Origin of the sequence: Streptomyces sp. NPDC050264 (assembly GCF_040655895.1) — a bacterium.
Taxonomy (GTDB): domain Bacteria; phylum Actinomycetota; class Actinomycetes; order Streptomycetales; family Streptomycetaceae; genus Streptomyces.
Genome location: NZ_JBFAKV010000002.1, coordinates 114,917 through 172,587, shown reverse-complemented (window position 1 = coordinate 172,587; position 57,671 = coordinate 114,917). Strand labels below are relative to the sequence as shown.

Below are 57,671 nucleotides of genomic sequence, written 5' to 3'. Positions count from 1 at the left end.
TGGTGGTGAAGGGGTGTTCGGGTCGTTCGCGCATCGCGTCCATGGCCCGCTTCACCGGCGTCGGCCGCAGTCCCTTCGCCGGCTGGTCGAGCTGGTCGCGATAGCGGTGGTCGGCCGCCAGCAGCAGTCCGTTGAGCACCGCGTCCCGCAGCGGCAGGGCGACGAGGCGGTGCTCGATGAGCCGGGTCGTCTCGTAGAGGTCGTCGACGAGGATCCCTACGAGGTGGGACCAGGCCTTCCCGCGCCCGCTCGTCAGGTCGATCTCGGGTTCGAGCACCACGGGGGTGCGCGGCACGCGTCCGGTCAGCTCCTCGACGCGGCGCTCCAGCAGGTCCCGCTCCACCTTCAGGGCGACGATCCGCCCGGCCCAGCGGTCCACGATGGTGTTCCCGACGGGCTGGAACAGCGCGGCCCGGCCCGGGGCCGTGATCACTTCGGGATGGCTCGCCTGGTGCCAGGCCATCGGACCGCCGAGCGGAACGTTCACGTGGTAGGTGCCCAACTCCCCGCAGCTGACCCGGACGTCGACCCCGCAGGCGAGATCACCGACGGTGATCCCGCCGAGCTCCAGCACCTCGAAGGCGGCGCCGAACCGTTCCGGCGCTGTCAGCACGTCCAGCTGATTGGCATAGAAAGCCGACTTGATCGCTTCCATGGCCTGCTCGACGTCGTCCGTACGGAAGGACGTCCTCACCACGGTTTCTCCTCATGCCTCGTCACAACTCGTCGTACGCGCCCAACTCAGCAGCGTACGGCGAGTTTCCCGAGGCCGCGACGCGCTAGCGAAGACGCTCCACGCGCCGTTCGTCCCAGACCGGTTCCGACGTCTCACGAACATGGCCGTCCGTACCGAAAACGAGGTACCGGTCGAAAGCGCGGGCGAACCAGCGGTCGTGGGTGACGGAGAGGACCGTGCCGTCGAAGGACTCCAGACCCTCCTGGAGGGCTTCGGCCGATTCCAGGTCGAGGTTGTCGGTGGGCTCGTCCAGCAACAGGGCGGTGGCGCCCTCTAGTTCGAGGAGCAGGATCTGGAAGCGGGCCTGCTGGCCGCCCGAGAGGCGCTCGAATTTCTGCTCGGCCTGCGCCGTCAGTTCGTAGCGCCGCAGCCGGGACATCGCGGCGCCCTTGTCCTTGGCGTGGTCGCGCCAGAGGATGTCGAGGAGGGTGCGGCCCTGCAGTTCGGGGTGCGCGTGGGTCTGGGCGAAGTGCCCGGGGACCACGCGGGCGCCGAGCTTCCACTCGCCGGTGTGCGCGACCGAATCGTCGCCGGCGAGCAGCCGCAGGAAGTGGGACTTGCCCGAGCCGTTCGACCCGAGGACCGCGACGCGTTCGCCGTAGAAGACCTCCAGGTCGAACGGTTTCATCAGGCCGGTCAGTTCAAGTCCCTTGCAGGTGACGGCTCTTACCCCGGTACGGCCGCCCTTGAGCCGCATCGTGATGTCCTGCTCGCGCGGCGGCTCGGGCGGCGGCCCGGCCTCCTCGAACTTCCGCAGCCGGGTCTGCGCGGCGGAGTACCGCGAGGCCAGTTCATGGCTGACGGAGGCCGCCTGCCGCAGGCTGATCACGAGCTTCTTCAGCTGCGCGTGCTTCTCGTCCCAGCGGCGGCGCAGCTCCTCGAAGCGGGCGAAGCGCTCGCGCCGGGCCTCGTGGTAGGTGGCGAAGCCGCCGCCGTGCACCCAGGCGTCGGCGCCGCCGGGGCTCGGCTCGACGCTGACGATCTTCTCGGCGGAGCGGGCGAGCAGCTCACGGTCGTGGGAGACGAAGAGCACGGTCTTGCGGGTCTCGCGCAGCCGCTCCTCCAGCCAGCGCTTGCCGGGCACGTCGAGATAGTTGTCCGGCTCGTCCAGGAGCAGGACCTCGTCGGTGCCGCGCAGCAGCGCTTCGAGGACGAGGCGTTTCTGTTCACCGCCGGAGAGGGTGCGCACCTCGCGGAACTGGACCTTGTCGTAGGGGACGCCGAGCGCGGCCGTGGTGCACATGTCCCACAGCGTCTCCGCCTCGTAGCCCTGCGCCTCCGCCCAGTCGGCGAGGGCCTGCGCGTAGCTCATCTGCGCGGCCTCGTCGTCGACGGTCATGATCAGGTGCTCGGCCTTGTCGACGGCCTTCGCGGCTTCGCGGACGCGCGGTGAGGCGACGGAGACGAGGAGGTCGCGCACGGTCGTCCCGTCGCGCACGGAGCCCACGAACTGGCGCATCACGCCGAGACCGCCGCTGACCGTGACGGAGCCCGCGTGCGGCTGGAGCTCGCCGGAGATCAGCCGCAGGAGGGTCGTCTTGCCCGCCCCGTTCGGCCCGACCAGGGCGACGACGGCACCCTCGCCCACACGGAAGGAGACATCACCGAGCAGCGCCCGCCCGTCCGGCAAGGAGTACTCGAGGTGTGCGGCTTCCAGATGTCCCATGGTCCGCATTGTGGACGGCCGTGCGGGTGACGGGCAAACGAATAGGGGGTGCGGGCCTGGGTGCGGGGCCGCGCCCGGGGTAGTCGTCGTGGCATGTGTGCCGACTTCGACATCTCCAAGCTGCCGGGAGCCGCGGCGGAAGCGCCGCGGCCCGGCCCTTCCCTGCGCGGCCGGCTGGCCACTCTCGACATGCGGCTCTTCGAGTCCGCCGCCGGGAAGCGCTGGCCCGGGGCCGAGCGCGTCCTGCCCGGACTGAGCCGCGCCGCGAACCACGGGGTGCTGTGGTTCGCCGTGGGCGGGGCGCTGGCGGCGACCGGGTCGCCGCGGGCCCGCCGGGCCGCTCTGCGCGGGGTGGCGTCCCTTGCGCTCGCCTCCGCCACGATCAACACGCTCGGGAAGCGGTCGGTGCGCCGGACGCGGCCCGCCCTGGACGCGGTGCCGATAGTGCGCCGGCTGAAGCGGCAGCCGTTCACGACGTCGTTCCCGTCGGGGCACGCGGCCTCGGCGGCGGCGTTCGCGACGGGGGTCGCCCTGGAGTCGCGGGGCTGGGGCGCGGCCGTCGCCCCGGTGGCCTTCTCGGTGGCGGCCTCCCGCGTCTATACGGGCGCGCACTTCCCCGGTGACGTGATCGCGGGCGCGGCGCTCGGCGTGGGCGCGGCCTTCGCCGTACGGGGTCTCGTGCCGACGCGTGACCAGATGCCGTCGCCGGGGCGCCCGCTGGTGGACGACGTGCCGGCGCTGCCGGACGGCGAGGGCCTGGTGATGGTGGTGAACACGCACGCGGGGACGCCCGAGCGGGTGCGCGTGCTGCGGGACGCGCTGCCGCTCGCCGAGTTCGTGGAGTGCGAGGGCCCCGAGATCCCGGCCGCGCTGGAGAAGGCGGCGGCGAGCGCCCGCGCCCTGGGCATCTCCGGCGGCGACGGTTCGGTGAACACGGCCGCGCAGGTGGCGCTCCGGCACAACCTGCCGCTCGCGGTGCTGCCCGGCGGCACCCTGAACCACTTCGCGTACGACCTCGGCATCGAGGACGCCGGCGATCTGGTGCGGGCCGTCATGGGTGGTGACGCGGTCGCGGTCGACGTCGGCCGCTTCCGCTCGGCCAAGGCCTCGGGGATCTTCCTCAACACGTTCAGCCTGGGCGCCTACCCGGAGCTGGTGCGGGAGCGCGAGCGCTGGTCCGGGCGGATCGGCGGGCGGCTCGCCGATGTCGTGGGCGCGGTGCACGTGCTGCGCCGCGATCATCCCCTTGAGGTCCAACTCCACGGCGAGAAGCGGCCGTTGTGGCTGCTGTTCGCCGGAAACTGCACCTACCGCCGCATGGGCCTGACCGCGGGCCGGCGAGCGGATCTCGCGGACGGTCTCCTCGACGTGCGCACCGTCAGCGGCGGCCGGCTGCCCGGCGTACGGCTGCTCGCGGCGGCTCTGTCGGGCCCGCTGTCCCGCTCCCCGTTCCACGCCGCGACCCGGCTCACCAAGCTGCACGTCGACGGCGTCTCACCGGGCACCCCGCTCGCGTTCGACGGTGAAGTCATCGAATGCGAGGGCCAGTTGGTGATCGACAAGCAGCACGAGGCGCTGCGCGTGTACCGGCCGCCGAGCATACTGTGACCCTCCGTCAGTCCACACTCCAAGACGGGTATCTCACGATCCGGCTGGTCGGCGTACGGTGATCGCATCGCCCGGGGCGGCTGCCCCGGGCCGAGCCGTCACACCGTTGAGGGGATCGGGCCATGTCGCAGGAGACCGCCGTTTACACCCACGGCCACCACGAGTCCGTGCTGCGTTCGCACACCTGGCGCACCGCCGCCAACTCGGCGGGCTACCTGCTCGGCTCGCTCAAGCCGCACATGAAGATCCTGGACATCGGCTGCGGGCCCGGCACGATCACCGCGGACCTGGCCGCCCTGGTACCGGACGGCCATGTCGTCGGGGCCGACCACGCGCCCGGCATCCTGGACCAGGCGCGGGCCACGGCGGCCGAACGGGGCCTGAGCAACGTCGAGTTCACGACCGCGGACGTGCACGCGCTGGACTGGCCCGACGACACGTTCTGCGTGGTGCACGCGCATCAGGTCCTGCAGCACGTCGGCGATCCGGTGCAGGCGCTGCGCGAGATGCGCCGCGTCACCAAGCCGGGAGGCATCATCGCCGTACGCGACTCCGACTACGCGGCGATGACCTGGTACCCGCCCTCCCCCGGCATGACGGACTGGCTGGACCTGTACCGGCGGGTCGCCCGGGACAACGGCGGCGAGCCGGACGCCGGGCGGCACCTGAAGTCATGGGCGTTGGAGGCGGGTTTCGCCGCGGTGGACATCACGTCCACGGCCGGTACGTGGTGCTACGCGACGCCGGACGAGATCGCCTGGTGGAGCGGGCTGTGGGCGGACCGCACGGTCGCCTCGGCGTACGCCGACCGCGCGACGGACGGCGGCCACGCGACCTCCGCGCAGCTGGCCTCGGTGTCCGAGGCGTGGCGCGAGTGGGGTACGCATGAGGACGCGTGGTTCGCGGTGCTGCACGGCGAGATCCTCTGCCGCAAGCAGGCGGGCGCCGACGCGTCCTGACGGGCTCTCTCGAGGGGCTCTTCCGACGGGCGCGGGGCGGGACTTCGGTGAAGTCCCGCCCCAGCGACCGCGGGGTGCCCAGCGGGTCTCAACGGGCCCGCGCGGCGGCCTTCCGGCGCGGCGCGCGGCGCTCACCGCCGCCCTCGTCCTCCGGCACTTCCCCGTCGGGCTCGTTCCGCTCGTCGACGGAGTCCTCGTACTCCTCGCCGTCGCCCTCGGCCTCACCCTCGTACGCGTCCTCGGCCTCGGCCTCGTCTTCGTATTCGTACTCGTCCTCGCCCTCGGGCTCGTCCGCCTCCGCGGCTTCCTCCTCCGGGAGTTCGCTCTCGTACGCGTCGTCCGACGGCTTGTCCCGCGCGTCCAGCTCCTGCTCTTCCTCTTGCCCCTGCTCCTGCTCCTGCTCTTCGTCCTGCCCCTGCGTTTCCTCCTGCTGCTCGGCTTCTTCCTGTTCCAGCGCGTCCTCGTGGCTCAGAACGACCTCGCCGTCACGGATCTCACCGCGCCAGCCGTCGCTCGCCTCGCCGCGCAGCGTCACGAAGCGGGCGAAGTGCTTGAGATCGAGCCGGGCCCTGCGGCCCTGGGCACGCCAGATGTTGCCCGTCCTCTCGAACAGGCCCTTGGGGTAGTACTCGATGACCAGCAGGACCCGGGTGAGCCGGTCGGCCAGCGGGTGGAAGGTGACGATGCCCTTCGTCGTGCCCTTGGCGCCCTCCGACGTCCAGCTGATCCGGTCGTCAGGAAGCTGCTCGGTGGTGTGCGCCTTCCAACTCCGGTTGGACCAGAAGACCTTGAGCTGCCAGTCGGAGGTGACGTCGTCGGCGCGGCTCGCGTTCTTGACGCCCTTCGCGAAGGTGCTGAACTCCTGGTACTGCGTCCACTGGTCGTACGCGGTCCGCAGGTCGACGCCGACGTCGATGAACTCCAGGATGACGGTGGGCTTCTGGCCGGCGCCGCGCTTGCTCTTGCCCTTGCCGCCGCCGAGGTTCTTGAACGCCCCGACGACATTGTCCTTGAGACGGCCCGCGCCCAGCTCGACCGCCGTGCGCACCGGCCCCTTGCCCTCGGCCAGCTTGCGGCCGCCGTCGAGCGCGAGCTTGGCGAAGCCCGGGCTGTTGCCCTCGGCGATGTCGGTCAGCTTGACGGTGGTCTCGCCCAGTTTGCGGCCCGTGCCCACGAGCAGGCGTTGGACCTGGGCCGCGAGATAGTCCTGCACTTCGGACTTGAGATGGTCGGCGGCCGGGCTCTTGGCTATGCCACCGAGTGCTTTGACCGGGGAGTCAGCCACGTCCACGGCCCCCCTTCGCCTCGGTCTTCTTGGCGGCCCGGGGCGCCCTCGTGGCGGCGGCCTTGGCGCCGGAGACGGTCTCCTTGGCGGTGCCCGCGGCCTCCGCGGCGGTGCTGCCGCTCCTCTTGGCGGGTGCCTTCTTCGCCGTGCCGGTGGTCTTGCGGGCGGTCCCGGTACGCCGGCCGGCCGGGGCCTTCTCGGCACGCTCGCCGCCTTCGTTCCGCTCGCGGTCTTCACTCCGGCCGCGGCTCTCGTCCGCGGCGTCGCGGCTCTCCTCGTCGGCGTCGCGCTCGTCCTCGTACGCCTCGTCGTCCGTGTACGCCATGTCGTCGCCGTCCGCCGCTTCCTCCTCCGCGTACTCGCCACGGCGCCGGCGCCCCGGAACCAGATCCGTCACCCGCTCCCCCGCGTCCCGTACGTCGTCCACGTCCGGGGCGACGCCCGCGATGCGGTCCTGCACGCCCTGCGTCCGCGCGTGCAGCCGGCCGGCCAGGCCTTCGAGCTGACGCTCCACGAGGGCACCCGACGCGGCCGTGCCGACGCCGCGCAGGTCCTGGCGCAGCTGGTCGCCGAGCTCTTTGAACTGCGGGTTCTTCTCCAGTTGCGTACTGACCAGCTCGGCCACCGCACGCGGGCTCAGTTTCAGCCGCTTGCCCGCGACCATCGTGCCGACGGCGAACGCCAGCTTCATTTTCTTCGTACGTCCCAAGACGTATCCGGCCCCTACCGCGAGGCCCAGAACTAGTCGGTTCACTGTCCCTCCAGCCGGTCGGGGAGCTGGTCCCCGATACGGTCGAATATCGAATGTCGATGAGTCGATGAAGCCGGACGTCACTCCGTGCCGACCGGAGCCGACGGCCCCGGCTCCACGAAGCTGTACGGCGGAAGCGGGCCGTTGACCCTGAGTTCGAGGTGCGCGAGGTCGCGGCGGGCGGTCTCGACCGCCGCGAGGAAGTGCTCGGCGGCCTTGCGGTCGACGAGGAAGGAGATGTTGGCGAGCCAGCCGGTGCTGTCCGGGCCGGTCGAGACCGCGTCGGCCGACGGCTCCAGAAGGTGCTGCAGCGTGACGGCGTCCTGGGCCTCACGGGCCTGCACGGCGGCGACGACCATCTCGCCGAGCCGCAGCCGCTCCTCGTGACTGCCGCCGCCCGCCCGTCGGCTGGCCTCGGTGAGGGCGCGGATCTCGGCGTTCTCGGCCATCACCCGGTGCAGTACCGCCGCTTCGTCGTGCTGCGCCTTGACGTTGTACTCGACCTTGTCTTCGAGGGCCCGCAGCCGCTCGTGGTAGTGGTCGGCGCGCTCGGCCAGCACGGTCGTGACGGCCTCGTCGTCGGGGGCGACGCTGCCGAACCGCATGGGCAGCACCGCGCCGCCGCCGCCCGACTCGGCCAGGACGTTCTGGTGGGCGAGCAGGTCGCGCCGCTTGGGCCGCAGGTCGTCGGGGGCGTCGCTGACGATCGCCACGAGCGCGCCCACCCCGACGAGCCGGACCTTGCGCGCGGGTTCGCCGATGCCCTCCATGCCGTCCGGCAGCGAGGGGTGGCCGACGCTCGTGATGCCGTAGACGTACGTGCTGCTCATGCCCGCTCCTCCTGCCGGCGGCTCGTGGAGCGGCGGGCCCCCGAGACGGTCTCCGCGGCGCCGGACAGCGCACCCTTGGACTTGTCCTGCTCACCGGATCCGGCCTCCCCGCCCATGAGGTCGGGCAGACCGGGGCTGCGGTTCGGGCCGGCCTCCAGGTCGAGCCGGTTGCAGGCCTCGGCGAAGCGGAGGTAGGTGTCGACGCTGGCGACGACGACCCGGATGTCGATCTTCAGGATCTCGATGCCGACCAGCGAGACACGGACGAACGCGTCGATGACGAGTCCGCGGTCCAGCACGAGTTCGAGTACGTCGTACAGGCCGCTGGTGCCGCCACCACCGCCTGATTGCTGTGCAGGGACAACGGTCATGTGGACCTGTCCTCCTTAGGTCTGGCCTGGGACTGGGATGTACACGGTCCGGGGCGGGGCAGGCCGTCGCCCGACCCGCGCGGCCCGCCCCGCCCGCACGGACTCCGCCGACCGGGCGCCGGCCTCGCGCGGCACCTGTACCGAGTCACCGCCCGAGCCCGCGCCAAACCTGCAACTGCGCTTGTACGTACGGCATTTGCGCCGGCCCGGATGGTCAGGGAGCGACGCCCTGCTCCACCAGCAGCGCGACCCCGGCCACGATGCTCGCCGCATCGATCCCGGCGGCCCGCAACTGCTCCTCCGGCGTGGCCGACCCCGGCATCGGGTGGACGGCGAGCCGCACCAGGCGCGGCACGGGGGCGCCGTCGTCGAACGCCTCCGCGACGGCGTCCCCGAGACCGCCCTGCGCACGGTGGTCCTCGACGGTGATCAGGCAGCCGGTGTCCCGCGCGGCCTCCCGCAGCGTGCGCCGGTCGACCGGCTTCACCGAGTAGAGGTCGATGACGCGGACGGGGACACCGGCGTCCGCCAACTCGTCGGCGGCGCGCAGCGCTTCGTGCACGGTGACGCCCGCGGCGACGATCGTGGCGCGGTCGTCGCGGCCGGACCGCAGCACCTTGCTGCCGCCGACCGGGAACTCCTCGTCCGGCGGGTAGATCACCGGCGTCTTCCCGCGCGACGTGCGCAGGTACCTGACCCCCGACAGGTCGGCCATGGCCGCGATGAGCCGGGCCGTCTCGTTGGCGTCGCACGGGTAGAGGACCGTGGAGTCGTGCACGGTCCGGAACATCGCGAGGTCCTCCAGGCCCATCTGCGAGGGCCCGTCCTGTCCGATGGCGACTCCGGCGTGCGAGCCGACCAGGTTGATCCCGGCGCCGCTGATGGCGGCCATCCGGACGAAGTCGTGCGCGCGGGTGAAGAACGCCGCGAACGTGGACGCGTACGGGACCCGGCCGCGTGCCGCCAACCCGACGCTGGTGGCGACGAGTTGCTGCTCGGCGATGTAGCACTCGAAGTACCGCTCGGGGTGTTCCTTCGCGAAGTACTCGGAGCGGGTGGAGTCGCCGACCTCGCCGTCCAGGGCGACGACATCGCCGCGGGCGCCGCCGAGCGCGGTGAGGGCCTGGCCGTAGGCGTCGCGGGTGGCGACCTCGTCGCCCACCTCGTAGCGGGGCAGGTCGAGGTGGCCGCTGCGCACCGCGTGCAGGGACCGGGCCGCGGGCGGCGGTGCCACCTCGGCGCGGATGCCCCGGTCGCCGCCCAGCTCGGCGATGGCCTCGTCCGGTTCGGGCAGCGGTTTGCCGTGCAGTCCTTCGCGGTCCTCGACGGCGGCGACGCCCTTGCCCTTCAGGGTGCGGGCGAGGATCGCGGTGGGCTGCCCTGCCGTGTCGCGGGCCTCGGCGTACGCGCGGTCGACGGCCGCCACGTCGTGTCCGTCGATCTCGACGGTGTGCCAGCCGAACGCCTGGAAGCGGCGGGCGTACGCGTCGAGGTCGTGGCCGTGCCGGGTGGGGCCGCGCTGGCCGAGCCGGTTGACGTCGACGGTCACGGTGAGGTTGTCCAGGTGCTCGAACCCGGCGTGTTCGGCGGCCTCCCACACGGAACCCTCGGCGAGTTCGCTGTCGCCGCACAGGACGTGCACGCGGTATCCGATCCGGTCGAGCCGCTTGCCCGCCAGGGCGATCCCGACGCCGACGGGCAGCCCCTGGCCCAGGGAACCGGTGGCCGTCTCGACCCACGGCAGGCGCTGCGGCGTCGGGTGTCCTTCGAGGCGGCTGCCGAGGGTGCGGAAGGTCAGCAGCTCGGCGTCGTCGATGGCACCGGCCGCCTTGTAGACGGCGTAGAGCAGCGGTGAGGCGTGCCCCTTGGAGAGGACGAAACGGTCGTTGCCGGGGTGGTCGGGGTGGGCGAAGTCGTAACGGAAATGGCGGGCGAAGAGCACGGCCATCAGGTCGGCCGCGGACATCGACGAGGTCGGGTGGCCGGATTCCGCGGCGGCCGCCGCGCGTACCGAATCGACCCTCAACTGCTGGGCCAGGTCGTGCAGTTCGTCATCGGTGAGCGTCGTCATCAGGTATCTCCTTCGGGCTGGTGCGGGGGTCGTCCGGCGTCTGGGCCAGTGCGGGCGAAGCCGTGTCGAGCGGTACGGAACCCGAGCGGACGAGGCCCAACTGGACTCCCTGACGCGGCAGTACGGCGTCGAGCAGCCAGTCGGCCGCGACCCGGATCCGGTTGCCGGGCAGCGCCGCGAGGTGGTAGCCACGGGTGACGGCGCCCGCCAGGGGCCCGGACAGCGGGATGCCGAACGGGTTCGCGGCGGCCTGCGCGCCGCCGAGGTCGACGGTGAAGCCGAGATCCTTGTGCCGGTAGGCGCGCCGGATGCCCCGGCCGAGGGACGCGGCCACGTTGAGACCGGCCACCCTCCCCTGCCGCCAGGCGTGTTGAGCGGTCATCGGGGTGTACTCACCGGGCTTTTCGAGGTCCGGCACGGCGGCCGCGTCGCCGCACGCGAACACCTCGGCGTGGCCGGGCACGCCGAGGAAGGGGTCGACGAGCAGCCGGCCGCGCTCCAACGGCTGCCCGAGGCTCTCGACCAGCGGATCGGGGCGGACCCCGACGCACCACACCAGGGTGCGGCTGTCGACGGACTCCCCGTCGTCGAGCAGCACTCCGTCCTTCGTCGCCTCCTGCACGGAGGTGCCGGTGCGCACCTCGACGCCCCGCCCCCGCAGCACCCTGTCCGCGGTGGCCGACAGGCGTTCGTCGAGTTCGGGCAGGACGCGCGGCGCGACGTCGACGAGCAGCCAGCGCGGGGGCCCGCTGTGCCGTCGGGGCTGTTTGCGCACGAGCGCGTCGGTCAACAGCTGTACCTGGGCGACGACTTCGGTGCCGGTGTAGCCGGCCCCGACCACGACGAAGGTGCGGCGGGCCCTGGCCTCGGCGGGATCGGCGGCGACGGCGGCGAGTTCGATCTGCCGCGTCACGTGGTCGCGCAGGTACAGCGCCTCGGGCAGGCCGCGGAAGCCGTGGGCGTGCTCGGCGATCCCGGGCACCGGCAGCAATTTGTTGACGCTGCCGACGGCGAGCACGAGCCGGTCGTACCCGAGGGTGCCGTGGCCGCCCTCGGGGCCGGTGTACCGCACGGTACGGGCGTCGAGGTCGACGGCGTCGGCCTCGCCGAGCACCAGCCGGGTGCGCGGCAGCGTCCCGGACAGCGACACGGTGGACCGGCGCGGCTCCAGCACGCCGGCGGCGACCTGTGGCAGCAACGGCAGGTACAGGAAGTAGTCGGTCGGGTTGAGCAGGGTGACGTCGGCCGTGTGCCGGGCCGCCCGGGCCAGGGTGCGGGCGGCCCGGTACCCGGCGAACCCGGCACCGATGATCAGTACGCGCGATCGGCTCACGGTTCTCCTCCCAGGGACACGTGGGTGGAGCTTCCCGCGTCCCCCAGGTCGCCGACAGCCAAACGTCACGCGTCTACGCTCCCGGGAGTAGGCCCGCGGCCCCGCTCGACGGGCGCCCGGGCCCGCGGCCGCCCCGCCGAATCGATCACGCTCGCGCGCCACGTCAACTAGGCTCCCGCGTATGGAGATCCTGGGCACCACGCTGCGCATCTGCGTCGAGGACCTGGAGTCCTCGGTGACGTTCTACGAACAGCTCACGGGCGGCCGGGCGCTGCGCTTCGAGCGCGGCGGGGTCTCGGTCGCCGCCGTCGGCTGCTTCCTCCTGATGAGCGGCCCCGAGCAGGAGCTGGAAGTGCTGCGCAAGGTGTCGGCCACGATCGCCGTTCGCGACGTGGACGAGGCGAACGCGGTCCTGACGGCGTCCGGCGCGAAGGTCGTCGCGGGGCCGGTACCGACCCCGGCGGGCCGCAACCTCATCGCCCTGCACCCCGACGGCTCGGTCTTCGAGTACGTGGACCGGCAGGCGCCCGCGGAGTCCTGAGCGGCCGCGCCCGGCACGTATCCTCGCCCGGAGCACGACGGCGAAGGACGGTGCACGTGGCGGGCAAGCAGGAGGAACCGGGGCAGGAGCGGGTGTCCCTGGGGGCGCGGGCGCGCGAGGAGGTGCGTCGGCGCATCGTCGACCGCCGGTACCCGATGGGCGCGCGGCTCGTGGAGCGCGAGGTCGCCGAGGAGCTGCGCATGTCCCGCGTCCCGGTGCGGGAGGCGCTGCGCGCCCTGGTCACCGAGGGCCTGCTGGAGTCACTGCCGCACAGCGGCGTCCGGGTACGCCGCCTGGAACGGGACGACGTACGGCAGCTGTACGAGGTGTGGGAGCCCCTCTCCGTACAGGCGTCGCGGCTCGCGGCCCGCGCGGTGGCCGCGGCCGGGCCGGGCGGTCCGGCGGGCCTGACGGCATTGCGCGACCTCTTGGCGCGGGCCGAGCAGGCGGCCGCGGCGGACGAGGGCTCGCGCGAGACGGCGGCGCACACGGCGTTCCACGAGGAGGTCGTGGCGCTCGGCGGCAACCCGCTGCTGGCCCGCACCATGGAGCAGCTGAGCTGGCAGCTGCAGCTCCTGTTCGGGATGCGGGAGGAGCCCGGCCACATGCGGGCGCAGCACGCGGACATGTTCCGGCACATCGCGGCGGGCGACGAGGAGGCCGCGGCCGCGAGCACGCTGCTGCACGTCAGGGACAGCCGGGCGGTCGCGCTGAAGTCGCTCTTCGGCGACGCAGGTTTGTATACCGCGAACGCGTAGACCGCTCCCGGGTCACTCATAGCTGCTTGATATTCGCGACAAAGTACCCATTGAAGCGCAAGGCCTCACGGGTGATCTTGCCGCCTCTTCAACCTTGGTATACAAACTGTGGGGCCAAGACCTCCTCCCCCACGGAGCCCCCATGTGCGTCGAGCCCGCCCCGCCCCCGTCCAGCCGACTGACCCGCCGGGGCGTGCTCGCCGCCTCCGCGGCCCTTGCCGGCACGGCCACCGCCCTCGCTTCCGCCACGGCCCCGGCCGCGGCGTCGACCGGCAGGCCCGGCCGCACCGGTGACCTGGTCGTCGAGGGCGGCACGCTGCTCGATCCGGCGACCGGCGAGGTCACCGAGGACGCGGTCGTCGTGATCCGCGACGGCGTGGTGCGCGCGGCCGGCTCCCGGGACGCCGTCGACGTCCCCCACGACGCGCCGCGCCTCGACGCGCACGGCCACTGGATACTGCCGGGACTGATCGACGCGCACATCCACCTCAACACCGCCGGGGAGGCGCTCGACGCCGTCCGGCAGGGTGCCACCAGCGCGCGCAGCGGCTCCACGAACTTCTACCAGGACATCGCCGTACGGGAGCTGGCCCGGCAGGCGCCCGGCCGTGCGCCCCGGCTGCGGGCCGCCGGCATTTTCGTCACGCCCGACCTCGGCGACACGGTCCTCGCCGACCCGGACCTGACGCCGCTGGCCCGGCTCAAGGACGGGGTGCGGTCCGCACCGGCGCTGCGCCGCGTCGTCGAGGTGAACCTGGCGCGCGGCGCCGACGTCGTGAAGACGCGGGTGAACGAGCGCGCGGGCCTGCCCGAGCAGGACCCGCTCGCCCAGGTGTACTCGCACGAGCAGCTCTCCGAGGTGGTGGCCGCGGCGCGGCGCGGCAGCAAGGGCGTGCTGTGCCACAGCTACAGCGAGAAGGGCTGCCACGACGCGGTGACCGCGGGCATCCGCTCCCTGGAGCACGGGGTGTTCGTCGCCGAACGCACCCTGCGTGAAATGCGGCGCAGGGGAACGTACTTCACCCCCACCCTCACCGCGATCGCCGGCCTCGCCGACTCCTCCGACCCGGTCCTGGCCGAGCGCGGTCGCGCGTATCTGCCGGTCCTGAAGAAGGCGGTGCTGGCCGCGCACGAGATGGGCGTACCGCTGGCGGCCGGCACCGACTCGTCGGGCGGCTCGATCACGCCGATCGGCCGCGAGGTCGAGCTGATGCGCGCGGCGGGCCTGTCGGCGCTCGACGCGCTGCGCACCGCTACGACGGGCGCCGCGCACCTGCTCGGCCTGGACGGCACGGCGGGCCGCCTGACGCGCGGCCACGCGGGCGACCTCCTGCTGGTCGCGGGTGACCCGCTGGCCGACGTGACGGTCCTCAAGTCCCCGATAAGCGTGGTGCGTTCGGGCATCGCGCTCTGATCCCGCAGTAGGCACTTGGCACTTGGCACTAGAAGGAGATCCTGGACATGACTCCCCCTCCCCTCTCCCGGCGCGGTGTCCTCGCGGGCGCCGCCTCGTTCGGCGCGGCCCTGACCCCGACGGCGGCATCGGCCACGGCGGCCGGGTCCGGCACGGAGCGTGGCCCCAAGAAGGCCGTGGTCTTCCGCGACGTACGTCCGTTCGGCGCGCGGGATGCCGTGGACCTCACCGTGATCGACGGCCTGATCAGCGACGCGCCCGCGCCCAGGGGCGCCGAGGTCGTCGAGGGCGGCGGGCGGCTCGCGCTGCCCTCGCTCGTGGACGCGCACATCCACCCCGACAAGACGAGCTGGGGCGGTGCCTGGGTGTCCCGCAAGCCGGCGAGTGGCATCGCGGACTACTGCGCGCAGGACGTGGAGCTGTTCCACTCGCAGAAGCGCCCCGTGGGCGAGCGCGCGTACGGCCTGATGGCGCACGCCGTGACGCGCGGCACGCGGGCGATGCGGGCCCACGCGGACGTGGCGCCCGCCTTCGGCCTCGCCGGTGTCGAGGGCATCGCCGAGGCGCGGGAACGGCTCGCGGGCGCGCTCGACGTGCAGATCGTGGCCTTCCCGCAGCACGGCGTGGTCCGCGCGCCCGGCACGGCGAAGCTCCTTGAGGACGCGGCGCGGGCCGGGCTCGTCGACATGATCGGCGGCATCGACCCGATCAGCTTCGACCACGCCCTCGACGAGCAGCTGAACCTGGTCTTCGACCTCGCCGACCGGTACGGCGTCGGCGTCGACATCCACCTGCACGACCGCGACGAGAAGGGTACGAAGGTGCTGCGCGGCATCATCGAGCGCACCCGGGCGCTGTCGCTGCGCGGCAGGGTGACGGTGAGCCACGTCTTCTGCCTGCCGTTCCTCTCCCCGGCCGAACTCTCCTCGATGGCAGGGGACTTGGCCGACCTCGACATCGCCCTGACGACCGTCGCGCCGAACGAGTCCCTGGTCCTGCCGATCACCGAGTTGAAGAAGCACGGGGTGCGGGTCGGGCTCGGTTCCGACGGGGTCCGGGATTCCTGGAGCCCGTTCGGCAACGCGGACATGCTGCATCGCGCGCACATCCTCGGCTGGGTCACGGACGTCCGCCTCGACGACGAACTGACCGCCTGCTACACGGTGGCCGCGCACGGCTCCGCCGATGTAATGGGTCTGCCCCGGGCCGATCTCCGGCCCGGGTCACCTGCGGACTTCGTCCTCGTGCGCGCCGAGTGCGTTCCTCAGGTCGTGGTCGACATGCCGCGGCGCGACATGGTCGTCCACGGCGGGCGCGTCGTGGCCCGTGGCGGGGTACTGGTCTGAACGACTCCGGGCTCCGCCCCTCAACCGCCGACGGGGCTTGAGTCCGGGGGACGCATGCGGAAGTCGTACCGGGGCGGCAGCGGTTCGCCCGGTGCGACCTCCGCCCACACCTCCCCGATGACCTCCGCCCCCTCCCGCAGATCCGCCACCTCGAACCCCGCCCCCTCGAACACACCCCGTGCCGCCGTCAACTCCCCTTCCGCGAGCAGCAATTGGGCCTCCAACAGGCGGAACCTGCCCCGCGCCCGCGTGCCCGTGTGCAGCCGGTCCCAGACCCGCCGCGCGTCACCGCACCGCCCCACCGCCAACAGCGCCTCGATCGCCTCCCGCCCGAGCGCGGCGGTCACCGTGCGCCACGCCTCGCCGCCGTCCCGGCGCTCGGCGCACAGGTCGTCGAACGCCTCGGCGTACCGGTCGGCGGCCCGCTCCCGGTGGCCGTCCGTCGCGTCCGCGACCGCGAGGCAGCGCAGGAACGGCCAGTCGGACGCGGCGAGTTCGAGACCGCGCTCCCAGCTGCGCACGGCCTGCGCCCGGTCCCCGGCGTGCCACTGCGCCACGCCCAGGTGGTACTCGGACAGCGGCCGGGCCGGCGCCGTCTCCAGCATGTCCCGCCAGGCCGGGGCGACCAGGCTGGGGCCGGGCGCGCCGACCCGGCGCGGCTCGGGGAACAGACCCGTCTCCAGCAACTCCCGCCACGGCTCCTGCGGTTCGCCGAGCGTCGACTCCTCGAACGGCGTGCCCGTCGGCTTCCAGCCCGTGCGCAGCACTTCGAGGGCGCCCCACCCGGACCCGGCAGCGAGGCGCTGCCCGGGCTCGGCGTCGGCGTGCGGCAGCCACGCGTCGTACGCGGCCTCGACGTCGGCGCGCGGCAGCGCCCGTTCGAGGCGTCCCTCGACCTCGTCGACGGCCGCGCCCCAGTCCCCCGCCGAGTGCACCGTCGCGGCCTCGGCCGACAGCGGTCCGTACGCCTCCAGCCAGCTGATGTCCGTCTCCGCCTCAAGACGTACGTGCTCCAGCTGGGTGCGCGCGAGGCCGGCCTGGATCTCGGCGTAGCCGCCGGTGCCGGGTTCGGTCAGCCACTCCTGCCAGCGCCGCCCTCCGGTTCCGCCTCCCCACAGGAACAGTTTCCGGCCGCGCAGTACGTCGGTCGACGTCTGGGCGAGGCCGTGCCCGTCCTCGTCGAGCGCGGTGATCCAGCGGCGCCGCCCGTCCTCGACCTCGTAGAAGTAGTCGGCGGGGAACTCGCTGTTCAGCGGGTACGTACGGTCGGCTCCGTCGAACTCCGGTACGGGCACCCGGCGCAGGGCCCGTTCGTACCCGAAGTGCCAGGCCTCGCGCGCGGGCGCGATCACCCGGCACTCCTCGGGCACGGCGATGTTGGACCACCAGTAGACCGGCGCGGGCTTCTCGTGCGGGTTGCGGATGCGGACGCCCACGTAGAGGAAGTCGGAGCCCTCCGGCAGCCACAGGTCGACCTGGAACGGCAGGTCGCGCAGCCGTTCCCACTCCCACAGGCGCAGCATCTCGCCGCCGTCGGGGGCGGTGACGCGCGCCGCGTGCAGGGGCGCGCAGGAGAGGGTGGAGTGGCCGGTGGCGCCGATGTTCCACTCGATGCCGCCGGAGAACCAGGCGCCGTTGAGCGCGAAGGCCGCGGGCTGGAACACCGGGTTGCGGTACAGGAGTTCGCGCCCGGTCGGCTTGTGGAACAGGGACGCGATCCGTCCGCCGAGGCCGGGCAGCACGGTCACTTTCAGCCGGTCGTTCTCGATCACGATCGTGTCGAGGTCGACCGGCGCCCGGTCCCGCCCGTATCCGTCGCGGATCCGCTCGGGGAGCACGCTGCGCAGCGGCCGGTAGCCGAGCTGCCGGGCCATCTCCAGCGGCAGGTCCTCCTTGGAGCGCTCGTCGAGCTCGTGCACCTCGTCGAGGGGCCGCAGCGGCGGCAGCGGGTTCGCCGGGCCCAACTCCGTGCCCGGCAGGGTCAGTACCTCACGCCGTACGACGGTCACGTCTGCCTCCCGATGCCACGGGGCGCGGCCCGCCCCCGATGACCATGGAACATCGCCATCGACGAGCTGACCAGGGGCCGTCCCGGTCAGGATTGCGCAAAGGCGGCCACGACCAGGTCGGTGAGCAGGGCGCCCGCGGTGCCGTCCGGGTCCAGGTCGGGGTCGTAGATCGTGACGTTCATGCCGACACAGCGCGGCGAGGCGAGCAACGGGCTCAGCAGCGCGAGGAGTTCGTCGGGCAGCAGCCCGTCGGGGTCGGGGCTGTCGACGGCGGGCATCACGGACGGGTCGAGCACATCGGCGTCGAGATGCACCCAGAAGCCGTCGAGCACCGGCACCTCGAAGCTGCGCACGAAACCGCGTACGACGTCGTCGACGCCCCACTCGTGCAGTTCACCGACGGTCACGTTCGGGATCCTCAGCGCGGTGAGCTCGGCCCGCTCGTCCTCGAAGGCGTCGCGCCGGCCGAAGAGCCGGACGTCCTCGTCGCGCAGATAGGGCCGCAGCCCTTCCAGGTCGGTGAGGTCCTGCTGCCCGCGGCCGGTCGCGAGGGCCAGTTCCTCGCCGCCGGCCGCGCCGATCCGGTCGGAGTTCCCCGGGTGCCGGAAGTCGGCCGAGGCATCGACGACCGCGAGCCCGAAACGGCCGACGCGGCGCAGCGCGAGGGCCGCGCCCAGCTGGATCGAGCAGTCCCCGCCGAGCACGAGCGGGAACTCCCCCGCCCGGATGTGCCGCTCGATCCGGTCGGCGAGCTTGACGGTGTACGCGGCGAGGGCGGCGGCGTTGAACACCCCGTCGCCCTCCTGCCAGTCGCCCCGGTCGTAGCGCGGCGGGACGACGACGCCGCCCTCGAAGGCGCCGAGCCTGCGCACGATCCCGTGCTCGCGCAGCGCGCCGGCGAGCTTGTACACGCCGGGCACCGTGCCGGGGGCGGGCGGGCGCAGGCCCAGGTTGGAGGGGGCGTCGACGGCGACAATATTCCGCATGCAAGACACCCTCACCGACGTACGCTGACGCTGCCAACAGCTACGCGTCACTACGAGGAGCACGTCTCACCATGGCCGAGAGCCACACCTACCGGGTCATCGTCCGCGCCACGTTCGACGGCCTCACCGACACGGCACGGGAGCGGCTGCTCGCCGAGGTCGCGGAGCACGAGGGCATCGCGGGGATGCGGTTCGCACCGGAGGGTTCGCTCGCGTACGACCGCACCCTCAAGCACTTCTCGATGCGCTACGTCGTCGAGTCGGACCCGGCCGACGGCGAGGAGATGGCGGGAGCGTTCGCCGAGGAGCGGGCCGAGGCGTATCTGCGGGAGCGGGGTCTCGGCCACGGTGAGCTGCGCTCGACGGTGACCGACATGGACACCATGAAGATCAACCGGAAGACGGGCCGGTCCGCGCGGTAGTCGTCCCCGTAGGCATCTCGGTAGTCATCCGGCGGGCATCTCGGCGGTGAGCGCCCAGCGCTCGTGGTCGCGCCAGGCCCCGTCGACGAAGAGGAAGTCCGGCGAGAAACCCTCCAGGCGGAAACCGGCGCGGCGGGCCAGCGCGACGGAGGCGGTGTTGCCGGGCTGTGCGTTGATCTCCAGGCGGTGCAGCCCCAGGGGGCCGAACGCGTACCGGACCACGAGGTCGAGCCCCTCGCCCATCAGCCCGCGCCCGGCGGCATGGGCGAAGGCGCCGTAGCCGAGGGCGCCGCAGCGGAAGCCGCCCTGGACGATGTTGTTGATGTTGATGAATCCGGCGATGGCACCGCTCCCCCGCTCGCACACCAGGAAGCCGTGCCTCGCGGGGTCCTCCACCAGCTGACCCGCGTACGCGGTGAACGCGTCCGTGGTCACCGGCGGGAAGAGCCAGGGGTGGTGCAGCTCCTGGCTCTCGCGGGCCCGCGCGGTGAACTCGTCGGCGTCGGCGACGGCTATGTGCCGCAGCGCGACACGGGGTCCTTCAGCAAGGGGATCGGCCATCCGGCCACCCTACGCAGCCCGTCGCGCCCGCCCCGGCCCGCCTCACTTGCGCCGTCGCCTCACGAAATAGCCCCCGCAGATGGCCCCGATGACGGCGACGGCCGCCAGGGCCATCCAGAGCGGCATGGTGACCTCGGGGATGAGGAGCCTGATCTTCACCTGCCGGGTGTTCTCGAAGATGAAGACCACGACGAGGACGGCCAGGACCAGTACCGCGATCCTGGCCGGCGTGAACGCGCTGGAGCCGCCGCTCTTCTCGGAGCTCGCGGTGTCCTTGGGGCTCATCGGTGGACCCTTCCGTCGTTCCCCCGGAGGCCGTGGCTCGCCGCCTCCCCGCCCAGCATGTGCGGGAGGACGGCGTTTCCGCAGCGGCCGAGGGCCCGTACGGGTGACAGGGCTGCCAGGGCCGACAGGGTCACTGACCGACGACGGGCAGCTCCACGGTCCCGGTGTCCTCGGGCGCGCTGGTCACGGTGACCGGCTTGATCCCCTTGTTGCCGCCGTACGCGTCGTCGCTCGCGGCGACGACGAACTGGATGCGGTGCCCCTTCTCATAACGGTGCACGATGCCGGGCAGCGTGACGGTGAAGGGCCGGGTGACGTCCGGGACGCGGACCGGGGCGACGAGCCGGTGCACCAGCGTCTTCGTCCCGTCCGGCGCGACGTCGTACAGCTTCGCGAAGAGGACGAGCTTGTCGGCGGCGTCGCCGGAGTTCTGCACGCGCTCGGTCCTCGGCGAGATCACCTTGAGGGTGGCCTTCGGGGCGCCGACGACGTCGGTGGTCGTGGCCAGCGGCTCCGTGGTCCAGTCGAGGTAGGTGCCCCGGGTGTCGTGCGGCGCGGGGTCGGGCAGCCCGATCAGGCCGCCGAGGGACGACTCGGAGTGGCTGGTGGGGATGAGCCAGTTGCGGTACTCGCGGCTGCCGCGGGCGACCTTCTTCCGGTTGTCGACGAGCTTGCCGTCGCCGGACAGGTACAGCTTCTTCGACAGCGCGGGGACGCCGGCCGCGGTGGCGTAGGTCCCGTCCGGGTCGCTGATCCAGTCCCGGTAGTAGGCGAAGGCGGGCCCGGTGTCGACGCCCGTCTTGTGGTGCAGGTACCGGTCGAACCAGGCGAGGACCCGCCGGCCGACGTAGCTCGTCTCCAGGTTGCCCTCGCCCAGGTTGAGTTCACCGCTCGCCGGGTCGGTCAGGCCGCCGCTGTGCCCCCAGGACTGCCAGATCATCTTCGTGGTGGTGCCCTGCCCCCGCAGGGTGTCGTAACTGGCCCTGGCCTCGTTCAGGTTGAACAGGCTGTCGGACTGCCCCTGCACGAGCAGCGTCGGCGCCTTCACGTCCTTCAGGTACGAGACCGGGGAGACGCCGCGCGCGTAGTCGATCAGCGCCTTGGTCCTGTCCGCCGGGTAGCGGCCGGAATTGAGGGTGCTGATCGTCGCGCAGGCGTCGTCGACGAAGTGCAGGCAGCCCAGTTTGTTGATGCGTGACGGGTCGAGCGACGGCGCGAGCAGCGGCTGCCCCTCGCCCATCAGGTAGAACCCGTTGGTCCACTGCCACTTGAAGACGCCGGGGACGTCCCGGTCGGCGGCGTTCTGCGGGTCGAGCGAGTAGGAGAGGTCGTTCCAGGTGATCAGCGGTACCAGCGCGTCCACCCGGTGGTCCACGGCCGCGGTCGCCATCTGGATGGCGCCCCCGTAGGAGCCGCCGATCATGCCGACGCGCGGATCGCCCTTCTTGTCGGCCGTCACGTAGTCGATCGTGGTGCCGTCGTCGGCGGCGCGGGTCCCGGCGAGGAAGTCGACGAGGGCGGAGGCCGCCCTGCCGTCGATGCGGGGGTCGTCGAGCGAGACGAGGCAGCCCGATTTGCCGAAGCCGAGCCCCGAGTAGGCGAGCCCCACGTATCCGCGCTGCGCGAACGCCTTGCCGGTCGCGTCCGTCGACCCGTCCGACTTGCTGCCGCCGAATCCGTTCGTGGTGAGCACGGCGGGCGCGGTGTGCTCCGCGTCGACCCCGGCGGGCCGGTACAGGTCGGCGTCCACGACGCACTGGCGTCCGCCGGCCTCGACGGTGAACTTCAGGGCGGTGACGGTGTATTCGCCGAGCACGGGTGTGCCGGTGCCCGCGGCGCTCGCGGGGGCGGCGAGGGCGAGGGGCGCGGCCAGCGCGGCTGTTCCGACGGCGGCGGCGAGGGCAGTACGGAATCTGGGCACGGGGCCTCCACGCGTGCTTGTACCGACCAGTAAGTTTTGGCGCGTGATCATGGTGTGACACGTGTCACGCGGGGGTCAATGGGTGTGCGGGAGGTTTCTGGGGGCGTGTTGCCGGGCGGGGGGCCAATCGCCCTGGGGGCATGGCCGGTTGGGCGAGTGCGGGCTTCGTCGTGGCTGGTCGCGCAGTTCCCCGCGCCCCTGGAGCATGCGGCTCCGCCGCAGCTCCAGGGATGAGATGGCACCCGCAGTGCGCGTCTCAGGGGCGCGGGGAACTGCGCGAGAAGCCCCTACCGGCCCGCGGCCCGCGACGAAACAGGCGCCGGGCCGACGCGAAAGCGCCAGGTGTATTGACCCGCAGGGTTGTTGACGCGGCTGATCGGTGGGTGGCCTGCGAGTGCGGTGTGGCAGCGGCGGTGGTTGTAGGTGTGCAGGGCCTCGTACTGGGCGTACTCGGCTTTGCGCCCGGCGCGGCGAGAGTGCGTGCCGGGCGTCGCCGGGCGGAGGGGAGTTCGAAGACAGGCCTAGCTCAGCGCGGGCTCGTCCAAGGTCAGCGTCAAAGCATCGGCATCCAACCGACCGGCCACCCCGAACGGCACGGTCAGCGCATCACTGGCGTGCCCGAACCCGAACTCCTCCACCACGGGAACCCCCAGCCCACCCAACCGGTCGACCAAGAGATCGCGCACCGGGTCACACTCCGCCCAGGACCCGAGCAGAAACCCCGAGACGCCCTCCAGCCAATCCCCGCGCAGGAGTTGGGTCAGATACCGGTCGATGCGGTACGCCTCTTCGCCGACATCCTCCAGGCAGAGCAGCCCGCCCCGCGCCGAGGAACGCGCGTGCCGGGTTCCGAGATCGGCGGCGAGCAACGACAGGCAGCCGCCCAGCGTGACGCCCCGAGCGACACCGGGCACCAGTACCCCGGCCCCCTCCACCGCACGGATCACCCGAACCGACTCCGGCTCGAACAACGTGGCCCGCAGATGAGTCTGCGCCCGCGCGCTCTTGAGGAAGTCCGCCGCGGCGACCATCGGGCCGTGCAGCGTGCTCACGCCGAGCCGGACGGCGAACGCCTCGTGCAGCGCGGTGATGTCGCTGTACCCGACGAACACCTTGGGCCGCGCGGCCCGCATCGCCGGCCAGTCGAGCAGCTCGACCATGCGTTGCGCGCCGTAGCCGCCGCGGGCGCACAGCACCGCGTCGATTCCGGGGTCGCACCAGGCGCGCTGCAGATCCGCGGCGCGGTCGGCGTCCGTGCCCGCGAGGTAGTCGAACTCCCCGTGCACGTCGAGGACATGAGGCATGACGACGGGGTCGAGGTCCCAGCCGCGCAGGATGTCCAGGCCCGCCCGGAGCCGGTCCTCGGGGACCGGACCGCTCGGCGCGACGACGGCGATCCGGGCGCCGGGGGCCAGCCGCGCCGGCCGGGTCAGGGGGTTCACTTGGCGAGCTCCAGGACGGGGACACCGGTCGGCTGCAGGCCGAACACCTGGGCGTACAGGGAGAGTTCGGCCTCAAGGGCACGAATCATGGTGTCCGCCCGGCGGAAGCCGTGTCCCTCGCCCTCGAAGGCGATGTACGCGTGCGGGACGCGTCGCCCCTCGCTCTCCACCCGTTCGAGGAACCGCTCGCACTGGGCGGGCGGGCAGATCACGTCGTCGAGTCCCTGGAGGAGCAGGAAGGGCACCGTGAGCCGGTCTGCGTGCTCGGCCGGGGAACGCTCGACGTATCGGGCGGGGACCTCGGCGAGCGGTCCGACGAGCGACTCCAGGTACTGCGATTCAAAGTCGTGCGTCTCGCCGCTGCCCCAGGCGGTGAGATCGAGGATGGGGTAGATGACGGTGCCGCACGCGTAGACGTCCGTGCTGGTCAGGGAGGCCGCGCTGGTCCAGCCGCCGGCGCTGCCGCCGCGGATGGCGAGCCGGTCCCGGTCGGCGGTGCCCTCGGCGGCGAGGGCGAGGGCGACGGCCGCGCAGTCCTCGACGTCGACGACGCCCCACTGCTCGCGCAGCCGGTTGCGGTACTCGCGGCCGTAGCCGGTCGAGCCGCCGTAGTTGACCTCGGCGACGCCGATGCCGCGCGAGGTGAAGTAGGCGATCTCCAGGTCGAGGACGAGCGGTGAGTGGCCGGTCGGGCCGCCGTGCGCCCATACGACGTACGGCGGGAGTTCCTCGTCGGGGGCGGCGTGCGTGGGGCTGTGCGGCGGGTAGATGTGGGCGTGGATGTCGCGGCCGTCGGGCCCTTCGAAGGTGCGGATCTGCGGCTCGGGGTAGTACGCCGGGTCGACGGGGTCGCGGTGCGCGGCGCCGATCACGCGGGCGCGTCCGGTGGCGGTGTCGAGCTCGACGACCTCCGCCGCGGTGCGCGGGCTCGCGGCGACGGCGACGACGCGGCTGCCGTGCACGCCGAGCGAGGCGGACCACTCGGTCCAGGGCCCGGCCGTGTCGACGACCTCGCCGGTCTCCGGGTCGAGCACGCCGAGCGAGGTGGCGCCGACGCCGTGCACGACGGCGATGAGCCCGGCCTCCAGCGGCTTGAACCAGCTCAGGCCGATCTTCCACAGCGGCCCGCCGAACTCCTCTTCGCGCGGGCACAGCGGGCGGGCCGGGGCGAAGTCCGAGCGGAGTGCGTCGAGCCGGTACAGGTTCCACCAGCCGCTGTCGTCTCCCGAGTACAGAAGCGCCCCGTCGGGAGCCCACTCGACCTGGCAGATCGACTCCTCGGGCCCGCCGGCCACGGTCCGCGCGGGTCCGAACGTGCCGTCCTCGGCGACGGACGCGACCAGCAGCTCCGTGCCGTCCCAGGGCATGCGCGGGTGGTCCCAGGCGATCCACGCGGCGCGCCGGCCGTCGGGGGCGAGCCGGGCCCCGGTGACGAACCGGTGGGCGCCGTCGGTGAGTTCACGCACCGCGGCCCGGTCCTCGGCCGCCGAGCCGTCGAGCGGGACGGCGGCGACCACGCGCCGCACGTCGGTGGGTCCGGCGCCGGTGAACTCCTCCAGGACGCACCAGACCTCGCCCCGGTCGAGGTGGAGCTGCGGGTCCGCCCAGCGCAGGCCGTCGCCCACGGCGGAGAGCGGGGTGAGCGGGCGCGGCCGCGCGCCGGGGGTCTCGGGCTCGTACGCGTACAGCCGCTGGTCGGCGAAGTTCACGAAGACCAGCACCGGGCCTTCGGGGCGCTCCGCGCCGGCCCAGGGGCGGCCGCCGTACTCGATGACGCGGCTGCGCACGTTCCACGGCTCGGGCAGCACCGACTCCTCCGTGCCGTCGGGCCGGCGCCGCATCAGGGCGCGTCGGCCCGCCTCCGTGGGCCGTGGCTCGGTCCACCAGGCCTCGTCGCCCACGAACCCTACGTACTCGGGCTTGCCGTCGTGCGCCGCGGCCAGTGCGGCGTCGATCGGCGACGGCCAGGAGCCGTAGTCCTGTGTCTGCACCATGTCGTTCCCGCCCCCCATTTACCTCAGACCCTCCATATTCTTCGCGTCCTTCACGTTTTCCTAGTACGTCGCGCGTGTAGGGGCCGGGCCTATGCCGACCGCAAGAACCGATCGAGTACGCGCACCCCGAAGTGCAGTGCCTCGACCGGGACCCGCTCGTCGACCCCGTGGAAAAGTGCCTGGTAGTCGAAGCCCTCGGGGAGCTTGAGCGGGGCGAAGCCGTAGCCGGTGATGCCGAGGCGGGAGAACTGCTTGGCGTCCGTGCCGCCCGACATGCAGTAGGGGACGGTGTGGCCCTCGGGTGCGAACTCCCGCACCGCGGCCCGCATCTTCGCGAACGTGGGCGAGTCGACCGGCGCCTGGAGCGCGACCTCGCGGTGGTGGAACTCCCAGTCGACGTGCGGTCCCGTGAGCGCGTCGAGCGCGACCCGGAACTCGTCCTCGGCGCCCGGCAGGAAGCGGCCGTCGATGTGCGCGGTGGCCTCGCCCGGAATCACGTTGACCTTGTACCCGGACTTCAGCATCGTCGGGTTGGTGCTGTTGCGCACGGTCGCCTCGACGAGGGAGGCCGCCGGGCCGAGCCGGGTGAGCAGCGCATCGACGTCGAAGTCCGGCGCGTTCACATCGGTGTCGATGCCGTACAGGACCGCGAGTTCGGCCAGGGCGGCCCGCACGGTGGGTGTGAGCCGGATCGGCCACTCGTGTTCGCCGATCCGGGCGACGGCGGCGGCGAGGCGCACCACCGCGTTGGCCGGGTTCACCTTGGAGCCGTGGCCCGCCTTGCCGTGCGCGGTGAGCCTGAGCCAGCCGGTGCCGCGCTCGCCCGCGCCGATCGGGTAGATCTGCTTGCCGCCGCCGTCGTGGAAGGTGAAGGCGCCGGACTCGCTGATGCCCTCGGTGCAGCCTTCGAAGAGGTCGGCGTGCTGGTCGGCGAGGAACCCGGAACCGTCCTCGGCGCTGGCCTCTTCGTCGGCGGTGAACGCGATGACGATGTCGCGCCGCGGCCGGAATCCGACGCGGGCCCAGTGCCGGACGGTCGCGAGGATCATCGCGTCCATGTTCTTCATGTCGACAGCGCCGCGGCCCCACACGACGCCGTCGCGGATCTCGCCGGAGAACGGGTGCACGCTCCAGTCGGTGGCCTCGGCCGGGACGACGTCCAGGTGGCCGTGGACGAGCAGGGCGTCGGCGGAGGAGTCGGTGCCCGCGATCCGCGCCACCACATTGCCCCGGCCCGCGGTGCGCTCCAGGATCGTCGGCTCCAGGCCCGCCTCGGAGAGCAGGGCCGCCGCGTACTCGGCGGCCGGGCGCTCCTTGCAGTCGCCTCCGCCGTGGTTGGTCGTGTCGATGCGGATCAGCTCGGACGTGAAGGTGACGACTTCGTCGAGCGCCTTCTCGTCGATCGCCGGAAGGCGCTGCTCAGCCATACTGTTCCTCCACCGCGGCCGAGGCGATCGTGGTGACCGCCTTGAAGGTGCGGATGCCTTCGTACATGGTCCCGTGCGTGTATGCGATCTTACGCTCGCCGGTCCGCTCGACCCCGGGCACGACGGTCGAGGCCATCGCGAGGTGCTCGGCGTCGAACTCGACCTCCACCGTGAACGGGCCCCCCTGCACCGGCTCGTGCCGCACGGCGATGGAGGCGGCGTCCTTGGCGGCGGCCCGGATGTCGGCGGCGGTGCGCGCGGGGGTGCGGCAGACGGCCGCGTACCGGGACACGTGGTCCTTGACGGCGACCTTGCGGGCCTCCGGCGCGTACCCGAGGGCGTCGTCGCAGGCGTGGTCGTCGCCGGTGACGAGGACGACGGGGACGCCGTACTCGGCCACCACGTGCGCGTTCAGCAGGCCTTCGCTCGCCCGTACGTCGTTGACCCACACGCCGGTGATCTGGTTCGCCAGGTAGGTGTGCGCGAGGACACCCTCCATGCCGGCGCCCGCGTGGTAGCCGATGAACGCGATGCCGTCGACGTCGCCGTGCTGGACGCCTTCCACCATGGACAGCGACTTGTGGCGTCCGGTGAGCATCTGCGCGCGGTCGTCGAGCCGCTCGAGGAACAGATTGCGCATCGTCCAGTGCGCCTCGTTGACGAGCACCTCGTCGGCGCCGCCGTCGAAGAAGCCGAGCACCGCCGCGTTCACGTCCGAGGTGAACATCGCGCGGCAGCGCTCCCACTGCGGTGTGCCCGGGAGGACGTCCGCGGGCCAGGTCACACCCGTGGCGCCCTCCATGTCGGCGCTGATGAGGATCTTCATGGCCAGCACGGTACGCGGATCCGGGCACACCTCACCAGACCTGTGGATAACTCAGAAGAACTCTCAAGGGTATAGACCAATGTCGGACCCGTTCAGCGGGTTTCCCCTCGTCAGCGCCTTGCGGGCGGCTACGGCGCCAGCATCCGCACGAGGGCGTCGACGAGCGCGCCGTGCCAACAGGCGTAGTCGTGGCCGCCGTTGAACTCGTCGAGCGTGACCCGGTATCCGGCCGGGCGCAGGGCCTCGTACAGCGCGCGGCTGTAGCCGACCATCGGGCCTTCGTGCAGCCCGACGTCCAGGTGCACGGTGAGGTCGCGGGGGGCCGCCTCCGCGTACCTCCGGACCAGCCAGGGCACGCCGACGACCGGCGTCTGCGGTACCCCTCCGCCGGACGGCAGACCGGGGTGCCACCACAGGGACGGGGACTGGGCGAGGACGTTGCCGAACCGCTCGGCCCGGACGAGTCCCGCGTACAGGGCGGTGAGTCCGCCGAGGCTCTGTCCGGCGACGACGGTGCGGCGCGGGTCGGTGGTGAGCGGCCAGCGCCCCGCGGCCCAGGGCAGCACGTCGTCCGCGAGGAACGTGACGTAGGAGTCGCGGGCGCTCATCTCGCGCCAGCGGGTGGGCCCGTCGACGGAATCGGGGGCGAGGACGATCAGCGGCGGCAGCGCGCCGTCCGCGATCAGCGCGTCCAGGGAGTCCTGCAGTCCCATGCCGCCCAGCCACATGTCGCCGTCGCCGAGTACGACCACGGGCAGGTCGCGGTGGCCGTGCCCGGGCGGCAGGTAGACCCATACGTCGCGGGTCGCGCCGAGGGCGGGGCTGTCCACGGCGTGCCGCTCGACCCGGCCGCGCGGCACATCGCGCGCGGGGTGCGCCCAGCGCTGTCCCGGCGCCTGCGGAAGCTCGAAGACGGAGCAGTCGGGGCCGCCCCAACGGGTGGGGATCGTCCGGGGGTTGAGCGGATCGGGGCCGGCGTACCGCTGGAGGGTTCGCAGGAACTCCTGGAGCAGGCCCGGGTCGGCGGGCGGGGCGCCGGTGGAGATGTCGGCGGCCATCCGGTAGGTGCCGCGGTGGTCGGCGCGCAGCCGCAGGCCGAGATGCCAGATGTCGGTGCCGGGGACGTGGTGCAGCAGGGCGTCGGCGAGCCGGGCGCGGTCGACCAGCCGGTTGCTGAAGAGAAGGACGTGCCGGGTCGTGCGGTGGCCGCGGTACAGGAAGGTGAGGGTGCGGTGGTCGGGTTCGCCCTCGATCGGCTCCACGAGCGGGACGCCGAGCGGTTGCACGTCGACCCAGAACGCGGCGGCGATCTCGTCGCGCCGCGCCCCCTGGACCCCGGTGAGGTCGTCGAGCAGCCGCGCGACGCGGGCGCCTACGGCCGGTCGTGGCCGCACCGCCTCCTCGACCCAGGACAGATCGGACGAGACCAAAGGCGTACGCATCGCCCACCGCTTCCTGACGCACCCATCGTACTTAGCTTAGCCTAAGCTAACCTATCATTACCGCTCGTCAGGACAGCGACCCGGCCCGCCCCACCACCAGCCACCGCGACGGCAGCTCGATCCGTCTCCCGTCGGCGGTGAACTCCGTGGTGATCAACGGCAGTTCCCCGGAGGCGAGCACCACCAGGCCCGCCTCGGCGACATATCCGGGCACGGCGGCGTCGGAGACCTCGCCCGGGGCGATGCCGTGGTCGAACACCGGAGCCAGCTTGGGCGGCGGCCCCGCCGGATGCCGCGCGAGGTCCCGCAGGATCGTCCGGGCCCGCTCGGACAGCTCGACGACGAAGCCGCGCCCGCGCTCGCCGATGAGCGCCGCCACCGCGTCGACGATGGGCTGCCGGTCACCGGGCTCGCTCTGATGCAGCACGCCGCGCATGTAGACGTTCGCGTCACCCAACTCGGCGTGCAGCGCCACCACTTGTTCCTTGACCGTGGCGTCCAGCTGCCGGTAGTCGGCCTGTTCGGCCGGGTCCGCCCGGCGGGCCCGGTCCAGGGCGGCCGCGGACAGGTCGGCGCCGACCACTTTCGGGTAGTGGTCGGCGAGGAAGCGGGTCTGCGTGCCGTTGCCGCACCCGAGGTCCACCACCGGGAGACCGGCGGCCGCCAACTCCGGTGCGAAGAAAGCGAGATGCCGCCCCGCGGTGAGTGCGGGCTCGGCATCCCAGAAGACGCTCCCGGGCTCGTCGGAAGCATCCTCCCAGAAGCTCTCCCATGCCTCCTTGTAGCGCTCGGTCACGCTCATGGACCCTCCCCAGGGGCGGCGGACTCGGCCGAAGTATCTGATCGGTCTACCGCGCCGGGGTACGCCCCACAAGCGGACCGGCCGCACCTTTCACAGGTGCGAGCCGGTTTCACGGGTGCGCGCCGGCCGGGCGGGCACCGCGGACGTCAGCCGCGCGCGGGCCGCACGGCGAGCTCGCACCACACGGTCTTGCCGGTCGCGGTCCGGCTCGCGCCCCACTCGCGCGCCAGGCGCGCGACGACCCGCAGGCCCCGCCCGAACTCGTCCCCCGGCTCCGCGCCGCGCAGCGTCGGCAGGGTGTGGTCCGTGTCCTCCACCTCGCACAACAGCGTGCCCGAGCGCACCAGGCGCAGCTGCACCCGGCCGCGCCTTGCGTGCCGCACGGCGTTCGTGACGAGTTCGCTGACCACGAGTTCGGCGGCGTACTCGATGGACGACAGGCCCCACTCCGCGAGCCGGCGCCGTACGAGGGCACGGGCGCGCGACACTTCGGACGGTTCCGGTTCGAGGCTCCACTGGGCGGCGTCGCCGGGCTCGATGCCGCTCATCCTGACCATGAGGAGCGCCACGTCGTCCTTGCGGCCGCCGCGCCCCGCGAGGGAGCGGATGATGGTGTCGCAGGCGTCGTCCATGGAGGCGGCCGGATGGGCCGCCGACTCGCAGAGCGTGGCCAGTCCCACGCCGATGTCCTCGCCGCGCACCTCGACCAGCCCGTCGGTGCACATCACCAGCCGGTCGCCGGGGGCGACCGGTACGCATACGGTCTCGAAGGGGACGCCGCCCACGCCGATGGGCGCTCCCGTGGGCAGGTCGAGCAGTTCGCTGCGACCGTCGGCGGCGCGCACGATCACCGGCGGGATGTGTCCGGCGTTGGCGAGGAGCAACTCGCCCACGATGGGGTCGTACACCGCGTACAGGCACGTGGCGAGATAGTGCTCGCCGAGGCGCTGCGCCAAGTCGCACAAATTGCGCAGGAGTTGGGAGGGCGGCAGGTCGAGGGCGGCCATCGTCTGCACCGCGGTCCGCAACTGGCCCATCATCGCGGCCGAGTTGAGCCCGTGCCCCATGACGTCACCGACGACCAGAGCGGTCCGCGCGCCCGGCAGCTTGATGGAGTCGAACCAGTCGCCGCCGACCCGGCCGAGCAGGGCGCCCGGGAGGTAGCGGGTGGCGACGTCGCAGCCCGGCATGTGCGGCTCTATGTGCGGCAGCATGCTGTTCTGGAGCGTCTCGGCGACGGACTCCTGATAGGTGTACATCCGAGCGTTGTCGAGCACGAGCCCCGCCCGCGCGGCGAGTTCGGCGCCGGTGACCCGGTCCATGTCGTTGAAGAGGGGCCGCTCCTGGTGCCGCAGCAGGATCATGAACCCGAGAACCACGTTCCGTGCCTTCAGCGGCACGACGAGCATGGACCGGTGGTTGATCAGCGGCCGGATGTCGCGCTTCTCGAACTGTGCCGCGATCGCGGTGCCCATCTCCTCGGAGATGTACGGGACGAGCACCGGCTCACCGGTGGTCATGCACTGGAAGAACGGTGTGTGCACCGGGAACGGCATCGATTCGCCGACCGGCACCACATCGTCCCAGCGGCCCGGTTCGTCGGTGTGCTCGACGGCGACGCGATGCCACATCGTGGTCGCGTCGGGCGGCCCGTCGGGAAACCCCTCGCCCGCGACGACCTGCTCCCGCAGATACGTGCCGGCGACGTCGGTGAAGCGGGGCACGACGGCGCGGCTGACCTCGACGATCGTGCGCGACAGATCGAGGGACGAACCGATGCGCCCGCTCACCTCGTTGAGGAACTCCAGGCGCTCGCGCACGGCCACGTACTCGAGATCCTCGGCGTCGTCGAGCGGGGAGCGCGGGGACGGTATCCCGGCCGCGGCCGCGCGGGCCGCCTCCGCGCGCCGCGCCTTGCGCTCGGTGCGCCGCGCGACACCCCAGTCGGCGGTGACGGGGACCCGGTCGTGCTGGCTGAACTCCAGGACCGGATAGCCGAGTTCGAGTACCTGGGCGACGATGCGGGCGCTCTCCCGCACGCTCATGCTGGGCAGGATCTCGGGCAGCCCGCGGGCGAGCTCGTCGGCGGCGGGAAAGTCGGTGTGCAGCGCGAACCCGGGGGCTATGCGCTCCCCCACCACGCCTTCCGGGCCCGCCGAGCCGTCCGGGCCCGTGCCGCTGAGCCGGCGGGCGTCGGCGGCGAGTACGAGCAGCCGCTCGGGCCCCGGGCCCACCAGGGGGTACGCCCACCACAGGACGTCGATGCGGTCGCGCGGCCCTGCGCTGGTGTCGAGCCGGGCGCGGCCCGCTGCCGGATAGGAGGTGCGGCCGCCCAGCGACTCCTCCAGATCGTGCCCCATCAGACTTCGCCCGAGCGGATCGGGCCCGGTGACGTCGTCCGTGCCGTACGCGCCGAGGGCCGCCGGGGCGGCCTCCGTACCGTCCTCCGGAAGCACTCCGGAGACGGGCAGCAGGTCGGCGGCGGGCCGGCCCACCGCGTCCTGCCGGTCGGGGCCGAAGAGGCGGCGGGCGCCGGTGCTCCAGTGCGAGACACGGCCTGCCTGGTCGACGACGACGACGGCCAGCGGGACGCGGCCCTGCGGGGCTCGACCGGTGCCTGCCATCGCCGCGCTCCTTCCCTCCGGCACGCCGGTGGGGGTGCGTACCGCCTCCTTCCACGGTACGCGGACCCCCGCAACACCGGGTGGGTACCGGCGAATTGGGGAACGCCCTCTTGACAAGGCCCCCGCGCCCGCGCGGTCCCGTCAGTCCTCGTGGCCCAGTTGCAGATCGCGCTCCGTACGGCCGCCCCCGGCGACCTGAAGGACCGTGGCCACCGGCGGGTACCCCGCGGCGATCACCGTGTACTCGCCCGACGAGAGGTCGACGAAGCGGAACGTCCCGTCCGGGCCCGTCGTCAACGTGTCCACCACATTGCCCGCGGCGTCCAGCAGCGTGACCCGGGCCTCCTCGACCGGGCGCCCGCCACCGGCCCGCACGGTCCCGCGCAGCACCGCGCCGCCCGCCAGTTCCACGTCCTGCCGGGTCTCGCGGGACGCCATCACCGTCACCGGCAGCGCGGCCGGACGGAACGCGGGGGCGCTCGCGGCCAGGGTGTACTCGCCGGCCACCAACTCGGTGATGACGTACGTGCCTTCACGCCCGCTGCGGGTCGCGGAGACGACCTCACCGTGCACATTGGTCAGCGTGACGATCGCGTCCCGCACGGGGGTCCCGTCCGCGGTGAGGACGGAGCCCGCGAGGCGGCCGGCACCGCCGAGCACCACATCGAGGTCCACGGGGCGCTCCCCCACCGTCACCGTCACGGCCTGCGGCTGGTGCCCGCCGGCCGCCGCGATCAGGACGTAGCTGCCGGCGCCCGGCGTCGACAGCGCGTACCGGCCGTCGTCGCCGCTGGCGCCGCGCCCGATCTGGGTGCCGCCGACATCGATGAGGGTGAGCGCGGCGCTCGGCACGGCGGTGCCGTCGGAGTGCCGCACCGTTCCGCAGACCGGCACCCCGGCGGCGTACGAGACGCGCTCCTGGGCGGGCACGACCGGGATGACGGGGTTCTCGGAGGGGGCTGCGCTGGACAACAGAGGTGTCTCCTTGAGGAAGAAGGCGAGGAGCAGGCCCAGGACGAGGACCGGCACCAAGTAGAGGAAGATGCGGGGCATCGCATCCGCGTACGCCTGGATGTAGGGGGTGCGCAGCGCCTCGGGCATCGCGTGCACGAGCTGCGGGGTGATGGACTCGGCGTCGATTCCGCCGGGGAGCCCGGAGCCGGTGGCGGGCAGCCGGTCGGCGAGGGAGTCGGCGAGCCGGTTGGCGAAGAGCGTGCCGAAGATCGCGGCGCCGACGCTGCCGCCGATCTGCCGGAAGTAGTTGTTGGCGCTGGTGGCCGTGCCGAGGTCACCGGGGCGGACCGCGTTCTGCACGGCGAGCACCAGCACGGGCATGATCAGGCCGATGCCCGCGCCCAACACCGCCATGTAGACGCTGTATTCGAGGCGCGGGGTGTCGACCTCCAGGCGCGACAGCAGATACATGCCGAGGGTGGAGAGGGCACTGCCGAGGATCGGGTAGATCTTGTAGCGGCCGGTGTGGCTGATGAGCTGGCCCGAGATGATCGAGGCGCCGACGACGCCGCCCATCATGGGGAGCATCATCAGCCCGGACTCGGTGGCCGTGGCGCCGTCGACCATCTGCAGGAACGTCGGCAGGTAACTGGCCGCGCCGAACAGGGCGACGCCGACGACCATGCCGACGATCCCGCTGAGGTTGAAGACGGAGTCGCGGAACAGCCGTAGCGGGATGAGGGGTTCGGCCGCGAACTTCTCGGCGACGACGAACAGCGCCGCCGAGAGAGCCGCCCCGGCGCCGAGGCCGATGATGACCCGGTCGCCCCACGCGTACTCGGTGCCGCCCCAACTGGTCAGCAGCACCAGGCAGGTTGACGCCGAGGCGAGCAGCAGGGCGCCCGGCACGTCGAGCCTGGCCTTCTTCTTGGGCCTGGGGAGTTTGAGGACGACCGCGGTGACGGCGAGGGTGAGCAGGCCGAACGGGACGTTGAAGTAGAAGCACCAGCGCCACGAGAGGTGGTCGGTGAAGTAGCCGCCGAGCAGCGGTCCCGCGACCGAGGCGAGGCCGAACGCGGCGCCGATCAGGCCCATGTAGCGGCCCCGTTCGCGGGGCGGCACGATGTCGCCGATGATCGCCTGCACACCGATCATGAGGCCGCCCGCGCCGACGCCCTGCACGGCGCGGAACGCGATGAGCTGGTCCATGCTCTGCGCCCGGCCCGCGAGGGCGGAGCCGATGATGAACACGACGATGGCGAACTGGAAGACGCCCTTGCGACCGAAGAGGTCGCCGAGCTTGCCGTAGATCGGCAGGCCGATGGTGGAGGTCAGGAGGTAGGCGGTGATCGCCCAGGACATCTTGTCGAGGCCGTGCAGCTCACCGACGATCTTCGGGAGCGCGGTGGCGACGATCATCTGCTCCAGCGCGGCGAGCAGCAGCGCCAGCATCAGGCCGACGAAGACCATCCGGACGCGTCGGGGACTGAGCCCGTCCCCGGGCAACTGCTCGCGCTCCGGGGCCTGTTGCGGCTCCGGCGCGGCGACGGGAGCCGGCTCCTGAACCGCCTCCCGCTCCCCCGCGCGTTCGGTCACCAGCGTCGTCGTGCCCACCTGCCGCTCCCCTCGTCGCCCTTGCGCCGCCCATTTCTCGCATTACGCGACAACGGGGGGCAAGCGCGACGAGGTGCACGTCAGGCGGGCCTGATCGACGTATGCGCCGGTAGGAGCCCTACGGCGTACAAGGGAGGCGAAACGAAAACCACTCGAAACGGTGAGCAGCCGATCAGTGTTCGACTCATGCCGAAACGTGCTCGCGCGTCACTTCTCCACTTCGGCGGCGAGCTTGGCGAGCACGGCGTCGTGGATGCGGGCCAGCCCCTTGGGCGCGAAGGTCTTCTCGAAGAATCCGCCGATGCCGCCCGCCCCGTTCCACACGGTGGTGACGACGACGCGCGCCTTGCCCTCGCCGGCGGGCGTGACGCGCCAGGTCGTCACCATCGAGGAGTTGCGGTCCGTCTCGACCAGTTCGCCGTCGGTGGGCTCGGTCACGTCGAGCAGGCAGTCGCGGACGCGCTTGCTGGTGGCCTGGAGCTTCCAGTGGACGAGGGTGCCCTCGCCGTCGCCGCCCTCGCGGACCTCGTACTCGCTGAAGTGCTCGCTGAGCAGCTTCGGCCGGGTGCCGTTGTAGTCGGCGAGGGCGTCGAACACGCCGTCCGGCTCCGCGGCGACGACACGTTCCGTGGTGGCCTCGACCTGCGCCATGGCTCTTCCTCCAGCACTTGGTTCTTCAGGCGTCGCCTGCGGACTCGCCCGTGGACATCGCCTGTGGGCTGCAAGCCAACCACCCCCCGTACAGGCCGCCAAAACCGGGGTCCGGTGCGGCCCGCACGATCAAGGGAACGTGTGTTCTATTATGGGGTCAGTGCTACCGAGGAGGCGTCATGCGCTGGGAGAACCTCACGGACGACCGGGCCGAACACGGCCGGGCGCCCGACGCCGCGCTGTTCGGCGCGGACGCGGTCACGACCCGCACGATCGACACCCCCGAGTTCCGCGGCGTGACGTTCCACGAGATCCGGGCCCGGTCGATCGTGAACCGGGTGCCCGGCGCGTCCCGGATGCCGTTCGAATGGACGGTCAATCCGTACCGGGGCTGCACCCACGCCTGCGTCTACTGCTTCGCCCGCAACACCCACCGCTATCTGGACCTGGACACCGGGCTCGGCTTCGACAGCCAGATCGTGGTGAAGGTGAACGCGCCGGAGCTGCTGCGCCGCCATCTCTCCTCGCGCCGCTGGCACGGCGACCACATCGCGATGGGCACGAACGTCGACTGCTACCAGCGGGCCGAGGGGCGCTACCGGTTGATGCCCGGCATCATCGAGGCGCTGCGCGACCACGCGAACCCCTTCTCCATCCTGACCAAGGGCACGCTGATCCTGCGCGACCTCGATCTGCTGCGGCAGGCCGCCGAGGTCACGGATGTCGGCATCTCGGTGTCGGTCGGCTTCGTGGACCAGGAGCTGTGGCGCACCGTCGAGCCGGGCACGCCCGCGCCCGAACGCCGGCTCGACGTCGTCCGGGCCCTCACCGACGCCGGGATCGGGTGCGGGGTGCTGATGGCGCCCGTGATCCCGTTCCTCGGCGACCGTCCCGAGCAGCTGCGGGCCACCGTGCGGGAGATCGCGCGGGCGGGGGCGACCTCCGTGACGCCGCTCGTGCTGCACCTGCGGCCGGGCGCGCGCGAGTGGTTCATGGGCTGGCTCGGACAGCACCACCCGTATCTGGTGCGGCGCTACGAGCGGCTGTACGCGGAGGGCGCGTACGCCCCGAAGTGGTACCAGCGGCGGCTGACGCGGCAGGTGCACGAGCTCGCCGAGGAGTACGGGATCGGGCCCTCGCGGCCGGGCCTGGCACGGCGCATCCGCGTCCCTGAGCAGGGCCCGGCGCCAGAGCCGTCCGCGCCGACACAGCTCACCCTGATGTGAGCCCTGTCGTGAGCCCTGTCGTGAGCCCCGGGAGCGCCTGCCGTTGAATCCTCCGGCGTGCGCCGGGCGCGCGATCGGGTCAAATTCCGGCAGAACGGATTCTTCCGCCCAGGGTCTACGGGAACATGCCGCACGAGCAGTGGACTCACCGCTCTGATCCCTCCGTCCTGGGAGGCCCTATGAAGAAACGCGCAGTCGCTCTGTGCGGCGTCGCCGCCCTGGCCGTCTCCACGGCCGTCACGGCCGCCGGCGCCGCGGGGGCCGATGCCGGGTCGGCGCGTCCGGTCCCGCACGCCGCCGCCGTCAGCTGGAAGACGTGCGGCACGAAGGAGTACCCGAAGCTGCAGTGCGCGTCATTGCGGGTACCGCTGGACCACGACCGCCCGCGGGGGCGGCAGATCACCCTCGCCCTGTCCCGGGTCCCGCACACGGCGAAGACGTCCCAGGGGCCGCTCCTGGTGAACCCCGGCGGCCCCGGCGGCAGCGGGCTCACGCTCGCCGGGTTCGTGGCGTCGGGCCTGCCGAAGGCGGTCGCCGCTCAGTACGACGTCATCGGCTTCGACCCGCGGGGCGTCGGCAGGAGCAGGCCTGCCCTCGACTGCAAGCCCGGCTACTTCACTGCCGTGCGGCCGCCGAGTGTTCCGAGGACCAAGGCGATCGAGGGGGCCAACCTCGATCGCGCGACGTCGTTCGCGCAGGCGTGCGCCAAGAAGTACGCGGACATCCTGCCGTTCATCGACACGGTCAGCACGGTCCGGGACATGGACGCGATCCGGGCCGCGCTCGGCGCGAAGCAGCTCAACTACTTCGGCTACTCGTACGGCACGTATCTCGGCGCGGTCTACGCCAAGTACTTCCCCGACCGGGTGCGGCGCCTCGTCCTCGACTCGATCGTCGACCCGGAGGGCGTCTGGTACCAGGACAACCTCGGGCAGGACCTCGCCTTCAACGCCCGGCACCAGGCCTTCATGGCGTGGGTCGCCAAGTACGACGCCACGTACAAGCTGGGCAAGGACCCGGCGAAGGTCGAGGCCGAGTGGTACGCGATGCGTGACGCGCTCACGAAGCGCCCCGCGGGCAGGGAGGTGGGCGCCGGGGAACTGGAGGACACGTACCTGCCCGGCGGCTACTACAACGGTTACTGGCCGTATCTGGCCGAGGCGTTCGCGGCGTACGTGAACGCCAAGGACCCGAACCCGCTGGTCCAGGCGTACCGGACCTTCGCGGCGGTCGACGCCTCGGGGGACAACGGCTACAGCGTCTACGAGGCCGTCCAGTGCCGGGACGCGCCGTGGCCGCGGAACTGGAACCAGTGGCGCGACGACAACGGGGCGACGCACGAGAAGGCGCCGTTCTCCACGTGGAACAACGCCTGGTACAACGCGCCGTGCGCGTTCTGGCCGACCCGGACACTGCACTCGACGGACATCTCGAACTCCTCGCTCCCGCCGGTCCTGCTGTTCCAGGCGACCGATGACGCGGCGACCCCGTTCGAAGGCGGCGCCGACGTCCACCGGCTGCTGCGCGGATCGAGCCTGGTCGTCGAGGAGGGCGGCGGCAACCACGGCGTCACGCTCAGCGGGAACGCCTGCCTCGACAAGCACCTCGCGACGTATCTCGCGTCCGGGAAGGTGCCGCGCGGCGACGGCGAGGCCGACGCGGTCTGCGACAAACTGCCGGACCCGAAGCCGCTGACCCCCAAGGCGGCCTCCCCGGCGGCCTCCTCCCCGGACCGCGGCGCCGCGCTGCACGGGCTGATCGGCTTCCGGGGCTGATCGCGGGGCGATCCGAGGGTGGGTGAGGATGGGTCCATGACCCGACTCACCCACATCCCCGGCCCCGGCGGCCTCCGGGTCCGCGCCATGACCCTGGACGACTGCGATGCCGTGGCCGAAGTGCGGGTGCGGGGTTGGCAGTTCGCCTATGCCGGGCTGATGCCGTCGGCGTATCTCGACGCGATGAACGTGGCGCGGGACGCCGCGCGACGGCGCGAGCTGTTCGGACGGTCGCCCGAGTACGTCGCAGAGCGTGACGGGGCCGTGGTCGGGTGGGCCTGTCACGGGCCGCCCCGGGACCGTGATGTGCCGCCCGGGGAGGCCGAGTTGTACGCGCTGTACGCCCACCCCGCGCACCTGTCGACGGGGGTCGGGCGGGCGCTGCTCGATACCTGTACGGGAGCGGCCGGGGCAGCGGGGCACTCCGTACTGCGGTTGTGGGTCGTGGAGGGGAACGCGCGGGCCCGGCGGTTCTACGAGCGCGCCGGGTTCACGGCGGACGGGGCACGGGAGCCGTACGAGGTGGCCGGAGTGCCGGTGCCCGAGGTCCGGTACGCGCGAAGGCTGCCGCTCACGCCCCTCATACCTGGGGCAGGCGGGCCAGTGCCGCCGCTGCCGCCATCGCCAGGCGCGGGTGCTTGCTCGCCTCCGTGAGGACGTCCCGGGCCCGGGGGTCGGCCAGGCTGCCGAGTCCCGCCACACAGGCGAGGGCCACCTTGCGGTACGGGTCGTGCGGTGCGAGGCGGCGGCGGAGCGTGGTGATCAGGGCCGGGGCCGATTCGGGGGCCCTGAGCTGGATGAGCAGCCGCACGGGATAGAGGGCGTAGGCGACGCGCAGCTCGTTCGTGGCCAGGGCCGCCGCCGCGCGGGCCGTGCGCGGATCGCCCAGCACCGCGAGAGCCTGGGCCGCCGCGGCGCACCGTTCCGGATCGCGGTGGTTCAGGAGGAGGACGAGGGACTCGAAGGAGCGGCTGTCGCCGGCGATGCCGAGCCGGTAGGCCGCCAACTCCCTTGCCCACAGCGGCTGGTGCGGTGCCGTGAGCACCGCGGCCAGCTCATCCCGGTCGCTCGTGGCGGCGAGCTGGTCGAAGGCGGGCGTACCGCCGGATTCCTTCCGGATGCGTTCCGTCACCGTTCGCGACTCTTCGTCCATGGTGTCGAGGGTAGAACGCACCGGGCCTGCGGCGACATAGATCACAGAGACTGGCCAACGCCGGGGGCTGGCGCGCTCGTTACTCGCCGGTTAATCTCATGTGAGCGGGGCACACTTCCCGCAGCACCACTCCGGGCGGCCTGGTGACGCAGCCGCCGCGAGTGCAGTCGGTTCGGTACGCGCTACCGAAGTTCGAGCAGGACGGCATGGCTCCGGGACAGGGCCGGTCGGTTTTCAGGTTTTCCGTGCGCGGCAGCACCGAGCGGCACGGCACGTTCACCTCTCCGTACGCCGCTGCGCCGCACGACTTTTTCGGCGCTCCCGCGTACGCCCCGGTCGTCACCCTCACTTCTGGAGTTCCCGGATGGACGCTCCCCTGTCCCGCATCTCTACCGTGGCCGTCGTCGGCCTCGGCACCATGGGCACCGGCATCGCCGAGGTCCTCGCCCGCGCAGGGCGCGAGGTCGTCGGCATCGACATCAGCGCGGCAGCCACCGCGCAGGCCGCCCTGTCACTGGAGGCCTCGACGGCGCGTGCGGTGCGCCGCGAGCACCTCACCGAGCAGGAGCGGACCGAGCTGCTCGCCCGGTTCCGCACGTTCACGGATCTGCAGGCCGCGGCCGACGCCGACCTGGTGATCGAGGTCGTCCCCGAGTCGTACGAGATCAAGCAGCAGGTCTTCCGCGCCCTGGACGGCATCGTGCGGCCGGAGACGATTCTCGCCACCGGGACCAACGCGCTGTCCGTGACGCGGCTCGCCGCCGACTCCGCCCGGCCGGAGCGCGTCCTCGGACTGCACTTCTTCAACCCGGCCCCCGCGATGAAGCTCGTCGAGATCGTCTCCAGCGTGCTGACCGCGCCCGTCGCCGTGGGCGCCGTCACCGATCTCGCGCTCGAACTGGGCAAGGAGCCCGTCGCGGTGGGCGACCGGCCCGGGTTCGTCGCCGACGGGCTGCTGTTCGGCTACCTCAACCAGGCCGCCGCCATGTACGAGGCCAAGTACGCCTCCCGCGAGGACATCGACGCCGCGATGAAGCTGGGCTGCGGCCTGCCCATGGGTCCCCTCGCCCTGCTCGACCTGATCGGCGTCGACACGGCCCGGACCGTCCTCGACGCCATGTACGCGGAGTCCCGCGACCGGCTGCACGCGCCGGCGCCGGTCCTCAAGCAGCTCACCGAGGCGGGCCTGACCGGACGCAAGGCGGGCCGCGGCTTCTACACGTACGAGGAGCCGGGCAGCTCGGTCGTGGTGCGGGACGCCCTGACGCCGTCGGCCGAGGAGGCCGCACCCCCCGCCCGCCCGGTCCGCTCCGTCGGGGTCGCGGGCTCCGGCACGATGGCCTCCGGGATCGCCGAGGTCTTCGCGAAGGCCGGCTACGACGTCGTCCTCGCCGCCCGCGGCGAGGAGAAGGCGGAGAAGGCCAAGTCCCGTATCGGCAAGTCCCTTTCGCGCTCCGTCGACAAGGGGCGGATGACGGCGGACGCGGCCGCGCAGACGCTCGCCCGCATCACCCCCGCCGGGTCCTACGACGCGTTCGCCGACGTCGATCTGGCGCTGGAGGCGGTCGCCGAGGACCTGGAGATCAAGCGGCAGCTGTTCGCCGCCTTCGACAAGGTCTGCAAGCCCGGCGCGATCCTCGCCACCACGACCTCGTCGCTGCCCGTCGTCGCCTGCGCCAGCGCCACCGCGCGCCCGCAGGACGTGATCGGTATGCACTTCTTCAACCCGGCGCCGGCGATGAAGCTCGTCGAGGTGGTGCGGACCGTGCTGACCACGGACGATGTGCACGCCACCGTCCGCGATCTCACCCACCGGATCCGCAAGCACCCGGTGGACTGCGGCGACCGGGCCGGGTTCATCGTGAACGCGCTGCTCTTCCCGTACCTGAACAACGCGATCAAGATGGTCCAGGAGCATTACGCCTCGCTCGACGACATCGACGCCGCGATGAAGCTCGGCGGCGGATACCCGATGGGACCGTTCGAACTGCTCGACGTGGTCGGCCTGGATGTCTCGCTTGCGATCGAGAAGGTGCTGCACCGCGAGTTCCGCGACCCGGGCCTGGCGCCCGCGCCGCTGCTCGAACACCTGGTGGCCGCGGGCTGCCTCGGCCGCAAGACGGGCCGTGGCTTCCGCGAATATGCCCGGCGCTGAGCCGGACACGGGAGCCGGGTCCGATTGGGGCGGGCTGCTCGGAGCATCGGGCAGCCCGTTTACCGGGGAGCGTTTGGGAACGTACATGCAGTACGTTCGGGGCATGACGCCCGCTCATAAGGCCGCCCAATTCTCCCGTACCTCCGCTACGCCCGACGCTCCGGAGAGCGCCGCAGGCAACCGGGCTGCCGCCCAACGGCTCAAGATGCGCCGTGAGCTGGCGGCCGCGGCGATGGAACTGTTCGCCACGAAGGGGTACGAGGCGACGACGGTCGACGAGATCGCCGCGCAGGCCGGCGTCGCACGCCGCACGTTCTTCCGGCACTTCCGCTCCAAGGAAGAGGCGATCTTCCCGGACCACGACGACACCCTGGTGCGCGCCGAGGCCGTCCTGAACGCGGCACCGCCGCTGGAGCACCCGCTCGACACCGTCTGCCGGGGCATCAAGGAAGTCATGAAGATGTACGCCGCGTCGCCCGCGGTGTCCGTGGAGCGCTACCGGCTGACCCGTGAGGTGCCCACGCTGCGCGAGCGCGAGATCGCCTCGGTCGCCCGCTACGAGCGCCTGTTCACCCGCTATCTGCTGGGCCACTTCGACGAACAGGCGCACCACGACGGCAACGACGACCCGCTGCTCGCCGAGGTCGCCGCCTCCGCCGTCGTCACCGCTCACAACCACGTGCTGCGCCGCTGGCTCCGGGCCGGCGGCCAGGGCGATGTGGAGACGCAGCTCGACCACGCCTTCGCGATCGTGCGCCGTACGTTCGGCACCGGCATCGGGGCCGGCCGCACCCCCGCCGCCGAGGCACCCGCGCAGGTATCGCACTCGGGCGAGGTGCTGGTGGCGGTGGCCCGTACCGACGCTCCGCTCCCGGAGGTCATGCGCACGATCGAGGAAGCCCTCCGCAACCGTTAGGGCCCGTCAGCCCTCTCCCGCCCCCCCCTGGCCCCCGACCTGGCACGCAGTGCCACGTCAGGGGCCTTTCGCATGTCCCGCTTCTCGGCCCGGTCGGCCCGCTGATCGATCATCGATCCCTTTACTTCCAGGTAACCAGCCCCTGACCTCTAATGATCGATCATCGCTCACCTGTTGCGTAAATATTTCACCTGAGCGAAATTGATGGCACGCAGTGCCTTGCGAGCTGTCACGGTGTGCCATACGTTGAAGGAAGTCCGGGCGGCCGGCGTGCAGAGAACTTCCGTACGCCGGCTGTCCCCGCAAGCCGCGACCGACCGTGGCCCGCGCGCCCGGACGCCTGCGTCACAGGCAACCTTCCGCGCCACACCAAGCGCTGCCACCGCACCACCCCGCCGAACCGACGGCACGCACCACTCACCCCGCAGCCACACAACCCCGACTCAGCGTTTCCCTCGACGCTCATCGCCGGAGGCACCATCGTGAAGGAAATCCTGGACGCGATTCAGTCGCAGACCGCCACGTCTGCCGACTTCGCCGCCCTGCCGCTGCCCGACTCGTACCGCGCGATCACCGTGCACAAGGACGAGGCGGACATGTTCGCCGGGCTCGACACCCGCGAGAAGGACCCGCGCAAGTCGATCCACCTGGACGACGTGCCGGTTCCCGAACTCGGCCCGGGCGAGGCCCTGGTGGCCGTGATGGCCTCCTCGGTCAACTACAACTCCGTGTGGACCTCGATCTTCGAGCCGGTGTCCACCTTCAGCTTCCTGGAGCGCTACGGCCGGCTGAGCGAGCTCACCAAGCGCCACGACCTGCCGTACCACATCATCGGCTCCGACCTCGCGGGCGTCGTCCTGCGCACCGGCCCCGGCGTGAACGCCTGGAACCCGGGTGACGAGGTCGTCGCGCACTGCCTCTCCGTCGAGCTGGAGTCCTCGGACGGCCACAACGACACGATGCTCGACCCGGAGCAGCGCATCTGGGGCTTCGAGACCAACTTCGGCGGCCTCGCCGAGATCGCGCTCGTGAAGTCCAACCAGCTGATGCCGAAGCCGGGCCACCTCAGCTGGGAGGAGGCGGCGGCCCCCGGCCTCGTCAACTCCACCGCGTACCGCCAGCTGGTCTCCCGCAACGGCGCCGGCATGAAGCAGGGCGACAACGTGCTGATCTGGGGCGCGAGCGGCGGACTCGGCAGTTACGCCACGCAGTTCGCGCTGGCCGGCGGCGCCAACCCGATCTGCGTCGTGAGCAACGAGCAGAAGGCCGGCATCTGCCGGGCGATGGGCGCCGAGGCGATCATCGACCGCAACGCCGAGGGCTACAAGTTCTGGAAGGACGAGCACCACCAGGACCCGCGCGAGTGGAAGCGGTTCGGCAAGCGCATCCGCGAGCTGACCGGCGGCGAGGACGTCGACATCGTCTTCGAGCACCCGGGCCGCGAGACCTTCGGCGCCTCCGTGTACGTCACGCGCAAGGGCGGCACCATCGTCACCTGCGCCTCGACGTCGGGCTACACCCACGAGTACGACAACCGCTACCTGTGGATGTCCCTGAAGCGCATCATCGGCTCGCACTTCGCCAACTACCGCGAGGCGTGGGAGGCCAACCGCCTGATCGCCAAGGGCAAGATCCACCCGACGCTCTCGAAGGTGTACTCGCTGGAGGACACCGGGCAGGCGGCCCACGACGTCCACCGCAACGTCCACCAGGGCAAGGTCGGCGTCCTCGCGCTCGCGCCGAGGGAGGGCCTGGGCGTGCGCGACCACGAGAAGCGCGCCCAGCACATCGACGCCATCAACCGCTTCCGCAACGTCTGAACTCCCGGAGGTTCACCGGCTCATGACTGAGCGTCAGAAGGACCGGCCGTGGTTGATGCGCACCTACGCCGGCCACTCCACGGCCGAGGCGTCCAACGAGCTGTACCGGCGCAATCTCGCCAAGGGCCAGACGGGCCTGTCGGTCGCCTTCGACCTGCCGACCCAGACGGGCTACGACCCGGACCACATCCTCGCCCGCGGCGAGGTCGGCCGGGTCGGCGTGCCGGTCTCCCACCTCGGTGACATGCGGCGCCTGTTCCAGGACATCCCCCTGGACCAGATGAACACCTCGATGACCATCAACGCCACCGCCATGTGGCTTCTGGCGCTCTACCAGGTCGTCGCGGAGGAGCAGGGCCTCGACATCGCGGCGCTCCAGGGCACGACGCAGAACGACATCGTCAAGGAGTACCTGTCCCGGGGGACGCACGTCTTCCCGCCGGGCCCCTCCCTCCGGCTGACGACCGACATGATCGCCTACACGGTGTCCCACATCCCCAAGTGGAACCCGATCAACATCTGCAGCTACCACCTTCAGGAGGCGGGGGCCACACCGGTCCAGGAGATCGCGTACGCGATGTCCACCGCCATCGCCGTTCTCGATGCCGTACGCGACTCAGGGCAGGTCCCCGCCGAGAAGTTCGGGGACGTCGTGGCCCGCATCTCCTTCTTCGTGAACGCGGGTGTCCGCTTCATCGAGGAGATGTGCAAGATGCGGGCGTTCGGGCGGATCTGGGACCGGATCACGCGCGAGCGGTACGGCATCGAGAACGCGAAGCAGCGCCGCTTCCGGTACGGCGTGCAGGTCAACTCGCTGGGCCTCACCGAGGCCCAGCCGGAGAACAACGTCCAGCGCATCGTGCTGGAGATGCTGGCCGTGACGCTGTCCAAGGACGCGCGCGCCCGCGCTGTGCAACTCCCCGCCTGGAACGAGGCGTTGGGGCTGCCCCGGCCCTGGGACCAGCAGTGGTCGCTGCGCATTCAGCAGGTCCTCGCCCACGAGAGCGACCTCCTGGAGTACGAGGACATCTTCGCGGGCTCGCACGTCATCGAGAAGAAGGTCGACGCGCTGGTCGCCGAGTCCTTCGCCGAGATCGACCGGATCCAGGAGATGGGCGGCGCGATGGCCGCCGTCGAGTCGGGGTACCTGAAGTCGCAGCTCGTCTCCTCGCACGCCGAGCGGCGGGCCAGGATCGAGGGCGGCGAGGAGAAGATCGTCGGCGTCAACATCTACGAGTCGACCGAGCCGAACCCGCTCACCGCCGATCTGGACGCGGCGATCATGACGGTGGACCACCAGGTCGAGGCGCGCGTCGTGCGGGCCGTCGGCGAGTGGCGCACCACGCGTCAGGAGTCGAGCGACCGGCAGGGCCTGGGCGACCCGTTCCACTACCCGACCACCCAGCAGGCCATCGAGCGTCTGAAGGAGGCGGCGGAGGGCACCGAGAACCTCATGGAGGCCACCCTCGAATGCGCCCGCGCCGGGGTCACGACCGGCGAGTGGTCGCACGCGCTGCGCGAGGTCTTCGGGGAGTTCCGGGCGCCCACCGGGGTCTCGTCGGCGCCGGTCGCGGTCACCGCCGAGCAGGGCACGCCGCTCGCCCTGGTCCGCGAGAAGGTCCGCCGCACCGGCGACGAACTCGGCGGCAAGCTGCGCCTGCTCGTCGGCAAGCCGGGATTGGACGGCCACTCCAACGGCGCCGAGCAGATCGCCGTACGGGCCCGCGACGCCGGCTTCGAGGTGGTCTACCAGGGCATCCGGCTCACCCCGGAGCAGATCGTGTCCGCCGCGCTCGCCGAGGACGTGCACTGCGTCGGCCTGTCGATCCTGTCCGGGTCGCACGCCGAACTGGTGCCGGACGTCCTCACCCGGCTGCGCGACGCGGGCGCCACCGACATCCCCGTGATCGTCGGCGGCATCATCCCCAACGCCGATGCCGAGGACCTGAAGCGGGCGGGCGTCGCCGCCGTCTTCACACCCAAGGATTTCGGTATCACGGAGATCATCGGCCGTATCGTCGACGAGATCCGGCTAGCGAACAAGCTCGACCCTCTGGAGGTCCCCGCATGACCAGCCCTGTCAACCGACTTCGGCCGCGCCGCTCCTGCCTCGCGGTTCCCGGGTCGAACCCGCGTTTCCTGGAGAAGGCCCAGGGTCTGGCGGCCGACCAGGTCTTCCTCGACCTGGAGGACGCCTGCGCGCCGCTCGCCAAGCCGGAGGCCCGGCACACCATCGTCAAGTTCCTCAACGAGGGCGACTGGACGGGCAAGACGCGCGTCGTGCGGGTCAACGACTGGACGACCGAGTGGACCTACCGCGACGTCGTGACCGTCGTCGAGGGCGCCGGCCCGAACCTCGACTGCATCATGCTGCCGAAGGTCCAGACGGCCGACCAGGTCGTCGCGCTCGACCTCCTCCTCACCCAGATCGAGAAGACGATGGGCTTCGAGGTCGGCAAGATCGGCATCGAGGCGCAGATCGAGAACGCGCAGGGCCTGAACAACGTCAACGCGATCGCCGAAGCCTCGCCGCGCATCGAGACGATCATCTTCGGCCCGGCCGACTTCATGGCCTCCATCAACATGAAGTCCCTGGTCGTCGGCGAGCAGCCGCCCGGCTACGGCGCCGACGCGTACCACTACATCCTGATGAAGATCCTGATGGCGGCCCGCGCCAACGACCTCCAGGCGATCGACGGCCCCTACCTCCAGATCAAGAACGTGGACGGTTTCCGCGAGGTCGCGGGCCGCGCCGCCGCCCTCGGCTTCGACGGCAAGTGGGTGCTGCACCCCGGCCAGGTCGAGGCGGCCAACGAGGTCTTCTCTCCGTCGCAGGAGGACTTCGACCACGCCGAGCTGATCCTGGACGCGTACGACTACTGCACGTCCGAGGCGGGCGGCAAGAAGGGCTCGGCGATGCTCGGCGACGAGATGATCGACGAGGCCAGCCGCAAGATGGCGCTGGTCATCTCCGGCAAGGGACGCGCGGCCGGCATGAAGCGCACGTCGAAGTTCGAAGCCCCGGAGGCGTAAGACCATGCAATTCGGCCGCACCTACGAAGAGTTCACCGTCGGGGACGTCTACAAGCACTGGCCCGGGAAGACGGTCACCGAGTACGACGACCACCTCTTCTGCCTGCTGACGATGAACCACCACCCGCTCCACATGGACTCCAACTACGCGGAGAAGACGACCGACTTCGGGAAGAACGTCGTCGTCGGCAACTACATCTACTCCCTGCTGCTCGGCATGTCCGTGCCAGACGTCTCGGGCAAGGCGATCGCCAACCTGGAGGTCGAGTCGCTCAAGCACGTGGCACCGACCTTCCACGGCGACACGGTCTACGGCGAGACGACGGTCCTCGACAAGACGCCCTCGAAGTCGAAGTCGGACCGCGGGATCGTCCACGTGGAGACCAAGGGCTACAAGCAGGACGGCACGCTCGTCTGCGTCTTCCGCCGCAAGGTGATGGTGCCGACCGAGACGTACATCAAGGAGCGCGGCGGCGAGCAGCCCGGTCGCCCGGAGCTCAACGCCCCTTCGAAGAGCACGGAGAAGTAGTCATGAGCCGACTCGCCCAGACCGCCGGTCTCACCGATGTCCAGCGCGAAATCCTGTCCACGGTACGGGAGTTCGTCGACAAGGAGATCATCCCGGTCGCGACCGAGCTGGAGCACCGCGACGAGTACCCGCAGGAGATCGTCGACGGGCTCAAGGAGTTGGGCCTGTTCGGGCTCATGATCCCGGAGGAGTACGAGGGGCTGGGCGAGTCGTTGCTCACGTACGCGCTGTGCGTGGAGGAGATCGCGCGGGGCTGGATGTCGGTCTCCGGCATCATCAACACGCACTTCATCGTGGCGTACATGCTCAAGCAGCACGGGACGCAGGAGCAGAAGGACCACTTCCTGCCGCGGATGGCGCTCGGCGAGGTGCGCGGCGCGTTCTCCATGTCCGAGCCGGCCTTGGGCTCGGATGTGTCGGCGATCACGTCGAAGGCGGTCAAGGACGGCGACGAGTACGTCCTGAACGGTCAGAAGATGTGGCTGACGAACGGTGGCACGTCAACACTTGTGGCGGTTCTCACGCGGAGTGATGAAGGTCATCCGGAGGGCACGGCCCCCCACAAGTCGATGACGACCTTCCTTGTGGAGAAGGAGCCCGGATTCGGCGAGGTCCGGCCCGGCCTCACCATCCCCGGGAAGATCGACAAGATGGGCTACAAGGGCGTCGACACCACCGAGTTGATCATGGACGGCCTACGTATTCCAGCCAATCGCGTACTTGGCGGACAGACGGGCCGAGGGTTTTACCAAATGATGGACGGCGTCGAGGTCGGGCGTGTCAATGTCGCGGCGCGTGGCTGTGGCGTCGCACAACGTGCTTTCGAACTGGGCGTCTCCTATGCCCAGCAACGCCACACTTTCGGCAAGCCCATCGCGCAGCATCAGGCGATCCAGTTCAAGTTGGCCGAGATGGCCACCAAGGTCGAAGCCGCCCATGCGATGATGGTGAATGCCGCACGCAAAAAGGACTCAGGGGAACGAAACGACCTCGAAGCAGGAATGGCCAAGTACCTGGCCTCCGAATACTGCAAAGAAGTCGTGGAGGACGCGTTCCGGATCCACGGGGGATACGGGTTCTCGAAGGAGTACGAGATCGAGCGCCTCTACCGTGAGGCGCCGATGCTGTTGATCGGTGAAGGTACCGCCGAAATCCAGAAAATGATCATTGGTCGTCGACTGCTCGAAGAGTATCGCCTCCAGGGCTGAGCCTGGTGAGATGTCCCATTTCGGGGTGTTTTCTTCGCGAAGAAGGTCACACCCCGTCAACACTCTTCGGCCGCCGACTCGGCTTCCTGGCTTGCCCAGTTGTGGCTCGCAACCGATAGCATTCACCGGAAAAGCCGCCGTCCCCCCGTAACCAGCGCGGCCTCATCCGCTACGAAGGTCATCCATGCCCCACAGCCAAACCTCTGCACCTCGCGACGGCTTCCTCGGTGGTCGCCTTGCGCGCGGAGCATCGCCGTGGCTTCTCCCGACTGTCGCCACGGCTGCCCTCAGCCTGGCCCGTTCGCGCCGTTCCAAGAACGCGGCAGCACTCGCCGTCCCGGCCACCGCCCTGGCGGCCGGCATGCTGTGGTTCTTCCGCGACCCCGAGCGCGAGATCGCCCCGGGCCGGGTCATCTCCCCGGCCGACGGCGTGGTGCAGAGCATCATGCCGTGGAAGGACGGTCGCACCCGCGTCGCGATCTTCATGAGCCCGCTGAACGTGCACGTGAACCGCGCACCCCTCGCGGGCACCGTGACGTCCGTTGAACACATCCCGGGCGGTTTCGTCCCGGCGTTCAACAAGGAGAGCGAGAACAACGAGCGCGTCGTCTGGCACTTCGACACCGAGCTCGGTGACATCGAGATGATCCAGATCGCCGGTGCAGTCGCCCGCCGGATCGTCCCGTACATCCCGCGGGGCACGAAGGTGGAGCAGGGCGAGCGCATCGGTCTGATCCGGTTCGGTTCGCGCGTCGACATCTACCTGCCGGAGGGCGTGGAGATCGACGTGGAGGTCGGGCAGAAGACGACGGCTGGGGTGACTCGACTTGACCGTGACTGACGACACTCAGGCCGGCTGGGTGCCGGAGACGGACGAGGCGGACGACGCGGAGGAGATGCCGCTCTCACTGCGCCTGTCGATAGCGGACACCCTCACGCTCGGCAACGCCACGTGCGGCTTCATGGCGGTCTACTTCACGACGACCGGCATCCTGATCCCGCACATCCAGGGCAGCAACGACTCGGGCATGGCCCGGAGCAGTGCCGCGACCGCGGTGATTCTGATGCTCGCCGCCGCGATCTTCGACCTGTTCGACGGTCTGGTGGCCCGCAAGCTGCGTTCGTCGCCGATGGGCGCCGAGCTGGACAACCTGTCGGACCTGATCAGCTTCGGGCTCGCGCCCGCGTACTTCGTGCTCGTCTACGGCATGGTCGCCAATGACGCGCATCAGAGAGTCGCGGCGGTCGGCGCCATCGTGGTGCTGCTGGCGGTGGTGCTGCGGCTCGCGCGGTTCTCGTGCGTGACGGTGAAGGACGGCACCTTCCAGGGCATGCCCTCGCCGTTCGGCGCACTGACCGTCGTCTCGATCGTGCTCCTGGAGCTGCCCTTCGTGGCGACGCTCCTGGCGATCATCGGCACCGCGTGGCTGATGGTGAGCCGCGTCGAGTACCCCAAGCCCCGGGGCCGCCTCGCGGTCGCGATGCTGTCGTGGATCGTGCTCAGCATGGGTCTGCTGGCGGCGTGGGCGTTCGACGCCCCCGGCGGCCAGCTCCTGCTGCAGACCGGCTGCGCGCTGCAGCTCGTCCTCGGCGCGGTGATCCCCCTGTTCGCGACGGCACGCCGGGTGAACAACTTCCGGGACAACCGGCGCGAGGCGCGGGCGGCCCAGCCGTAGCACTCCGCGGAACGCGTGAAGCGGTGGGCCCGAGCCTTTTGGCTCGGGCCCACCGCTTTCTGTGTGCGCGCCAGGTCCTGGCGGGTCAGCCGGCCGTCGGCGTGTACGCCTTCGCCTCCGCCGACTCACCCGCCTCGCGGACCACCTTCATGCCGCCCACCGCGGTCTTGTCGGGCCGCAGGATCACCGACTCGTGGGAGGAGGGGGCCTTGGGGTCGCTGAAGTCCTGGGTGACGCCGAAGCCGTTCTCGAAGGAGCTCAGGGTCAGGAGCGCCTTGTCGACGCCCTCACGGGTCAGGTCCTTGCTCTCGCAGGCCTTCTTCAGGGCCTCACCGAACACGGCCGCTGCGGTCCAGCCCGCGACGACGCCGTTGTCGAGGGAGTCCTTCGGATACGCCTTCTTGTAGTCGGCGACGAGCTTCTTCGCCTCGGCGGTGTCGGCGCCGATGGGCAGCGACGGGGAGGCCACGTAGTAGTTCGCGAGCAGGGCCGGGGCCGCCTGGGTGCCGAGGAGCTGCGGGGCGTACGCCGAGTTGTTGCCGATGACCGGCACGTTCAGCTTCGCGGCGGCCGCGACGCCGACGAGCGAGGCCGCCTGGCGCGGGCCCGCGCTGATCACGATGCCCTTGACGCCCGCCTTCTTCAGGGCGGCGACCTGCGCGGTCATGTCGTTGTCGGTCGGCTTGATCTTCTGCTCGACGACGGTGAGCCCGGCCTCCTGCGCCATGTACTTCGAGCCCTTGAGGGCGCTCTCGCCGTAGTCGCCCTCGAAGTAGACGTGGCCGAGCTTGTCGCCCTTCTTGAGGCCCTTCTCCTTCATCAGGAAGTCGATCGCGTTGATCGTCTCGATGTCGTACGTCGATCCGATGACCCGCACGTACGGGCTGCCGAGCAGGTTCGACGACCAGGCCTGCGGCAGGACGAGGCCCTTGTCCTGGCCGGTGATGCGCTTCTCCACGGCGGCGACGAACGGCGAGCCGATGAACTGGGTGAACCCCAGGACCTTCGGCGCCAGCTCGGTGTACCCGGCGACGGCCTTCTGCGGGTCGTAGCCGTGGTCGCGGACGGTCAGCTTCAGCTGGTAGCCGCAGATCCCGCCGTCGGCGTTGACCTGCTTCACGTACAGCTGCTGCGCCTGCGTGACGCTCTTGCCGAGCGTCGCGTACACGCCGGTCATGTCGGTGAGGACGCCGAGGTCGATCGTCTTGCCGGAGATGCCCGGGCCGGTCTTCACCCCGCCCGCGCTCTGCTTGTCGTCTCCTCCCCCGTCCTCGGCCTTGGAGCTGCACGCGGCGGTCAGCGCGAGCAGCGCGGCCACGGCGGTCACCGTGAGCGTGCGAGTGCGGCCAGTACGGGCGGTCATGACTCCTCCTGAGGGTGTTTCCGAGCGCGCCGGGCGGCGAGCTGAACCAGGCCGCCCGGCAGGAACAGGACCACTGCCACGACGGCGGCGCCGTAGAGGTAGCGGGCGGCTTCGCCGGGGGCGACGCCTCCGGTGCCGGGGGCGGAGACGAGCGGCAGGGCGTCGCTGTAGCGGGTGAGGATCTGGGGCAGCAGCGAGACGAACGCGGCGCCCACGACCGCGCCCGCCACCGATCCGAGCCCGCCGATGGCGATCATGGCGAGGTATTCGAGGGAGAGCGTGATGCCGAAGTAGTCGGGCACCGTGCGCTGGAAGACGAGGGCGAGCAGTACGCCGGCCAGGCCCGCGTACATCGACGAGAGGACGAAGACGGCCCCGCGGTAGCGGGCGACGGGCACCCCGAGGACGCCGGCGGCGATGCGGTGGTCGCGGATGGCGTTCATGGCGCGGCCCGGCCGGCCGCGCAGCACTCCGCGGGCGAACAGACCGCAGCCGAGCGTGAGCAGCAGCCCCAGGTACCAGAGCTTCTCGGCCGACCCGAACGGCACGCCCGCGACGGTCAGCGCACGGTCGTCGAAGGTGAGGCCGAACAGGCTCATGGCGGGCACGTCGCGGCCGTTGGCGCCCCCGGTCAGCTCCTCGGCGTTGAACAGGACGTGCTGCCCGATGAAGATGAGCGCGAGCGTCGCGATACCGAGGTACGCGCCCTTGAGGCGGCCCGCGATGGGGCTGAACAGGCCGCCCGCGACCCCGGCGACGAGCACCGCGAGGACGGCGGCGAGCCACGCCGGCAGCCCGAGCCCGTTGACGGACTCGCCGCGCTCGCCCGCGAACACGCAGTATCCGTAGGCGCCGACGGCGAGGAAGAACGCGTGGCCCATGGAGAGCTGGCCGGTGGCGCCGGTGAGGAGGTTGAGTCCGATGGCGCCGATCGCGGCGGCCATCGCGAACAGTCCCGCCTGCAGCCAGAAGCGGTCCAGGTAGAACGGCAGGGCGAGCAGCAGCAGCGCGCACAGAGCCAGGGCGAAGCGGCGGCGGCGGGTGAGCAGCGACCGGGCGAAGGTGCCGGACGGTGTGCGGCGCGCGGGCTCCGTGGGGGCGAGGGTGTCAGACACGGGCCAGCTCCTTCGTACCGAAGAGCCCCGAGGGCCGCAGCAGGAGGATCACGGTCATCACGAGGTAGGGCGCGAGATCGCCGAGTCCCCTGCCCATGAAGGCGAGTTCGCTCTGGTAGCCGGTGGCGAGGGACTCGGTGACGCCGACGACGAGGCCGCCGACGAGCGCGCCGGTGGTGGAGTCCAGCCCGCCGAGGATGGCGGCGGGGAAGGCCTTCAGCGCGGCGAGGGAGGTGGCCCGCTCCAGGCCCGGTGTCGGAAACACGGTGAGGAACAGCGCGGCGACCGCGGCGAGAGCGCCGGCCACGGCCCACGCGCCGAGCGACACCCGGCCGAGGCGTACGCCCATCAGCGCGGCCGTCTCGCTGCTCTCGGCGGCGGCGCGCATCGCGACGCCCCACGACGTGTAGCGGAAGACGAGCAGGAAGCCGGTGATGAGCAGGGCGGCGGCGACGAACGCGGCGATCCGGGTGTGGGCGATCGACACTCCGCCGACGGTGAGCACGGCGTCGCCCCACGGGTCGCCGAGCGAGAGGACGTCGGTGCCCAGGCGGCGGGTGAGTTCGGTGGTGAGCAGGATGTCGACGCCGATGGTGACGATGGCGAGGACGCTGTGGTCGTGCCCTCGGTAGCGCCGCATCACGCAGAACTCGACGGCGGCGCCGACGACCGCGGCGGCGGCGATGCCGACGCCCAGCGCGGGCCAGAAGCCGATGTCGTCGTGGAGCGAGGCGGTGACGTAGCCGCCGGCCAGCAGCAGGGAGGCGTGGGCGAAGTTGACGACCTCGGTGGCGCGGAAGATGACGACGAAGCCGAGGGCGATGAGCGCGTACACGGAGCCCATCGAGAGGCCGTTGAGGAGGAGTTCGAGGAACGTGGTCACGCGGAGACCTCCCCCTTCGTCTCACCCTCGGCGGGTGCGCCCAGGTATGCCTGGATCACCGCCGGGTCGTTCTGGACGCGGTCCGGCGACCCGCCGGCGATCCGGCGGCCGAAGTCGAGGACCGTGACCTCGTCGGCGAGGCGCATGACGACTCCCATGTCGTGTTCGACCAGAACGATGGAGATGCCGAGGCTGTCGCGGACGCCCGCGATGACGGCGGCGGTACGGCGTCGCTCGTCGGCCGTCATCCCGGCGACGGGTTCGTCGAGCAGCAGGACACTGGGTTCCATGCACAAGGCGCGGGCGAGTTCGGCGAGTTTCTGCTGTCCGTAGGGCAAGGCCCCTGTGGGTGTGGAGAGTTGGTCGGCGATGCCCACGAACTCCGCTATCTCGCAGACGCGTTCGCGGTGCAGCCGTTCCTCACGTACGGCTGTCGGCAGGCGCAGCCCGGCGGCGACGAAGCCCGTGCGGGTCAGCCGGTGGCGGCCGAGCAGCAGGCTGTCGGCGACCGTGGCGCGCGGCGGCAGGGCGAGGTTCTGGAAGATGCGGGCCACGCCGAGGTCGGCGATGCGGTGCGGGGGCAGCCCGGTGACCTCCTGCTCACCGAGGTGGACGCTGCCGGAAGTGGCCCGGTAGACGCCGGACAGCACGTTGAAGCAGGTGGACTTCCCGGCCCCGTTGGGTCCGATCACGGCGTGCACGGTGCCGGGTGCGACGGTGAAGCTGACGGCGTCGAGAGCGGTCAGACCGGCGAACCGCACGGTCAACTCCCGCACTCTCAGCGGAAGTACGCCGGTGGTGGTCGGTGTCGTCATCGGGCGTCACCTCCCCAGCGCCGCAGCACCGGTGCGTGCGAAGCCCCGCCGGAGGCGTCCGCCGCGGCTGTCTCGTCGACCACGCCCAGGTAGCGGCGGCGCACCTCGTCGGAGTCCGCGAGTTCGCCGGCCGGGCCGTGCAGGGTGATCTCGCCGACCTCCAGGACGTAGGCGTGCGAGGCGAGGCGCAGCGCGAGGGCCGCGTTCTGTTCGACGAGCAGGACGGAGACGCCCTGGGCGTTGATCTCGCGGATGGTGTCGGCGATACGGGCCGCCATCAACGGGGCAAGCCCCAGGGACGGTTCGTCGAGCAGCAGCAGCCGGGGGCCCGCCATCAGTGCGCGGGCGACCGCCAGCATCTGCTGCTCGCCGCCGGACAGCAGCCCGGCGCGCTGTGCCGCCCGGTCGGCGAGGACCGGGAACAGTTCGTGGACGCGGCGCAGCGCGGCCGCCTTGTCGGCGCGCGAGCCGGTCGCGCCGAGCGCGCCGGCCCGCAGATTGTCGGCGACGGTCATCCGGGCGAACACCCGTCGCCCTTCCGGTACTTGACAGACTCCTGCGGCCACGACCCGGTCGGCGGACAGCCCGCTGATCCGGCGCCCGCCGAACCGCACCTCGCCGGATGTGACCGTCCCACCGTGGAATCCCAGCGTGCGCGAGACGGCGCGCAGCAGCGTCGTCTTGCCCGCGCCGTTGCCGCCGAGCACGGCGACGACGGCACCCTGCGGCACCTTCAGCGTCACGCCGCGCAGAGCGCGTACGGGGCCGTAGCCGACCGACACGTCGTCGACGGCGAGGCCCTCCCCTTGAACATCGGTCACTCTGTGTCCCTCCCTGGACCGGTGGCGCTCACGACAGCACCGTGCGAGCGGCCCGTCCACGGGCGGCCCGGGAATCGCTGCGCGGGCCCAGCCCCCGCCCGCCTCGGTTGTGCACGCGCACAAGACCCCGTGTCAGGGGCCTGCCGGGGACGGCCGCGGGGTGGCATCCTCCGCACAAGCGGGAAAGTCCTTTGCCGTCGCTTTACTGGCCGTTGGGGAGGGGCGTTGGGCGGACGCAGGCATCGCACCGGGCAGGACTGGAAACTGCTGAAGGAGGCGTGCACGACGCTGCTCGATCGGGTGCCCGAGCTGGTCGACGAGCATCTGCGGCAACTGTCCGCGTTCTCCGACGTGTACGCGCGAGTGCTGCCGTACGACGTCCAGTGGCGGGAGGCCGAGGAGGCGATGCGGATCGGCGTCGAGACGATCTCGGCGCCCCGCGACTCACCGCGCAGGGATCTGGCGTACGCGGAGGAGGCGGGCCGGCGCCGGGCCGGGCAGGGCCTCCCCCTCGACCTGCTCGTCCACGCGTACCGCAACGCGGGCTATCTCGTCTGGGACGCCCTGATGGAGCGCGCGGGCGGCGAACCCGACCGCCTCTCGGCACTGATGCGCTCCGCGACGATGGTGTGGGCGGCGGTGGACGCGCAGGCCGAGGCGGCGTCGGAGGCGTACCGGGCCACGGAGCTGGAGCTGCGGCGGCGCACCGACGAGCAGATGCAGGCGCTGCTCGACGCGCTCCTGGAGGGCCGCCCCGCTCCTGGGCTCGCGGCGCGTGCGGCGGCCGGGCTCGATCTGCCGGAGCACGGCCCGTACGCGGTCATCGTGCTGCGGGCGGAGCGGCGGGACGGCCGGGAGGCGTTCCACCGGCGGATCCAGGACCCGGGGTTCCGGTTCGTCTGGCGGATGCGGGCGGACTGCGAGGTCGGCGTGGTCGCGCTCGGCGCGGGCCGGGACCTCGCCGAGCTGGCGGCGCTGCTCGACGGGCGCTGCCCCGGGCCCGGCGGGGTCAGTCCCGTCGTCACCGGACTCGCCGAACTCGGCCACGCGCGCCGCCTCGCCGAACTCGCCCTGCGCACCTGCCCGCCGGACACGACCGGCGTCGTACGCCTCGACCAGCACATGCCGACGGCGCTCGTGGTCAGCCAGCCGGACCTGGCGCAGCGCCTGGTGTCCGGGGTCTTCGGCGAACTGCTCTCCCTCGAACCGGCCGACCGGGCCGTGCTGTTGGAGACGCTGGACGCGTGGCTGGCCTGCGAGGGTTCCGCCGGACGGGCGGCGGGCCGTCTCTACTGTCACCGCAATACGGTCTTCAACCGGCTGCGGCGGCTGGAGCAGTTGACCTCGCGGTCGTTGTCGCGGCCCCGGGATCTTATGGAGATGACGTTGGCGCTGGACGCGTACCGGCTGTCGCCGGGCTGAGGGGGTTTTCGCCGGGGGCGGAGGGCTCGTCGCGTCGTTGGCCGCGGCCCGGCGGGGGCAGGTCGCGCGGTTCCCCGCGCCCCTGAGCGTCTGCCAAGTCCCGCCGTCTCGCAGGTGCGGGTCGAGTGCGGC

At 71.6% G+C, this 57,671-nt stretch carries 46 protein-coding genes and 2 pseudogenes (1 of these 48 cut by a window edge); 20 read left to right on the top strand and 28 right to left on the bottom strand.

The features are described 5' to 3' along the window. Positions 1–697: the 5' portion of an AraC family transcriptional regulator gene (locus AB0J02_RS03615; RefSeq protein WP_363191899.1), read on the bottom strand. It extends 266 nt beyond the left edge of the window; only the first 697 of its 963 coding nucleotides appear in the window; its start codon is at positions 695–697; the stop codon falls past the left edge of the window. An 82-nt stretch (positions 698–779) separates the two neighbouring features. After that, the gene (locus AB0J02_RS03610) at positions 780–2,402 is read right to left on the bottom strand and encodes an ATP-binding cassette domain-containing protein (RefSeq protein ID WP_363191898.1); all 1,623 of its coding nucleotides are present in this window, start codon (positions 2,400–2,402) and stop codon (positions 780–782) included. Positions 2,403–2,495: 93 nt separating this feature from the next. Between AB0J02_RS03610 and AB0J02_RS03605 the strand changes: the two genes are divergently transcribed. Together AB0J02_RS03605 and AB0J02_RS03600 are read left to right on the top strand one after the other, a co-directional pair. Further along, a complete protein-coding gene (locus AB0J02_RS03605; protein ID WP_363191897.1) occupies positions 2,496–4,010 on the top strand; it encodes a phosphatase PAP2 family protein in 1,515 nt (504 codons plus the stop codon). Positions 4,011–4,132: 122 nt separating this feature from the next. Next, positions 4,133–4,969 (top strand): methyltransferase domain-containing protein, encoded by an 837-nt coding sequence (locus AB0J02_RS03600; protein ID WP_363191896.1) that lies wholly within the window; start codon positions 4,133–4,135, stop codon positions 4,967–4,969. A gap of 88 nt (positions 4,970–5,057) precedes the next feature. Here the strand turns inward: AB0J02_RS03600 and AB0J02_RS03595 are convergent, their stop codons facing one another. From AB0J02_RS03595 to AB0J02_RS03570, 6 genes are all read right to left on the bottom strand, one after another. Then, entirely contained in the window at positions 5,058–6,254 is a 1,197-nt protein-coding gene (locus AB0J02_RS03595) for an SRPBCC family protein (protein WP_363191895.1), read from the bottom strand. Beyond that, complete coding sequence (locus AB0J02_RS03590) at positions 6,247–6,963, bottom strand: DNA primase (RefSeq protein WP_363191894.1); 717 nt, start codon at positions 6,961–6,963, stop codon at positions 6,247–6,249. Before AB0J02_RS03590 ends, AB0J02_RS03595 begins: the two co-directional genes overlap by 8 nt. Before the next feature lie 122 nt (positions 6,964–7,085). Then, positions 7,086–7,835: a GvpL/GvpF family gas vesicle protein gene (locus AB0J02_RS03585; protein ID WP_363191893.1), complete on the bottom strand. Its 750-nt coding sequence runs from the start codon at positions 7,833–7,835 to the stop codon at positions 7,086–7,088. Further along, a complete protein-coding gene (gvpJ, locus tag AB0J02_RS03580; protein WP_363191892.1) occupies positions 7,832–8,206 on the bottom strand; it encodes a gas vesicle protein GvpJ in 375 nt (124 codons plus the stop codon). The genes AB0J02_RS03585 and gvpJ overlap by 4 nt, the downstream gene beginning before the upstream one ends. 214 nt (positions 8,207–8,420) lie before the next feature. Further along, positions 8,421–10,277 carry a transketolase gene (locus tag AB0J02_RS03575; RefSeq protein ID WP_363191891.1) on the bottom strand — a complete coding sequence of 619 codons (1,857 nt, stop codon included), beginning with the start codon at positions 10,275–10,277 and terminating at the stop codon, positions 8,421–8,423. Beyond that, entirely contained in the window at positions 10,258–11,610 is a 1,353-nt protein-coding gene (locus tag AB0J02_RS03570) for an NAD(P)/FAD-dependent oxidoreductase (RefSeq protein WP_363191890.1), read from the bottom strand. Before AB0J02_RS03570 ends, AB0J02_RS03575 begins: the two co-directional genes overlap by 20 nt. 181 nt (positions 11,611–11,791) lie before the next feature. On the opposite strand from AB0J02_RS03570, the gene AB0J02_RS03565 reads away from it, so the two are divergent. The 4 genes from AB0J02_RS03565 (at position 11,792) to AB0J02_RS03550 (ending at position 15,669) form a co-directional block, all read left to right on the top strand. Beyond that, on the top strand, positions 11,792–12,151 hold the full coding sequence (locus AB0J02_RS03565) for a VOC family protein (RefSeq protein WP_363191889.1): 360 nt from the start codon (positions 11,792–11,794) through the stop codon (positions 12,149–12,151). Between the two features lie 56 nt (positions 12,152–12,207). Continuing rightward, positions 12,208–12,909 (top strand): GntR family transcriptional regulator, encoded by a 702-nt coding sequence (locus AB0J02_RS03560; protein WP_363191888.1) that lies wholly within the window; start codon positions 12,208–12,210, stop codon positions 12,907–12,909. Positions 12,910–13,051: 142 nt separating this feature from the next. Beyond that, complete coding sequence (locus AB0J02_RS03555; RefSeq protein ID WP_363191887.1) at positions 13,052–14,323, top strand: amidohydrolase family protein; 1,272 nt, start codon at positions 13,052–13,054, stop codon at positions 14,321–14,323. Positions 14,324–14,370: 47 nt separating this feature from the next. Next, entirely contained in the window at positions 14,371–15,669 is a 1,299-nt protein-coding gene (locus AB0J02_RS03550; protein WP_363191886.1) for an amidohydrolase, read from the top strand. A gap of 20 nt (positions 15,670–15,689) precedes the next feature. On the opposite strand, the gene AB0J02_RS03545 is transcribed toward AB0J02_RS03550, so the two are convergent. Both AB0J02_RS03545 and AB0J02_RS03540 read right to left on the bottom strand, forming a co-directional pair. Then, on the bottom strand, positions 15,690–17,678 hold the full coding sequence (locus AB0J02_RS03545; protein ID WP_363191885.1) for a DUF5107 domain-containing protein: 1,989 nt from the start codon (positions 17,676–17,678) through the stop codon (positions 15,690–15,692). A gap of 86 nt (positions 17,679–17,764) precedes the next feature. Beyond that, positions 17,765–18,664 carry an arginase family protein gene (locus tag AB0J02_RS03540; protein WP_363191884.1) on the bottom strand — a complete coding sequence of 300 codons (900 nt, stop codon included), beginning with the start codon at positions 18,662–18,664 and terminating at the stop codon, positions 17,765–17,767. 71 nt (positions 18,665–18,735) lie between these two features. On the opposite strand from AB0J02_RS03540, the gene AB0J02_RS03535 reads away from it, so the two are divergent. Then, entirely contained in the window at positions 18,736–19,086 is a 351-nt protein-coding gene (locus tag AB0J02_RS03535) for a DUF6204 family protein (RefSeq protein WP_363191883.1), read from the top strand. A gap of 24 nt (positions 19,087–19,110) precedes the next feature. On the opposite strand, the gene AB0J02_RS03530 is transcribed toward AB0J02_RS03535, so the two are convergent. From AB0J02_RS03530 to AB0J02_RS03475, 12 genes and pseudogenes are all read right to left on the bottom strand, one after another. After that, positions 19,111–19,647, bottom strand: coding sequence for a GNAT family protein (locus tag AB0J02_RS03530; RefSeq protein ID WP_363191881.1), 537 nt, complete (start codon positions 19,645–19,647; stop codon positions 19,111–19,113). Between the two features lie 42 nt (positions 19,648–19,689). Next, positions 19,690–19,932 (bottom strand): LapA family protein, encoded by a 243-nt coding sequence (locus AB0J02_RS03525; protein WP_363191880.1) that lies wholly within the window; start codon positions 19,930–19,932, stop codon positions 19,690–19,692. A 130-nt stretch (positions 19,933–20,062) separates the two neighbouring features. After that, the gene (locus AB0J02_RS03520; protein ID WP_363191879.1) at positions 20,063–21,853 is read right to left on the bottom strand and encodes a CocE/NonD family hydrolase; all 1,791 of its coding nucleotides are present in this window, start codon (positions 21,851–21,853) and stop codon (positions 20,063–20,065) included. 287 nt (positions 21,854–22,140) lie between these two features. Beyond that, positions 22,141–23,295 (bottom strand): annotated as a pseudogene (locus AB0J02_RS03515) (LD-carboxypeptidase). After that, positions 23,292–25,289, bottom strand: a complete 1,998-nt coding sequence (locus tag AB0J02_RS03510; RefSeq protein ID WP_363191878.1) for an LpqB family beta-propeller domain-containing protein — start codon at positions 25,287–25,289, stop codon at positions 23,292–23,294. The pseudogene AB0J02_RS03515 and the gene AB0J02_RS03510 overlap by 4 nt, the downstream one beginning before the upstream one ends. 89 nt (positions 25,290–25,378) lie before the next feature. After that, positions 25,379–26,716, bottom strand: coding sequence for a M20/M25/M40 family metallo-hydrolase (locus tag AB0J02_RS03505; protein ID WP_363191877.1), 1,338 nt, complete (start codon positions 26,714–26,716; stop codon positions 25,379–25,381). Continuing rightward, entirely contained in the window at positions 26,709–27,542 is an 834-nt protein-coding gene (locus tag AB0J02_RS03500; RefSeq protein ID WP_363191876.1) for a M55 family metallopeptidase, read from the bottom strand. The genes AB0J02_RS03505 and AB0J02_RS03500 overlap by 8 nt, the downstream gene beginning before the upstream one ends. A gap of 128 nt (positions 27,543–27,670) precedes the next feature. Then, positions 27,671–28,984: an enterochelin esterase gene (fes, locus tag AB0J02_RS03495; RefSeq protein WP_363191875.1), complete on the bottom strand. Its 1,314-nt coding sequence runs from the start codon at positions 28,982–28,984 to the stop codon at positions 27,671–27,673. A 67-nt stretch (positions 28,985–29,051) separates the two neighbouring features. Continuing rightward, on the bottom strand, positions 29,052–29,786 hold the full coding sequence (locus AB0J02_RS03490; RefSeq protein ID WP_363191874.1) for a class I SAM-dependent methyltransferase: 735 nt from the start codon (positions 29,784–29,786) through the stop codon (positions 29,052–29,054). A gap of 146 nt (positions 29,787–29,932) precedes the next feature. Beyond that, positions 29,933–32,410, bottom strand: coding sequence for a SpoIIE family protein phosphatase (locus AB0J02_RS03485; RefSeq protein ID WP_363191873.1), 2,478 nt, complete (start codon positions 32,408–32,410; stop codon positions 29,933–29,935). Between the two features lie 141 nt (positions 32,411–32,551). Beyond that, positions 32,552–34,978, bottom strand: a complete 2,427-nt coding sequence (locus AB0J02_RS03480; protein WP_363191872.1) for an MFS transporter — start codon at positions 34,976–34,978, stop codon at positions 32,552–32,554. Positions 34,979–35,185: 207 nt separating this feature from the next. Continuing rightward, positions 35,186–35,629, bottom strand: a complete 444-nt coding sequence (locus AB0J02_RS03475; RefSeq protein WP_363191871.1) for an SRPBCC family protein — start codon at positions 35,627–35,629, stop codon at positions 35,186–35,188. A 179-nt stretch (positions 35,630–35,808) separates the two neighbouring features. Between AB0J02_RS03475 and AB0J02_RS03470 the strand changes: the two genes are divergently transcribed. From AB0J02_RS03470 to AB0J02_RS03460, 3 genes are all read left to right on the top strand, one after another. Beyond that, positions 35,809–36,855 (top strand): Rv2578c family radical SAM protein, encoded by a 1,047-nt coding sequence (locus AB0J02_RS03470; protein WP_363191870.1) that lies wholly within the window; start codon positions 35,809–35,811, stop codon positions 36,853–36,855. A 179-nt stretch (positions 36,856–37,034) separates the two neighbouring features. Then, positions 37,035–38,630, top strand: coding sequence for an alpha/beta hydrolase (locus AB0J02_RS03465; protein ID WP_363191869.1), 1,596 nt, complete (start codon positions 37,035–37,037; stop codon positions 38,628–38,630). Positions 38,631–38,666: 36 nt separating this feature from the next. After that, the gene (locus AB0J02_RS03460) at positions 38,667–39,284 is read left to right on the top strand and encodes a GNAT family N-acetyltransferase (protein ID WP_363191868.1); all 618 of its coding nucleotides are present in this window, start codon (positions 38,667–38,669) and stop codon (positions 39,282–39,284) included. Here the strand turns inward: AB0J02_RS03460 and AB0J02_RS03455 are convergent. Next, positions 39,211–39,783: an adenylosuccinate lyase gene (locus tag AB0J02_RS03455; protein WP_363191867.1), complete on the bottom strand. Its 573-nt coding sequence runs from the start codon at positions 39,781–39,783 to the stop codon at positions 39,211–39,213. The two genes, AB0J02_RS03460 and AB0J02_RS03455, sit on opposite strands and share 74 nt — an antisense overlap. A gap of 364 nt (positions 39,784–40,147) precedes the next feature. On the opposite strand from AB0J02_RS03455, the gene AB0J02_RS03450 reads away from it, so the two are divergent. The 9 genes and pseudogenes from AB0J02_RS03450 (at position 40,148) to pssA (ending at position 51,120) form a co-directional block, all read left to right on the top strand. Beyond that, entirely contained in the window at positions 40,148–41,938 is a 1,791-nt protein-coding gene (locus AB0J02_RS03450; RefSeq protein WP_363191866.1) for a 3-hydroxybutyryl-CoA dehydrogenase, read from the top strand. 103 nt (positions 41,939–42,041) lie between these two features. After that, positions 42,042–42,854: a TetR family transcriptional regulator gene (locus tag AB0J02_RS03445; RefSeq protein ID WP_363191865.1), complete on the top strand. Its 813-nt coding sequence runs from the start codon at positions 42,042–42,044 to the stop codon at positions 42,852–42,854. A gap of 482 nt (positions 42,855–43,336) precedes the next feature. Further along, the gene (gene ccrA, locus AB0J02_RS03440) at positions 43,337–44,674 is read left to right on the top strand and encodes a crotonyl-CoA carboxylase/reductase (protein ID WP_363191864.1); all 1,338 of its coding nucleotides are present in this window, start codon (positions 43,337–43,339) and stop codon (positions 44,672–44,674) included. A gap of 16 nt (positions 44,675–44,690) precedes the next feature. After that, positions 44,691–46,745, top strand: a pseudogene (locus tag AB0J02_RS03435) (protein meaA); the annotation flags it as partial. Further along, positions 46,742–47,707 (top strand): CoA ester lyase, encoded by a 966-nt coding sequence (locus AB0J02_RS03430; protein ID WP_363191863.1) that lies wholly within the window; start codon positions 46,742–46,744, stop codon positions 47,705–47,707. The pseudogene AB0J02_RS03435 and the gene AB0J02_RS03430, both read left to right, overlap by 4 nt. A gap of 4 nt (positions 47,708–47,711) precedes the next feature. Then, positions 47,712–48,236 (top strand): MaoC family dehydratase, encoded by a 525-nt coding sequence (locus AB0J02_RS03425; protein WP_363191862.1) that lies wholly within the window; start codon positions 47,712–47,714, stop codon positions 48,234–48,236. Positions 48,237–48,238: 2 nt separating this feature from the next. Then, positions 48,239–49,444 (top strand): acyl-CoA dehydrogenase family protein, encoded by a 1,206-nt coding sequence (locus AB0J02_RS03420; protein ID WP_363191860.1) that lies wholly within the window; start codon positions 48,239–48,241, stop codon positions 49,442–49,444. 184 nt (positions 49,445–49,628) lie between these two features. Beyond that, a complete protein-coding gene (locus tag AB0J02_RS03415) occupies positions 49,629–50,285 on the top strand; it encodes a phosphatidylserine decarboxylase (protein ID WP_363191859.1) in 657 nt (218 codons plus the stop codon). Between the two features lie 19 nt (positions 50,286–50,304). Then, entirely contained in the window at positions 50,305–51,120 is an 816-nt protein-coding gene (gene pssA, locus AB0J02_RS03410; protein ID WP_363192192.1) for a CDP-diacylglycerol--serine O-phosphatidyltransferase, read from the top strand. Positions 51,121–51,205: 85 nt separating this feature from the next. Here pssA and AB0J02_RS03405 read toward each other — a convergent pair whose 3' ends face one another. The 5 genes from AB0J02_RS03405 to AB0J02_RS03385 are packed head-to-tail and all read right to left on the bottom strand — an operon-like array spanning position 51,206 to position 56,117. Continuing rightward, the gene (locus tag AB0J02_RS03405; protein ID WP_363191858.1) at positions 51,206–52,483 is read right to left on the bottom strand and encodes an ABC transporter substrate-binding protein; all 1,278 of its coding nucleotides are present in this window, start codon (positions 52,481–52,483) and stop codon (positions 51,206–51,208) included. Next, entirely contained in the window at positions 52,480–53,532 is a 1,053-nt protein-coding gene (locus tag AB0J02_RS03400) for a branched-chain amino acid ABC transporter permease (protein WP_363192191.1), read from the bottom strand. Before AB0J02_RS03400 ends, AB0J02_RS03405 begins: the two co-directional genes overlap by 4 nt. Before the next feature lie 58 nt (positions 53,533–53,590). After that, positions 53,591–54,481 carry a branched-chain amino acid ABC transporter permease gene (locus AB0J02_RS03395; protein WP_363191857.1) on the bottom strand — a complete coding sequence of 297 codons (891 nt, stop codon included), beginning with the start codon at positions 54,479–54,481 and terminating at the stop codon, positions 53,591–53,593. After that, positions 54,478–55,296 (bottom strand): ABC transporter ATP-binding protein, encoded by an 819-nt coding sequence (locus AB0J02_RS03390; protein WP_363191856.1) that lies wholly within the window; start codon positions 55,294–55,296, stop codon positions 54,478–54,480. The genes AB0J02_RS03395 and AB0J02_RS03390 overlap by 4 nt, the downstream gene beginning before the upstream one ends. Next, positions 55,293–56,117 (bottom strand): ABC transporter ATP-binding protein, encoded by an 825-nt coding sequence (locus AB0J02_RS03385; RefSeq protein WP_363191855.1) that lies wholly within the window; start codon positions 56,115–56,117, stop codon positions 55,293–55,295. The genes AB0J02_RS03390 and AB0J02_RS03385 overlap by 4 nt, the downstream gene beginning before the upstream one ends. 225 nt (positions 56,118–56,342) lie before the next feature. On the opposite strand from AB0J02_RS03385, the gene AB0J02_RS03380 reads away from it, so the two are divergent. Then, positions 56,343–57,539, top strand: a complete 1,197-nt coding sequence (locus AB0J02_RS03380) for a helix-turn-helix domain-containing protein (RefSeq protein ID WP_363191854.1) — start codon at positions 56,343–56,345, stop codon at positions 57,537–57,539. Positions 57,540–57,671 lie beyond the last annotated feature (132 nt).

Coding starts and splice junctions, on each gene's coding strand:
- AB0J02_RS03610 (WP_363191898.1), bottom strand. CDS start 2,402: ATGGGACATCTGGAAGCCGCACACCTCGAGTACTCCTTGCCGGACGGG.
- AB0J02_RS03605 (WP_363191897.1), top strand. CDS start 2,496: ATGTGTGCCGACTTCGACATCTCCAAGCTGCCGGGAGCCGCGGCGGAA.
- AB0J02_RS03600 (WP_363191896.1), top strand. CDS start 4,133: ATGTCGCAGGAGACCGCCGTTTACACCCACGGCCACCACGAGTCCGTG.
- AB0J02_RS03585 (WP_363191893.1), bottom strand. CDS start 7,835: ATGAGCAGCACGTACGTCTACGGCATCACGAGCGTCGGCCACCCCTCG.
- gvpJ (WP_363191892.1), bottom strand. CDS start 8,206: ATGACCGTTGTCCCTGCACAGCAATCAGGCGGTGGTGGCGGCACCAGC.
- AB0J02_RS03575 (WP_363191891.1), bottom strand. CDS start 10,277: ATGACGACGCTCACCGATGACGAACTGCACGACCTGGCCCAGCAGTTG.
- AB0J02_RS03565 (WP_363191889.1), top strand. CDS start 11,792: ATGGAGATCCTGGGCACCACGCTGCGCATCTGCGTCGAGGACCTGGAG.
- AB0J02_RS03555 (WP_363191887.1), top strand. CDS start 13,052: ATGTGCGTCGAGCCCGCCCCGCCCCCGTCCAGCCGACTGACCCGCCGG.
- AB0J02_RS03550 (WP_363191886.1), top strand. CDS start 14,371: ATGACTCCCCCTCCCCTCTCCCGGCGCGGTGTCCTCGCGGGCGCCGCC.
- AB0J02_RS03540 (WP_363191884.1), bottom strand. CDS start 18,664: ATGCGGAATATTGTCGCCGTCGACGCCCCCTCCAACCTGGGCCTGCGC.
- AB0J02_RS03535 (WP_363191883.1), top strand. CDS start 18,736: ATGGCCGAGAGCCACACCTACCGGGTCATCGTCCGCGCCACGTTCGAC.
- AB0J02_RS03530 (WP_363191881.1), bottom strand. CDS start 19,647: ATGGCCGATCCCCTTGCTGAAGGACCCCGTGTCGCGCTGCGGCACATA.
- AB0J02_RS03525 (WP_363191880.1), bottom strand. CDS start 19,932: ATGAGCCCCAAGGACACCGCGAGCTCCGAGAAGAGCGGCGGCTCCAGC.
- AB0J02_RS03510 (WP_363191878.1), bottom strand. CDS start 25,289: ATGGTGCAGACACAGGACTACGGCTCCTGGCCGTCGCCGATCGACGCC.
- AB0J02_RS03505 (WP_363191877.1), bottom strand. CDS start 26,716: ATGGCTGAGCAGCGCCTTCCGGCGATCGACGAGAAGGCGCTCGACGAA.
- AB0J02_RS03500 (WP_363191876.1), bottom strand. CDS start 27,542: ATGAAGATCCTCATCAGCGCCGACATGGAGGGCGCCACGGGTGTGACC.
- fes (WP_363191875.1), bottom strand. CDS start 28,984: ATGCGTACGCCTTTGGTCTCGTCCGATCTGTCCTGGGTCGAGGAGGCG.
- AB0J02_RS03490 (WP_363191874.1), bottom strand. CDS start 29,786: ATGAGCGTGACCGAGCGCTACAAGGAGGCATGGGAGAGCTTCTGGGAG.
- AB0J02_RS03485 (WP_363191873.1), bottom strand. CDS start 32,410: ATGGCAGGCACCGGTCGAGCCCCGCAGGGCCGCGTCCCGCTGGCCGTC.
- AB0J02_RS03475 (WP_363191871.1), bottom strand. CDS start 35,629: ATGGCGCAGGTCGAGGCCACCACGGAACGTGTCGTCGCCGCGGAGCCG.
- AB0J02_RS03470 (WP_363191870.1), top strand. CDS start 35,809: ATGCGCTGGGAGAACCTCACGGACGACCGGGCCGAACACGGCCGGGCG.
- AB0J02_RS03465 (WP_363191869.1), top strand. CDS start 37,035: ATGAAGAAACGCGCAGTCGCTCTGTGCGGCGTCGCCGCCCTGGCCGTC.
- AB0J02_RS03460 (WP_363191868.1), top strand. CDS start 38,667: ATGACCCGACTCACCCACATCCCCGGCCCCGGCGGCCTCCGGGTCCGC.
- AB0J02_RS03455 (WP_363191867.1), bottom strand. CDS start 39,783: ATGGACGAAGAGTCGCGAACGGTGACGGAACGCATCCGGAAGGAATCC.
- AB0J02_RS03450 (WP_363191866.1), top strand. CDS start 40,148: ATGGACGCTCCCCTGTCCCGCATCTCTACCGTGGCCGTCGTCGGCCTC.
- AB0J02_RS03445 (WP_363191865.1), top strand. CDS start 42,042: ATGACGCCCGCTCATAAGGCCGCCCAATTCTCCCGTACCTCCGCTACG.
- AB0J02_RS03430 (WP_363191863.1), top strand. CDS start 46,742: ATGACCAGCCCTGTCAACCGACTTCGGCCGCGCCGCTCCTGCCTCGCG.
- AB0J02_RS03425 (WP_363191862.1), top strand. CDS start 47,712: ATGCAATTCGGCCGCACCTACGAAGAGTTCACCGTCGGGGACGTCTAC.
- AB0J02_RS03420 (WP_363191860.1), top strand. CDS start 48,239: ATGAGCCGACTCGCCCAGACCGCCGGTCTCACCGATGTCCAGCGCGAA.
- AB0J02_RS03415 (WP_363191859.1), top strand. CDS start 49,629: ATGCCCCACAGCCAAACCTCTGCACCTCGCGACGGCTTCCTCGGTGGT.
- AB0J02_RS03405 (WP_363191858.1), bottom strand. CDS start 52,483: ATGACCGCCCGTACTGGCCGCACTCGCACGCTCACGGTGACCGCCGTG.
- AB0J02_RS03390 (WP_363191856.1), bottom strand. CDS start 55,296: ATGACGACACCGACCACCACCGGCGTACTTCCGCTGAGAGTGCGGGAG.